Source organism: Actinomadura craniellae (assembly GCF_003289645.1).
Taxonomy (GTDB): domain Bacteria; phylum Actinomycetota; class Actinomycetes; order Streptosporangiales; family Streptosporangiaceae; genus Actinomadura_D; species Actinomadura_D craniellae.
In genome coordinates, this window is record NZ_QLYX01000001.1 from 509,473 (window position 1) to 565,174 (window position 55,702).

56 protein-coding genes (1 of these 56 cut by a window edge) are annotated in these 55,702 nt (G+C 71.0%); 22 read left to right on the forward strand and 34 right to left on the reverse strand.

The annotated features are described in order from the left end of the window. From DPM19_RS02220 to DPM19_RS02275, 13 genes are all read left to right on the forward strand, one after another. On the forward strand, positions 1-125 hold the final stretch of the coding sequence (locus DPM19_RS02220; RefSeq protein ID WP_111863054.1) for a class I adenylate-forming enzyme family protein. The gene continues 1,387 nt to the left of window position 1, outside the view; 125 of the gene's 1,512 nt are visible here — the last part of the coding sequence; the start codon falls outside the window, past its left edge; it ends in the stop codon at positions 123-125. A gap of 85 nt (positions 126-210) precedes the next feature. Continuing rightward, positions 211-981 carry an SDR family NAD(P)-dependent oxidoreductase gene (locus tag DPM19_RS02225; protein ID WP_111863056.1) on the forward strand — a complete coding sequence of 257 codons (771 nt, stop codon included), beginning with the start codon at positions 211-213 and terminating at the stop codon, positions 979-981. A gap of 314 nt (positions 982-1,295) precedes the next feature. After that, positions 1,296-2,513, forward strand: coding sequence for a CaiB/BaiF CoA transferase family protein (locus DPM19_RS02230; protein WP_111863057.1), 1,218 nt, complete (start codon positions 1,296-1,298; stop codon positions 2,511-2,513). Then, positions 2,510-3,355, forward strand: coding sequence for an NAD(P)-dependent oxidoreductase (locus DPM19_RS02235; RefSeq protein WP_199484784.1), 846 nt, complete (start codon positions 2,510-2,512; stop codon positions 3,353-3,355). Before DPM19_RS02230 ends, DPM19_RS02235 begins: the two co-directional genes overlap by 4 nt. Beyond that, complete coding sequence (locus DPM19_RS02240) at positions 3,352-4,266, forward strand: NAD(P)-dependent oxidoreductase (protein WP_199484785.1); 915 nt, start codon at positions 3,352-3,354, stop codon at positions 4,264-4,266. The genes DPM19_RS02235 and DPM19_RS02240 overlap by 4 nt, the downstream gene beginning before the upstream one ends. Next, complete coding sequence (locus DPM19_RS02245) at positions 4,266-5,729, forward strand: aldehyde dehydrogenase family protein (RefSeq protein ID WP_111863058.1); 1,464 nt, start codon at positions 4,266-4,268, stop codon at positions 5,727-5,729. The genes DPM19_RS02240 and DPM19_RS02245 overlap by 1 nt, the downstream gene beginning before the upstream one ends. Before the next feature lie 65 nt (positions 5,730-5,794). Then, a complete protein-coding gene (locus DPM19_RS02250) occupies positions 5,795-6,655 on the forward strand; it encodes a mycofactocin-coupled SDR family oxidoreductase (RefSeq protein WP_111863059.1) in 861 nt (286 codons plus the stop codon). 19 nt (positions 6,656-6,674) lie between these two features. Continuing rightward, the gene (locus DPM19_RS02255) at positions 6,675-6,866 is read left to right on the forward strand and encodes a ferredoxin (RefSeq protein ID WP_111863060.1); all 192 of its coding nucleotides are present in this window, start codon (positions 6,675-6,677) and stop codon (positions 6,864-6,866) included. A gap of 34 nt (positions 6,867-6,900) precedes the next feature. Next, complete coding sequence (locus DPM19_RS02260; RefSeq protein ID WP_111863061.1) at positions 6,901-8,277, forward strand: cytochrome P450; 1,377 nt, start codon at positions 6,901-6,903, stop codon at positions 8,275-8,277. 46 nt (positions 8,278-8,323) lie between these two features. Then, positions 8,324-8,479 carry a hypothetical protein gene (locus DPM19_RS35120; RefSeq protein ID WP_158566679.1) on the forward strand — a complete coding sequence of 52 codons (156 nt, stop codon included), beginning with the start codon at positions 8,324-8,326 and terminating at the stop codon, positions 8,477-8,479. After that, a complete protein-coding gene (locus tag DPM19_RS02265; RefSeq protein ID WP_111863062.1) occupies positions 8,476-10,146 on the forward strand; it encodes a thiolase C-terminal domain-containing protein in 1,671 nt (556 codons plus the stop codon). Before DPM19_RS35120 ends, DPM19_RS02265 begins: the two co-directional genes overlap by 4 nt. A gap of 88 nt (positions 10,147-10,234) precedes the next feature. Beyond that, the gene (locus DPM19_RS02270; protein ID WP_233509744.1) at positions 10,235-11,683 is read left to right on the forward strand and encodes an NAD-dependent succinate-semialdehyde dehydrogenase; all 1,449 of its coding nucleotides are present in this window, start codon (positions 10,235-10,237) and stop codon (positions 11,681-11,683) included. 70 nt (positions 11,684-11,753) lie between these two features. Further along, on the forward strand, positions 11,754-12,056 hold the full coding sequence (locus DPM19_RS02275) for a hypothetical protein (protein WP_111863064.1): 303 nt from the start codon (positions 11,754-11,756) through the stop codon (positions 12,054-12,056). Between the two features lie 156 nt (positions 12,057-12,212). On the opposite strand, the gene DPM19_RS02280 is transcribed toward DPM19_RS02275, so the two are convergent. After that, the gene (locus DPM19_RS02280; RefSeq protein WP_111863350.1) at positions 12,213-12,416 is read right to left on the reverse strand and encodes a DUF397 domain-containing protein; all 204 of its coding nucleotides are present in this window, start codon (positions 12,414-12,416) and stop codon (positions 12,213-12,215) included. Between the two features lie 5 nt (positions 12,417-12,421). Continuing rightward, on the reverse strand, positions 12,422-13,273 hold the full coding sequence (locus DPM19_RS02285; protein ID WP_111863065.1) for a helix-turn-helix domain-containing protein: 852 nt from the start codon (positions 13,271-13,273) through the stop codon (positions 12,422-12,424). Positions 13,274-13,440: 167 nt separating this feature from the next. On the opposite strand from DPM19_RS02285, the gene DPM19_RS02290 reads away from it, so the two are divergent. Continuing rightward, positions 13,441-14,247: an ATP-binding protein gene (locus tag DPM19_RS02290; RefSeq protein WP_146778719.1), complete on the forward strand. Its 807-nt coding sequence runs from the start codon at positions 13,441-13,443 to the stop codon at positions 14,245-14,247. 135 nt (positions 14,248-14,382) lie between these two features. Here DPM19_RS02290 and DPM19_RS02295 read toward each other — a convergent pair whose 3' ends face one another. From DPM19_RS02295 to DPM19_RS37010, 12 genes are all read right to left on the reverse strand, one after another. Further along, positions 14,383-15,159, reverse strand: a complete 777-nt coding sequence (locus DPM19_RS02295) for a class I SAM-dependent methyltransferase (RefSeq protein ID WP_111863067.1) — start codon at positions 15,157-15,159, stop codon at positions 14,383-14,385. A 465-nt stretch (positions 15,160-15,624) separates the two neighbouring features. Beyond that, the gene (locus DPM19_RS02300; RefSeq protein ID WP_233509745.1) at positions 15,625-16,377 is read right to left on the reverse strand and encodes a thiopeptide-type bacteriocin biosynthesis protein; all 753 of its coding nucleotides are present in this window, start codon (positions 16,375-16,377) and stop codon (positions 15,625-15,627) included. Positions 16,378-16,393: 16 nt separating this feature from the next. Then, positions 16,394-17,488, reverse strand: coding sequence for a lanthionine synthetase C family protein (locus tag DPM19_RS02305; RefSeq protein ID WP_111863069.1), 1,095 nt, complete (start codon positions 17,486-17,488; stop codon positions 16,394-16,396). Then, the gene (locus DPM19_RS02310; RefSeq protein WP_233509746.1) at positions 17,485-20,286 is read right to left on the reverse strand and encodes a lantibiotic dehydratase; all 2,802 of its coding nucleotides are present in this window, start codon (positions 20,284-20,286) and stop codon (positions 17,485-17,487) included. The genes DPM19_RS02305 and DPM19_RS02310 overlap by 4 nt, the downstream gene beginning before the upstream one ends. A gap of 77 nt (positions 20,287-20,363) precedes the next feature. Continuing rightward, entirely contained in the window at positions 20,364-20,537 is a 174-nt protein-coding gene (locus tag DPM19_RS02315; RefSeq protein WP_199484786.1) for an FxLD family lanthipeptide, read from the reverse strand. A 20-nt stretch (positions 20,538-20,557) separates the two neighbouring features. Beyond that, positions 20,558-21,808, reverse strand: coding sequence for a methyltransferase, FxLD system (gene fxlM / locus DPM19_RS02320; RefSeq protein ID WP_111863071.1), 1,251 nt, complete (start codon positions 21,806-21,808; stop codon positions 20,558-20,560). Positions 21,809-22,052: 244 nt separating this feature from the next. Next, entirely contained in the window at positions 22,053-22,475 is a 423-nt protein-coding gene (locus DPM19_RS02325) for an ATP-binding protein (RefSeq protein WP_158566680.1), read from the reverse strand. 89 nt (positions 22,476-22,564) lie between these two features. Beyond that, positions 22,565-23,440: a helix-turn-helix domain-containing protein gene (locus tag DPM19_RS02330; RefSeq protein WP_233509824.1), complete on the reverse strand. Its 876-nt coding sequence runs from the start codon at positions 23,438-23,440 to the stop codon at positions 22,565-22,567. Between the two features lie 7 nt (positions 23,441-23,447). Continuing rightward, a complete protein-coding gene (locus DPM19_RS02335; protein ID WP_111863074.1) occupies positions 23,448-23,978 on the reverse strand; it encodes a DUF6879 family protein in 531 nt (176 codons plus the stop codon). Then, on the reverse strand, positions 23,926-24,222 hold the full coding sequence (locus DPM19_RS34730) for a hypothetical protein (RefSeq protein ID WP_146778720.1): 297 nt from the start codon (positions 24,220-24,222) through the stop codon (positions 23,926-23,928). Before DPM19_RS34730 ends, DPM19_RS02335 begins: the two co-directional genes overlap by 53 nt. A gap of 90 nt (positions 24,223-24,312) precedes the next feature. Further along, complete coding sequence (locus DPM19_RS02340) at positions 24,313-25,536, reverse strand: helix-turn-helix domain-containing protein (RefSeq protein ID WP_111863075.1); 1,224 nt, start codon at positions 25,534-25,536, stop codon at positions 24,313-24,315. 7 nt (positions 25,537-25,543) lie between these two features. After that, a complete protein-coding gene (locus DPM19_RS37010; RefSeq protein ID WP_158566682.1) occupies positions 25,544-25,741 on the reverse strand; it encodes a transposase in 198 nt (65 codons plus the stop codon). Between the two features lie 322 nt (positions 25,742-26,063). Here DPM19_RS37010 and DPM19_RS02350 point away from each other — a divergent pair, with 322 nt between their 5' ends. Continuing rightward, entirely contained in the window at positions 26,064-26,870 is an 807-nt protein-coding gene (locus DPM19_RS02350; RefSeq protein WP_111863077.1) for a mycofactocin-coupled SDR family oxidoreductase, read from the forward strand. A 1-nt stretch (position 26,871) separates the two neighbouring features. On the opposite strand, the gene mftF is transcribed toward DPM19_RS02350, so the two are convergent. From mftF to mftA, 6 genes are all read right to left on the reverse strand, one after another. Further along, positions 26,872-28,368, reverse strand: coding sequence for a mycofactocin biosynthesis glycosyltransferase MftF (mftF, locus tag DPM19_RS02355; protein WP_111863078.1), 1,497 nt, complete (start codon positions 28,366-28,368; stop codon positions 26,872-26,874). Continuing rightward, the gene (gene mftE / locus DPM19_RS02360) at positions 28,365-29,093 is read right to left on the reverse strand and encodes a mycofactocin biosynthesis peptidyl-dipeptidase MftE (RefSeq protein ID WP_111863079.1); all 729 of its coding nucleotides are present in this window, start codon (positions 29,091-29,093) and stop codon (positions 28,365-28,367) included. Before mftE ends, mftF begins: the two co-directional genes overlap by 4 nt. A 1-nt stretch (position 29,094) precedes the next feature. Next, positions 29,095-30,279: a pre-mycofactocin synthase MftD gene (gene mftD / locus DPM19_RS02365; protein WP_111863080.1), complete on the reverse strand. Its 1,185-nt coding sequence runs from the start codon at positions 30,277-30,279 to the stop codon at positions 29,095-29,097. A 65-nt stretch (positions 30,280-30,344) separates the two neighbouring features. Beyond that, complete coding sequence (gene mftC, locus DPM19_RS02370; protein ID WP_111863081.1) at positions 30,345-31,577, reverse strand: mycofactocin radical SAM maturase; 1,233 nt, start codon at positions 31,575-31,577, stop codon at positions 30,345-30,347. Then, a complete protein-coding gene (mftB, locus tag DPM19_RS02375) occupies positions 31,574-31,849 on the reverse strand; it encodes a mycofactocin biosynthesis chaperone MftB (protein ID WP_111863082.1) in 276 nt (91 codons plus the stop codon). The genes mftC and mftB overlap by 4 nt, the downstream gene beginning before the upstream one ends. A gap of 20 nt (positions 31,850-31,869) precedes the next feature. After that, complete coding sequence (gene mftA / locus DPM19_RS02380) at positions 31,870-31,992, reverse strand: mycofactocin precursor MftA (protein WP_111863083.1); 123 nt, start codon at positions 31,990-31,992, stop codon at positions 31,870-31,872. 132 nt (positions 31,993-32,124) lie between these two features. Here mftA and mftG point away from each other — a divergent pair, with 132 nt between their 5' ends. Further along, complete coding sequence (mftG, locus tag DPM19_RS02385) at positions 32,125-33,681, forward strand: mycofactocin dehydrogenase MftG (protein ID WP_111863084.1); 1,557 nt, start codon at positions 32,125-32,127, stop codon at positions 33,679-33,681. 4 nt (positions 33,682-33,685) lie between these two features. Here mftG and mftR read toward each other — a convergent pair whose 3' ends face one another. Next, complete coding sequence (gene mftR / locus DPM19_RS02390) at positions 33,686-34,324, reverse strand: mycofactocin system transcriptional regulator (RefSeq protein WP_233509747.1); 639 nt, start codon at positions 34,322-34,324, stop codon at positions 33,686-33,688. 66 nt (positions 34,325-34,390) lie between these two features. After that, positions 34,391-34,927 (reverse strand): SCP2 sterol-binding domain-containing protein, encoded by a 537-nt coding sequence (locus tag DPM19_RS02395; RefSeq protein WP_111863086.1) that lies wholly within the window; start codon positions 34,925-34,927, stop codon positions 34,391-34,393. A 144-nt stretch (positions 34,928-35,071) separates the two neighbouring features. Between DPM19_RS02395 and DPM19_RS02400 the strand changes: the two genes are divergently transcribed. Together DPM19_RS02400 and DPM19_RS02405 are read left to right on the forward strand one after the other, a co-directional pair. Beyond that, a complete protein-coding gene (locus tag DPM19_RS02400) occupies positions 35,072-35,902 on the forward strand; it encodes a MerR family transcriptional regulator (RefSeq protein WP_111863087.1) in 831 nt (276 codons plus the stop codon). 138 nt (positions 35,903-36,040) lie between these two features. Beyond that, complete coding sequence (locus DPM19_RS02405) at positions 36,041-38,911, forward strand: VWD domain-containing protein (protein WP_111863088.1); 2,871 nt, start codon at positions 36,041-36,043, stop codon at positions 38,909-38,911. 28 nt (positions 38,912-38,939) lie between these two features. On the opposite strand, the gene DPM19_RS02410 is transcribed toward DPM19_RS02405, so the two are convergent. From DPM19_RS02410 to DPM19_RS02425, 4 genes are read right to left on the reverse strand one after another with little or no spacing between them, the layout of a single operon-like run. After that, complete coding sequence (locus DPM19_RS02410) at positions 38,940-39,572, reverse strand: GTP-binding protein (RefSeq protein ID WP_111863089.1); 633 nt, start codon at positions 39,570-39,572, stop codon at positions 38,940-38,942. Then, positions 39,553-39,927, reverse strand: coding sequence for a DUF742 domain-containing protein (locus DPM19_RS02415; protein ID WP_111863090.1), 375 nt, complete (start codon positions 39,925-39,927; stop codon positions 39,553-39,555). The genes DPM19_RS02410 and DPM19_RS02415 overlap by 20 nt, the downstream gene beginning before the upstream one ends. Positions 39,928-39,930: 3 nt before the next feature. Then, a complete protein-coding gene (locus DPM19_RS02420) occupies positions 39,931-40,362 on the reverse strand; it encodes a roadblock/LC7 domain-containing protein (RefSeq protein ID WP_111863091.1) in 432 nt (143 codons plus the stop codon). Continuing rightward, a complete protein-coding gene (locus DPM19_RS02425; protein ID WP_158566683.1) occupies positions 40,359-42,761 on the reverse strand; it encodes a sensor histidine kinase in 2,403 nt (800 codons plus the stop codon). Before DPM19_RS02425 ends, DPM19_RS02420 begins: the two co-directional genes overlap by 4 nt. 261 nt (positions 42,762-43,022) lie before the next feature. Here DPM19_RS02425 and DPM19_RS02430 point away from each other — a divergent pair, with 261 nt between their 5' ends. Beyond that, entirely contained in the window at positions 43,023-43,457 is a 435-nt protein-coding gene (locus DPM19_RS02430) for a Fur family transcriptional regulator (RefSeq protein ID WP_111863093.1), read from the forward strand. Positions 43,458-43,586: 129 nt separating this feature from the next. Here DPM19_RS02430 and katG read toward each other — a convergent pair whose 3' ends face one another. The 3 genes from katG to DPM19_RS02445 form a co-directional block, all read right to left on the reverse strand. Beyond that, positions 43,587-45,809 (reverse strand): catalase/peroxidase HPI, encoded by a 2,223-nt coding sequence (katG, locus tag DPM19_RS02435; RefSeq protein ID WP_111863094.1) that lies wholly within the window; start codon positions 45,807-45,809, stop codon positions 43,587-43,589. A 34-nt stretch (positions 45,810-45,843) separates the two neighbouring features. After that, positions 45,844-46,248 (reverse strand): Fur family transcriptional regulator, encoded by a 405-nt coding sequence (locus DPM19_RS02440; protein WP_407642471.1) that lies wholly within the window; start codon positions 46,246-46,248, stop codon positions 45,844-45,846. Positions 46,249-46,353: 105 nt separating this feature from the next. After that, positions 46,354-47,169 carry an SAM-dependent methyltransferase gene (locus tag DPM19_RS02445; protein ID WP_111863096.1) on the reverse strand — a complete coding sequence of 272 codons (816 nt, stop codon included), beginning with the start codon at positions 47,167-47,169 and terminating at the stop codon, positions 46,354-46,356. A gap of 362 nt (positions 47,170-47,531) precedes the next feature. Here DPM19_RS02445 and DPM19_RS02450 point away from each other — a divergent pair, with 362 nt between their 5' ends. After that, positions 47,532-48,992, forward strand: a complete 1,461-nt coding sequence (locus DPM19_RS02450; protein ID WP_111863097.1) for an MFS transporter — start codon at positions 47,532-47,534, stop codon at positions 48,990-48,992. 89 nt (positions 48,993-49,081) lie between these two features. Here DPM19_RS02450 and DPM19_RS02455 read toward each other — a convergent pair whose 3' ends face one another. The 4 genes from DPM19_RS02455 to DPM19_RS02470 form a co-directional block, all read right to left on the reverse strand. Then, the gene (locus tag DPM19_RS02455; protein ID WP_111863098.1) at positions 49,082-50,452 is read right to left on the reverse strand and encodes a cytochrome P450; all 1,371 of its coding nucleotides are present in this window, start codon (positions 50,450-50,452) and stop codon (positions 49,082-49,084) included. 53 nt (positions 50,453-50,505) lie between these two features. Next, positions 50,506-50,700, reverse strand: a complete 195-nt coding sequence (locus tag DPM19_RS02460) for a ferredoxin (protein ID WP_111863099.1) — start codon at positions 50,698-50,700, stop codon at positions 50,506-50,508. An 87-nt stretch (positions 50,701-50,787) separates the two neighbouring features. Beyond that, entirely contained in the window at positions 50,788-51,648 is an 861-nt protein-coding gene (locus DPM19_RS02465) for a mycofactocin-coupled SDR family oxidoreductase (RefSeq protein ID WP_111863100.1), read from the reverse strand. An 80-nt stretch (positions 51,649-51,728) separates the two neighbouring features. Then, positions 51,729-52,550: an NAD(P)-dependent oxidoreductase gene (locus tag DPM19_RS02470; protein ID WP_111863101.1), complete on the reverse strand. Its 822-nt coding sequence runs from the start codon at positions 52,548-52,550 to the stop codon at positions 51,729-51,731. An 862-nt stretch (positions 52,551-53,412) separates the two neighbouring features. Here DPM19_RS02470 and DPM19_RS02475 point away from each other — a divergent pair. Both DPM19_RS02475 and DPM19_RS02480 read left to right on the forward strand, forming a co-directional pair. Continuing rightward, positions 53,413-54,231: an NAD(P)-dependent oxidoreductase gene (locus tag DPM19_RS02475; RefSeq protein WP_111863102.1), complete on the forward strand. Its 819-nt coding sequence runs from the start codon at positions 53,413-53,415 to the stop codon at positions 54,229-54,231. 182 nt (positions 54,232-54,413) lie between these two features. Beyond that, the gene (locus tag DPM19_RS02480) at positions 54,414-54,929 is read left to right on the forward strand and encodes a DoxX family protein (RefSeq protein WP_111863103.1); all 516 of its coding nucleotides are present in this window, start codon (positions 54,414-54,416) and stop codon (positions 54,927-54,929) included. A gap of 28 nt (positions 54,930-54,957) precedes the next feature. Here DPM19_RS02480 and DPM19_RS02485 read toward each other — a convergent pair whose 3' ends face one another. Further along, the gene (locus DPM19_RS02485; protein ID WP_111863104.1) at positions 54,958-55,629 is read right to left on the reverse strand and encodes a TetR/AcrR family transcriptional regulator; all 672 of its coding nucleotides are present in this window, start codon (positions 55,627-55,629) and stop codon (positions 54,958-54,960) included. Between the last annotated feature and the right edge of the window lie 73 nt (positions 55,630-55,702).

Genomic DNA, 55,702 nt, shown 5'->3' on the forward strand with positions numbered 1-55,702 from the left:
AGACCCCCGAACACGTCCTCTTCGTCGAGGAGTTCCCGACGACGCCGACCGGCAAGGTGGTGCGCCGGGACCTGGTGGCGCTCCTCCAGCGGGACGACCGCCGGGACGATTCCGTCCTGGCGTAGCGGCTCCCACCCGGTTGTCCCCGGAGCCGGGGGCACCGGCCATCCATCAGCCGGGCGGCATGCCCGTGGCGAAAAGGAGCACGAAATGGATCTCAACGGTGCATCGGCGCTGGTCGTCGGCGGTGCCGGCGGGTTCGGTGAGGCGACCGTGCGGCGGCTGGCCGGCGCCGGGGTCGCGGTGCTGATCGCGGACCTGGCCGAGGACAAGGGCAAGGCGCTGGAGGCCGACCTCGGCAGCGACCGGGTGCGGTACCTGGCGACCGACGTCACCAGCGAGGAGTCGGTGGCCGCGGCGGTGGCGGCCGCCCGCGAGCTGGGCACGCTCCGGGTGGGCGTCGTCGTCCACGGCGGACCGGCCGCGGCCCGCCGGATCGTCAACCGCAAGGGCGAGTTCTACCCGCTGGAGACCTTCCGCCGGACCACGGACGTCTTCCTGGGCGGCTCCTACAACGTGCTCAGCCAGACGGCGGCGGCCATGACGCGGAACGAGCCGCTGGACTCCGGCCAGCGCGGGGTCGTCATCATGACGGCCTCCATCGCCGGCTTCGAGGGGCAGGTCGGGCAGACGGACTACGCCGCGGCCAAGGGCGGTGTCATCAGCCTGACCCTCACCGCCGCCCGCGACCTGGCGCCGACGGGCGTGCGGGTCATGACCATCGCGCCCGGTACGTTCTTCACCCCCGCGTTCCAGATGAGCGAGGAGGACGCCCAGGCCAAGTGGGGGCCGGGCGTGCCGAACCCCAAGCGGATGGGCCGGGCGGACGAGTACGCCAAGCTGGCCATGCAGATCGTCGACAACGACTACCTCAACGGCGAAGTCATCCGCATCGACGGAGCGCTGCGCTTCAACGTCTGACCGCGAATCCCCGGATCTCCTCCGTACCCCTGACTCACCCCTGCCGAGGCGCGGGGCGGCGGGCATGCCCGCCGCCCCGCGCCTCGGCGTGTTGTATTCGATGGCCTTCAAAATATTCTGTGAGCCAGGTCTCGGTTGGGTCTTGCCATCAACACATTGATGGATAGAATTCTATCGAACTAAAAAAGGGGGTGCCGGTCTCGACCATCCGTAACCGCTGGTCCGGCCGGCCCTCCGTCCCACCTCCGCAGCCATCGCCGCCCCCGGCAGGCTCAGCGCCAGGAAACCGAGGTCTCGTTTCTGTGTTCAAACCGATGGAAGGCGTCCGGGTCCTCGAGGTCGCCCAGTTCACGTTCGTGCCGTCCGCCGGCGCCGTCCTCGCGGACTGGGGCGCCGACGTCATCAAGATCGAGCACGCGGAGCGGGGCGACGCGCAGCGTGGCCTGATCAAGGCCCTCGGCCAGGACGTCATCTCCCAGGGATCGAGCTTCGCACCGATCATGGACGGGCCCAACCGCGGCAAGCGCAGCATCGGGCTCTCCCTGGAGAAGCCGGAGGCCACCCAGGTCCTGCACGAGCTGATCCGCAGCAGCGACGTCTTCCTGACGAACTTCCTGCCCAGCGCCCGGGCCAAGCTGGGCATCGACATCGACGACGTCCGCGCGGTCAACCCGGACATCATCTACGCGGTCGGCACGAGCTTCGCGCACAGCGGCCCCGAGGCCGACAAGGGCGGGTACGACGGCACGGCCTTCTGGGCCCGGGGCGGCAGCGCCGACACCGCCACGGCCCCCGACTCGGAGTTCCTGGTCCAGCAGCCGGGCGGCGCCTACGGCGACAACATCGGCGGCATGACCATCGCCGGCGGGATCGCGGCGGCGCTCTTCGCCCGAGGCCGGGGCATGGGCCCGGCGACCGTGGACATCTCCCTGCTCGGCGTCGGCGCCTGGGCCAGCCAGCTGAACGTGAACCTGGCGATGATGGCCGGCGGGCCCCTGCCCAAGCACGACCCGCGGGCCGGGAACATCAGCAACCCGCTGACCGGCACGTACCGGACCTCCGACGAGCGCTGGCTCTCCCTGGTCATGCTCCAGCCCGGCCGCTACTGGCCGGAGTTCTGCGAGAAGGTCGGCCGCCCCGAACTGGCCACCGACGAGCGCTTCGACTCAGCGGAGAAGCTGATGGCCAACGCCAAGGAGGCGGCCGAGATCGTCGCCGGCATCATCGTCGCCCGCACCAAGGACGAGTGGATCGCCGCCTTCGACGGCATGGAAGGCCAGTGGGCGGTCGTGCAGAACACCTACGAGGTGGGCCAGGACCCGGCGCTGCGGGCGGTCGGCCAGATCGTGGACGTGGTCGACGCCGAGGGGGCGACCCGCCAGCTCGTTGCCAGCCCCGTCCAGTTCAACCGCGAGGCGCCGCAGCTCAGGCGCGGCCCCCTGTTCGCCGAGCACACCGACGAGATCCTGCGGGAGCTGGGCCTCACCGACGAGGAACTGGTGAACCTCAAGATCGCCGGCGCGGCCACGTGAGCGGGGGGAGCGCGGACGGCGCGCTGCGCGTCGGCTTCGTCGGCCTGGGCAGCCAGGGTGGGCCCATGGCCCGCCGGATCGTCGAAGCGGGCTTCCCGACCACGCTGTGGGCACGGCGGCCCGAGACGCTCGCGCCCTTCGCCGACACCGCGGCCGGCACCGCCGGCTCGCCCGCGGAACTGGGCGCCGCCAGCGACATCGCCTGCGTCTGCGTGGTCGACGACGCCGGGGTCGAGGAGATCGTCTCCGGATCCGGCGGCCTGCTGGAGGGTATGCGGCCCGGCGGGGTGATCGCGGTGCACAGCACCGTGCACCCGGACACCTGCCGGCGGCTCGCCGAGCAGGCCGCCGCACGGGACGTCGCCCTCGTCGACGCACCGGTCAGCGGCGGCGGGCCCGCGGCCGAGAAGGGCCGGCTGCTGGTGATGACCGGCGGCGACGACGCGGCGGTGGAGCACTGCCGGCCGGTCTTCGCGACCTACGGCGACCCGGTGGTGCACCTGGGCCCGGTCGGCTCCGGTCAGCGCGCGAAGCTCATCAACAACCTGCTGATGGCGGCGCACCTCGGGGTCGCCGACGACGCGTACGCCCTGGCCCGCCGGCTCGACATCGACCCCGAGCAGCTGTCGGTCGTCCTGGCGCACGGCTCCGGCGCGAGTTACGCGGCGGGCATGGTGGGCCGACCCGGCTTCTCGCTGGCGGCGCTCGGCCAGCACGCCGGCCCGCTGCTACGTAAGGACGTGCGGCTGGTGTCCGACCTGGCCGCGGTCGCCGGAGTCAAGGAGGGCTCCGTGTTCGGTGCCGCGGATTCCGCCCTGGACTCGATGGGGCACGCCCGGTGAGCGCGCCGGAGCCTTCACCCGGCGGCGGGCGGTTCGGTTTCGTCGGAGCCGGCCGGATGGGCGGGCCCATGGTGCGGCGGCTGCTCGCGGCCGGGCACCGGGTGACCGTCCTGGAGCTCTCGCCCGCGGCCCGCGCGGAACTCGCGGGCGACGGCGCCGACGTCACCACCGACGTCCGGGAGGTCGCCGCCGGCGAGGTGATCGGGGTCTGCGTGCACACCGACGCGCAGGTCCGGGCCGCCTGCCTGGACTCCGGGCTGATCGACGCCATGGCGCCGGGCTCGGCCCTGGTCGTGCACACGACGTGCAGCCCGCGGACCATCGACCTCCTCGGCGAGCACGCCGAGCGGCGCGGGGTCGCCGTGGTCGACGCGGCGATCAGCGGCGGCCCGCACGACATCGCGGCCGGCCGGATCACCCTCTTCGTGGGCGGGTCGGCGGACGCGGTGGAACGGGTGCGTCCCTTCCTGGCGGCCTACGGCGACCCGATCCTGTCCCTGGGCCCCCGCGGCACCGGGCAACGGGTCAAGCTCATCAACAACGCGGTGTTCGCCGCCAACATCGGGCTCCTCGCCCAGGCGGTGGCCGTGGCGGCGGAACTCGACGTGCCGGAGGCGAGCCTGCTCCGCAGCCTGCGCCATGGCAGCGGGACCAGCCGCGCGCTGGACGGCGTCGCCGCGAGCGGCTCCGTGGCGGGGTTCGCCGAGGCCGTCGGGGAGTTCCTCGGCAAGGACATCGCCGTCGTCCAGCAGATCACCGCCGAACTCGGCGTGGGCCTCGGCGCCCTCGACGACGCCCACCGCGTCCTCGTGCCGCTGTTCGCCCCCGCGTCCGATCCCCCCGCCGATCCCTCCTCCGGGCCGTCGGCAGGGCCGCCGCAACCATCCACCCCCGAAGTTGGAGCCCCCTGATGGCCTCTCTCGTTGAACGCATGCTCATCGACGGCGAACTCGTGGCCGCCGGCAGCGGTCGCACCTTCGACAACGTCAACCCGGCGACCGAAGAGGTGCTCGGCGCGGTGCCGGACGCCGACGCCGCGGACGTCGAGCGCGCCATCGGCGCCGCGCGGCGGGCCTTCGACACCACCGACTGGTCCACGAACGTGGAGCTGCGGCGCCGCTGCCTGGTGCAGCTGCGCGACGCGCTGCGCGCGGACGTTGAGACGCTGCGGTCCCTGGTCGTGGCCGAGACCGGCTCGCCGGTGATGTTCACCGCGGGGATCCAGCTCGAAGGCCCGATCAGCTTCATCGACCACTACATCGGCCTGCTGGACGGCTACGAGTTCGAGCGGAAGCTGCCCACCAAGGACCTCATGGGCATGCAGGTCGACCGGGTCATCCGGCGCGAGGCCGCCGGCGTGGTCGCCGCGATCACCCCGTGGAACTACCCGTTCTACCTGAACCTCTGCAAGGTGACCGCCGCCCTGGCCGCGGGCTGCACCGTCGTCCTGAAGCCGGCGCCGGACACCCCCTGGAGCGCGCTCGCGCTGGGCGCGATCGCGGCGGAGCACACCGACATCCCGCCCGGCGTCCTCAACGTGGTCACCCCGAGCGACAACGCCGTCGCCGGGCTGCTGACCTCGCACCCGGACGTCGACGCCGTCACCCTCACCGGGTCCACCGCCACCGGGCGCAAGGTCATGGCCGCGGCGGCCGGCACGATCAAGCGGGTGACCCTCGAACTCGGCGGCAAGTCCGCCGCGGTCCTGCTCGACGACGCCGACCTGCAAACCCTCATCCCGGCCATGGCCGGCGGGGTGTGCGTCCACGCCGGCCAGGGCTGCGCGGCGCTGACCCGCCTGCTGGTGCCGCGGGCCCGGCTGGACGAGGCGGTCGCCCTCGCCGCGGGGGCCATGGAACACGTCCCGTGGGGCGACCCGACCGACCCGGCCACCATCATGGGGCCGGTCGTCAACGCCCGGCAGCGCGACGGCATCCTGCGCTACTACGAGTCCGCCGCGCGCGACGGCCGCATCGTCGTCGGCGGCAAGCCCACCGACCGGTTCGAGCGCGGCTACTTCGTCGAGCCCACGCTGATCACCGACATCGACCCCAAGGCCACCGTCGCCCAGGAGGAGATCTTCGGCCCGGCGCTGGTGGTGCTGCCCTACGACGACGATGACGACGCCCTCCGGATCGCCGACAGCACGATCTTCGGCCTGTCCTCGGCGGTCTTCAGCGCCGACCTGGACCGGGCGATGGCCATGGCCCGCCGCTTCCGCGCCGGCACGGTGGGCGTGAACGGTGCCGCCTGGTTCGACGTCGAGTCGCCGTTCGGCGGCTACAAGCAGAGCGGCCTCGGCCGCGAGTGGGGGACCGAGGGCCTGGAGGACTTCCTTGAGGTCAAGACCATCGCCTACCCCGCCGCCGGATAACCGGCGCCGGCAGTCACCCCCACGAACCCACCCCGAGAAAGAAAGAAAGAAAAAGGAGTCTGGCCATGGGTCGAGTCGAGGGCAAGGTCGCCTTCATCACCGGTGCTGCGCGCGGACAGGGCCGCAGTCACGCCGTCCGGCTGGCCGAGGAGGGGGCCGACATCATCGCGGTCGACCTCTGCCGTGACCTGCCGACCAACAACTACCCGCTGGGCACCCCGGACGACCTCAAGGAGACCGTCCGGCTGGTGGAGGCGCAGGGCCGGCGGATCGTGGCGGCCGAGGGCGACGTGCGCGACCGGGCGCAGCTGACCGCCGTGCTGGAGCGGGGCATCGCCGAGCTGGGCCGGCTCGACATCGTGGTGGCCCAGGCCGGGATCTCGCCGATGGGCGGCGAGCCGCAGCTGCAGGCGTGGGCCGACGTGGTCGACACCAACCTGGTCGGCGTCATCAACGCCGTCCACGCGTCGCTGCCGCACCTGACCGAGGGCGGCTCCATCATCGCGACCGGGTCGGGCGCGGTGTTCATGACGGGCGCGCAGGTCGCCGAGCCGGGCAAGGACCCGGGCGGCGCCGGCTACAGCTACGCCAAGAAGGCGCTGTCGGAGTTCATGCACGAGCTCGCGCGGAACCTGGCCCCGCGTATGATCCGGGCCAATGTCGTCCACCCGACGAACTGCAACACCGGGATGCTTAACAGCGACCCGATGTACAAGGCGTTCCGGCCCGACCTGGAGAACCCCACCCGCGAGGACGCGCTGCTGGCCTTCCCGGCGCAGCAGGCGATGCCCATCCCCTATGTCGAGCCGGTCGACATCAGCCACGCGGTCGTCTACCTGGCCTCGGACGAGGCACGGTACGTCACCGGTATGCAGATGCGGGTCGACGGCGGGTCGTACCTGAAGTTCCAGGACTTCCACGCCTGATCCGGCAAGGAGACACATCGTGAAGGTTCGCGTCGATTCCGACCTCTGCCAGGGGCACACCCTGTGCGCGATGAACGCACCCGACCGTTTCGCCCTGCGGGACGAGGACGGCCACGCCTACGCCGTTGACGAGGACGTGCCCGCGGGGCAGGAGCGCCCGGTCCGGGAGGCCGCCCGGTCCTGCCCGGAGCAGGCGATCGTCCTGTCCTGACCCCCACCGAAAACTCGGGCTGGAGAAGCTTGCCATGACCACTGACGAAGCTCCTGTCACGGACGAAGAACGCAGCAGACAGACCATCAGCCTGGACCGGCACTCCTCGCGGTACCGCATCGAGTTCGAGGAGCTCTCGACCGAGTTCCACGGCAAGTGCCCGGTCGCCTGGAACGACACCCACGGCGGCTACTGGTTCGCCAGCGGCAACAAGGAACTGTTCGACATCGCCCGGCGGGCCGACGTCCTGTCCAACGACAACGACATCAACGGCACCAAGAAGGGCTACCGCGGGATCAGCATCCCGCACGTGGAGAACCAGGAGCGCCGGACCCGGGGCGGGTTCCTGGAGATGGACCCGCCGGAGCAGCGGTACTACCGGCAGGCGCTGAACCCCTACCTGTCGCCGGCGGCGGTCGAGCGGTGGAAGCCGGTGATAGAGGAGATCACCCGGGCCTGTCTCGACGAGAAGATCGAGAGCGGCCGGATCGACTTCGTCGACGATCTGGCCAACATCGTGCCGGCGGTGCTCACCCTGGCGCTGCTCGGCGTGCCGCTGAAGGACTGGGACGTCTACTGCGAGCCCATCCACGCCTCCGTCTACACCCCGCCGGACTCGCCGGACTACCCCCGGATCCAGCAGCTCCAGATGCTCTCCGGCATGCGCATGATGGAGAGCATCCACGAGGTCCGGGCCGACCCCCGGCCCGGCCTGATCCACGAGCTGGTCACCTGCGAGATCAACGGTTACCGGCCCGACGACATGGAAATCCTCGGCGTCGTCATGCTGCTGATCGGCGGCGGGTTCGACACGACGACCGCGCTGACCGCGCACTCGCTGGAGTGGTTGTCGGAGCACCACGACCAGCGGGAGCGGTTGAGCCGGGAGCGGGAGGCGTTGCTGGACTCGGCGACGGAGGAGTTCCTGCGGTTCTACACCCCGGCGCAGGGCGATGGTCGCACGATCTCCCAGGACTGCGTGATCAATGGCACGGAGTTCAAGGAGGGTGACCGGCTGTGGCTGTCGTGGGCGATGGCCAACCGGGACGAGAAGGTCTTCGAGGACCCGCACACCATCCACCTGGACCGGAAGGGCAACCGGCACAGCAGCTTCGGGCTGGGCATCCACCGGTGCATCGGGTCGAACGTGGCGCGGGCGACCTTCAAGATCATGCTGACCCAGGTGCTGGACCGGATGCCGGACTTCGTCTGTGACCCTGAGGGCGCGGTGCACTACGACACGACCGGTGTCATCAACGGGATGAAGCACCTACCGGCGACCTTCACCCCCGGCCAGCGCCTCGGTGCGGGCCTGGAGGAGACGATCGAGCGGATGCAGCGTGTCTGCGACGAGCAGCGTCTCGCCGAGCCGGTCACCGTCCGCAAGGCCCGGGCGAAACTCGACAGCTGACCCGACGCATCGCTTTCTCGCGATCCGTTCGAACGAAGGGGAGTACATGGTGACCGAACCCTGTGTGGACGTCCTCGCCCGGTCGGGCGTGGACACGGACCTCCGCGCGGTGGTCGGGTCACCGGGCGGTGCGCCGGCGCCGGGCATCCAGCCCGGCCCGGCCCCGGCCGCCCGGATTCCGGCACGGGAGTCCGGCCGATGAGCGCGCCGGGCCGGCCGCTCCCGTTCGTCAGCCCCTGGAACGAGTTCTACTGGACCTCCGGCGCCGACGGGCGGCTCCGGATCCAGGAGTGTGCATCCTGCGCGGCGCTCGTCCACCCGCCGAAGCCGGTGTGCCCGCACTGCCAGGGCTCCGGCATCGGGGTCCGGGCGGTGTCGGGGTTCGCGACGCTGTTCGGGTTCACCGTCAGCCACCGGTTCGCGTTGCCGGGGCTGCCCTCGCCGTACATCGTGGCGCAGGTCGCGTTGGAGGAGGATCCGCGGGTCCGGCTCACCACGCGCCTGGTGGACTGTGTCGAGGAGGATCTTCGGCTCGGTATGCGGATGGAGGTGACGTTCGAGCAGGTCGAGGATGTGTGGTTGCCGTTGTTCCGGCCCACCGCCGAGCAGCCCGAGCAGCCGGCCCCGCTCCCCGAGGACGAGCTGCCCGCCGAGCGGGTGCGCACCCTGGTGCGCTCGGCCCCGAGCGCCCGGAAGTTCGAGGACGACGCCGTCCTGTCCGGCATCGGCCGGTCGGCGATCGGCCGCCGGCTGATGACCGACCCGCTCGCGTTGACGGTGGAGGCGTGCCGGGCGGCGGTGGCCGATGCGGGTCTGGCGATGGAGGACATCGACGGTTTGTCGACGTATCCGGGTGGTGGCCTGGAGCACGGGATGGGTGAGGGTGGGGTCACCGCGTTGGAGGCGGCGCTGCGGATCCGTCCTGCCTGGTTCAACGGTGGTGGGGAGACGTTCGGGCCGGGCGGGTCGGTGATCGCGGCGATGCTGGCGGTCTCCGCCGGGCTGGCCCGGCACGTGCTGTGCTTCCGGACCGTCTGGCAGTCCACCCACGACCACCTGCTACGGCAGGGCGTGCTCGGCGGTGGCGGGGGCGGCCGGGTCGGCGGTGACATGGGCTGGGGTATGCCGTTCGGCGCGACCTCGGCCGCGCACGTCCTGGCGCAGACCGCCCAGCGCCACTTCCACCGCTACGGCACCACCCGGGAGACCCTGGGCTGGATCGCGCTCAACCAGCGGGCGAACGCCGCGCTCAACCCCACCGCGGTGTACCGCGAGCCGATGACGATGGACGACTACCTGGGCGCACGGATGATCACCACGCCGTTCGGGCTCTACGACTGCGACGTCCCCTGCGACGCCTCGGTCGCCGTCGTCGTCTCCGCGGCGGACACGGCCGGCGACCTGCGGGTGCGGCCGATCCGCGTGGAAGCGGTCGGCACCCAGATCATCGAGCGGCTGGAGTGGGACCAGAGCACCTCCACCCACGAGCCCCAGGTCCTGGGCCCGGCGGGGCACCTGTGGACCCGGACGTCGCTGCGTCCCGACGACGTGGACGTGGCGCAGCTCTACGACGGCTTCACCTTCAACTGCCTGTCCTGGATCGAGGCGCTGGGTTTCTGCGGGATCGGGGAGGGCCGGGATTTCCTGGACGGTGGCAAGAACATCGCCCGGGACGGGGTGCTGCCGCTGAACACCCACGGCGGGCAGCTCTCCCACGGCCGCACCCACGGCATGGGCCTCCTGCACGAGGCGATCGTGCAGCTCCGCGGCGACGCCGGAGCCCGCCAGATCGACAACGCCCGGGTCGCCGTGGTCAGCAGCGGCGGCCTCACACCCAGCGGAGTCATGCTGCTGCGCAGCGGAACCTGACCGGATTGACGGTGGCTTTTGACCGTCGCTCCGACCGCCCTGCATTATTGATGCTATGAGAGATTTGGAAATATCAACCGGAGTGCGTGTGCGAGACGGGGACACCCTCTACATCGAGGGCAAATGGCAGCCGGCCGACGACGGACGCACGTTCGACGTCACCGATCCCGGTACGGGCGCGGTCATCGGCCGGGCCGCCGATGCCGGGGCCGCGGAGACCGAACGCGCGATCGCCGCGGCAGGGGAGGCGTTCGCCGCGTGGAGCCGCGAGACCGCGTACCGGCGCGCGGACGTCCTGTGGGCCGCCCACGCGCTGATGATGGAGCGGCTGGAGGACCTCGCCGCGCTGATGACCCTGGAGCAGGGCAAGCCGCTCAAGGCCGCCCGGAACGAGGTCCGCTACGCCGCCGACTTCCTCAGCTGGTTCGCCGAGGAGGCCAAGCGGGTCTACGGCGGCTCCATCCCCTCGGCCCGCCCCGAACAACGGCTGACCGTGCTGCACCAGCCGGTGGGCGTCGTCGCCGGGATCACGCCGTGGAACTACCCCATTTCGATGATCACCCGGAAGGTCGCGCCGGCCGTGGCCGCCGGCTGCTCGATCGTGCTCAAACCGGCGGAGCAGACGCCGCTGTGCGCGGTCGCCGTCTTCGACCTGCTCGCCGAGGCCGGGCTGCCGCCCGGGGTGGCGAACCTGGTCACCACCAGCCGGCCCCAGGCGGTCGGGGACCGGCTGCTGGACGCGCCCACCGTGCGGAAGCTGACCTTCACCGGCTCCACGGAGGTCGGCAAGCACCTGGCGGCCCGGGCGGCGGCGACGATGAAACGGGTCTCGATGGAACTGGGCGGGCACGCGCCGATGCTGGTCTTCGACGACGCGGACCCCGTGCACGCGGCCAAAGGGGCCGCCCTGGTGAAGTTCCTGAACACCGGGCAGGCGTGCATCAGCCCCAACCGCATCTTCGTCCAGCGCTCCATCCTCGAAGCCTTCACCGCCGAGCTGGTGTCCCGGGTCGAGCGTTTGGTCGCCGGGCCGGGGAACCGGCCGGGAGTGAGCGTCGGCCCGCTGGTCGACGACGCGGCGCTGGAGAAGGTGAGCGGCCAGGTCGAGGACGCCGTGGCGAAGGGCGCGCGGCTGCTAACCGGCGGGCGGCGGCTGACCGAGGACGGCCTCGGCGCCGGCCGGTTCTTCGCCCCCACGGTCCTCGCCGACGTCGACGAGTCCATGCGGATCTACCGCGAGGAGACCTTCGGCCCGGTGGCCGCGATCATCCCGTTCGACGACGAGGACGAGGGCGTGCGCCGGGCCAACGACACCGAGTACGGCCTCGCGTCGTACCTGTACACCACCGACCTGGGGCGTGCCGCCCGCGTCTCCGAGGCGCTGCGGTTCGGCATCGTCGGGGTCAACGACATCAATCCCACCGCGGCCGCCGCGCCGTTCGGCGGGATCGGGGTCAGCGGGCTGGGCCGCGAGGGCGGGGCCCAGGGCATCCACGAGTACCTGGACGTGAAGCTCGTCGGGCTCGTCGTCCCCTGACCGGTTCCTCGCCGCGAGCGGCGAGGGCCCGCTGCACCTGCTGCATTGATGGAGAAATAAGGAGCACGCGATGAAATTGACCGTGGGACAGACCCTGAAGAGCGTCGTGGACGAGACGGCGCTGGTGGTGGTCCGCTGCCCCGACCAGGACCTCGCGGTGACCTGCGGCGGTCACGAGATGGCGCCGCAGGACGCGCCGGGGGAGCGGGTTCCGGCCGCGGCGAACGGCCCCGGGGTCCTGCTGGGCAAGCGCTACACCGCCGAAGGGTTCGACCTGGAACTGCTCTGCGTCAAGGGCGGCGACCACGCGGTGGCCGTCAACGGCACCGAGGTGGAGCAGAAGAGCGCCAAGCCGCTGCCCGCCTCCGACTGATCCCGCAGCCCCCGCACCCGGTCGCGGTCGCCCACCGGGACCGGGAGCGGCGGTCGAAGCGGAAACATCGGGCGAAGGTCGGCAGCGGCACGTCGTACGGCCCGGGGGCCGCGGCCGGCAAGGGTCAGTGGGACGAAGTCCCGGCCTCGCCCGGCTTCATGGGTGCAGGTCGTAGGTACCGGCCCGCACGCGATCGAGAAGGTCCCGCCACGCTGAAGCATCCATGATCAGGATGTCGCCCTGGGGGTCCTTGGAGTCACGCACCGCGTGCAGTGTGCCTCCCGCGGCGACTTCGACGCATTCGGTTCCGCCGCCCTGTGAACGGCTGCTCTTGCGCCATACGGCCTTGGACAGGTCCATCCGGTTCACTCGATCCGTTCCATCAAGTAGGCGCGGGATGCTTCGCGGTCGAGCGCAACTTCGCGCAACTGACCAAACCTGACCATATACCGCTGTAGTTCGTCTTTCTCTTCCAGCATGCGGTCATCAACGGTTGTTTCCAGGAAGACGATGTCGCGTTCGGCGGGGTCGGCGAACCGCAGGTAGGTGAACACCCCTCCGGCACCGGGGTACAGGCCTGCGTCGACCGGCAGGATCTGGATCTCCATGTTGGAGTGCTCGGTCGCCGTGACGAGATGGCGGAGCTGGGGAACGCGGATCCCGGGATCCTTGATCCGCAAGATGGTGTTCTCATCGATGATCGCGTGCAGCCGTGCGGGGCTCTCGGTCCGCGAAAGGATCTTCTGTCGTTCAAGCCGTGCGGCGACGTGCCGCTTGATCTCTGCTGGGTCCTCGATCCCCGCCGCGCGGGTCACTTCTTCGATGTACTCCTCGACCTGGAGTAGCCCCGGCAAGAACATGTTCTGATACGTCATGACCGCCGAGGCGGATGTCTCGAAGCCGGGGTACTCGTTGCGGAAGACATCGTTGTAGCGGGTCCACCAGCCGCGTTCTCCGGCACCGCGGGCGAGCTGGATCAGCGCTTCCCGGTCTTGGCCTTCGATGCCGTACAGCTCGCACAGATCGGCGACCACATCGCTGTTGGGCTCGATCCACTTGGCCTTCTCGATGTAGTTGAGCTTGGTCGGGCTCCACTTGAACTCTTTGCAGACCTGGGTCGTGGTCAGGCCGACCTGTTTACGGGCCGCGACGAGCTTCCGGCTGAGCGCCCGCTTCTTGATCGTCGGGCTGTAGCCCACGGCTTGGATCTCGGACATGACCTCACCCTCCCACCTCGACTTCGGTCCCGCAGGAGAGTAGCTGAATAGATTTCTCTGTAGATAATCTAGAAGAAACTCTTGCTCGCTCCATCCGGCGGTGGCACGCTGGGCGTCGAACCGAACACTTTCGGCAACCACCTGGCGCACCAACGGCGGTAACGATCATGCGAATCTCGAAGAACGACCCAACGCAACAGGCGGGCAGCGCACCTCATGTCCTCCGCGCGAACGGCTGCGCCGCCTGGCAGTTGCCGCCGGACGAGACCTGCCCAGCGGTCGCCCGCACCCAGGTCAAAGGAGTCCTGCTGGCGCTGCTGATGCCCGAGGAACTGGTCCGCGACGCCACCACCATCGTGTCCGAGTTGGCCACCAACGTCTTCACGCACGCCCTGGGCGGCCGCGCACCGGCCGCCACCCCGATACCGGCACTGCCCGAACTGCACCTGTACCGGCGCGGCGTCCGCCCCCAGATCGTGGTCAAGGTCTTCGACACCAGCCCCTGGCGCGGCGCCTTCCCGCCCGGGCCACTCCGCCCCGGGCCGGAGGCCGAAAGCGGGCGCGGCCTGGGAATCGTCGACGCCCTCGTCCGCGAACACAGCGGGCGGTGGGGCGTGCATCGCACCCGCTCCCGGCTCGCTCCCACCCCGACCTCCGGCAAGGCCGCCTACTTCGCCCTGCCCGTCCCCCTCGCCGCCCCGGCCCTCTCCCCGGCCCCGTCCCGGCCCGACTGCGCCCAAGCCGCCCGCCAACTGGAAAACGCCCTGGCCGCACGGGGCCTGCTCCGCATGCACCGCTGCGAAGCCGGGAACATGGCCGTCCTGTCCATCCGCACCGAGATCACCGTCTGGGCCAGGGACAACGCCTTCCACGTCACCATGCCCACCACCGGAACCGTCCGCTACCCCCTCAGCGACATCACCGAAGTCACCGAAGCGATCGTCCACTGCAACGAAGACCTCAACGCCCGCTGATGGGCGCCAACCTCAGGCCGGGGTTACTCCAACCATGGATCTTTGAGCGCCACGGGTGCCTGCCACCGATAGGTGTTGCGGATCGGTCGGCCATGGTCGGATGCTCGCCGAGCACGCAGCGCGGGGCCCGCCGGTTCAAGGCCGCCGACCGAACCTGATGAGGAACTCGTTGTCCTCGAAGTAGGTGTTGTCGGAGGAGTATTCGGCGAGTACGGCGGTGACGGCGGCTTCGAAGTCCTCCAGTTGATCCCCGAAGAGATGGCGGGCCGCGAAAGACGTGGAGTAGAGGTAACCGAGGATCGTCTCGCGGGTCCAGGTGCGCCGGACCGGGAGGGCGATCTCCGCGACCCGGTTGAAGGGCGACTCGGCGAGGATTTCGCTGTAGGGCTTGTCATGGTGCTTGAAGGTTCCGCTCCCCGCACGGCGCTCCTCGCCCAGGAACTGCTGGATGACGGCTCGCACGGCCTTCTTCCAGTCGTTGTCGGCGGCCCAGAAACTGCTGTCGCCGAAGACGGCGACGACGCCGCTGGGGGCCACCTGGTCCGAGAGCCGGCGCAGGACGAGGTCCTGGTCCATCCAGTGGAAGGCCCGGCAGATCGTGACCAAGGACGCCTTCCACCCCTCCGCCGGAGCGAAGTCCTCGGCGCGGGCCTGGACGAGCCGCAGGCCGGCCACACCGCTGAGGTTGGTTTCGGCCAGGCGAAGAAGTTCCTTGTCAGGGTCGACCGCCACGATGTCGGCGAAGTACGGGTGAAGCGCCTGAACCACCTGGCCGGTGCCCGTCCCCAGATCGAGAAGGGTGGTCGCCGGAGCGTCTCGCCTGGCGGCCTCCACCAGAGTTCGCGCCACCTCTTCGGGAATGCCGGGCCTGAAGGTCTGGTAGTAGGCGGCGGCTCCGGCGAACTTGCTCATGAAGATCCTCTCAATGGTGGGAAGCAGCCGTTCCGGAGGCAAACGGACACCAGATGGTGTGCGGCGCCGAGCGGACCGGGAACGACGGTGATCCGGGGCGCAGCCTCATTCTCGGGCAACGGGGATGTCCCACGCCTGTAGGACAGCCAGATGGCGTGTGTGCCCCCACACTTCCACCGCGCGGGGTACGACGGGTTGGCCTGAAAAGCGCCTCTCGCCTGGTAGGGCTTGGCTTTTGTCCTTTTGGCACTAGGTGCCATCATGGCTCGGACTGCTTATCCGCCCTACCTCCCGCGGGCGTTTGTTGCGTTCCAAGGCCGGCTGTCCTGCGTCGTCAGGTCCCACCAACGTGGTGGCAACCCATGGGACGCTTGGCTGGCAAGGTCGCTTCATGGCCACGCTCGGTTACCACCGAAAGTGAGTCAGAGTCAGAGACCGTACAGGCCCTGCGGGCTCGTACAGGTGTCATTGGCCGAAGATCGCGTCTTTGGCGGCGTGTGCGAGGGTCGCCTGGGTCGATGGTGTGAGCCCGATCCGGTTCCAGTGGAAGATCACGTGGAGGGCGGTGATCGCGCGTACCCCGCGCGTGAGTTCGCCGCGTTCTTGCAGGATTCGTAGCGCTCGTCCCGCGTCGGTGAATGCGGTGAGCCACTGGCCGTCCATCAGGTCCGTGTCGGGGTCGCTGGTGATGAGGCGGTGGACGTTGCGGGTGAAGGACTGCCAGGTGTCGTTGTCTGGTAGGGCGTTCAGGAACGGTGCGCGTTGTTCGGCGAGGCGTGCCCAGACGTCGCCTTGTTCGTTGAGGTCCAGTCCGGCGGCGTGCATGAGCGCGGTGCACAGGACGAGTGATCGTTCGCGTCGGTCGGCCGGATCGGCGGTGAGGAAGGGGAGCAGGTGGCGGCTGTCGGCGTGGAACAGGGTGTGCCCGATGTTCATGCCGGCGGGGCCACCGAAGGCGTGTGTTTCGGGTTCGTAGATGTCACGGGTCCAGGTGATGCCGTCGGTGATGATCGGGTGGAGTGGGTCGGTGTTGTGGCCGTCGGCGAGGCGGTAGCGGATGCGCCAGGGGCCTTTGCGGATGAACCACCATGCGGTGATGAGTCCGTCGTTCTCGGCGGTGGGGAGGGCGCGGGTGAGGTGGTCGACCGCGCGGTGTTCGCGTTCGCGTGGGTCGTTGCCGGGATAGGTGATGTTCACCTGTGCCCAGTGTTCGTTCACGATCGGGGATGTCCCTTCAGACGAGGAGGAGGCAGGCGTCCCAGGACGTCAGGGTTCCGGCGGTGGCGAGGGCGGCGCCGGATGAGCCTTCGAGGAGCCCTGGCGGTTCGGCGTCTGGGGCTGCGTGGCCTTGATGGCGGTGCAGGAGCGGCGTGAGGGGGATCGGGGTGAGGGCGTCGGCGGCGATCCGGCGGCCGGTGGCCAGGAGTCCGGCAGTGCCGTGGCACAGGCCTCGGTCGATCAGGCGGTCGACCTGTCGAGGGTCGGTGACGCAGGTGATGAACGCGGTCTCGACGTGGTGCTGGCGGGCGGTGTCGCCCAGAGCGCGAGCGGCGAGCTGCTGGGCGCGAGCGATGCCCGGGGTTCCGTAACACCAGGAGGGGCGCAGCGGTCCCGTCTGGGAGAGGCGCCCGGCGTGGAGGTCGTCGAGTGTGATGATCTCCGGCCACCAGGGATCGCCGTCGTCGGTGTGCTGCTCCCAGGTGTCCAACCATCCGGTGATGCGGGTGATCGCGTCGACGTGGCCGGGGACGTGGATGCCGTCGATCAGCGTGACCGCCAACAGGGCGAGCGGGCCGGTGATGCCGTGGGCGGCGCCTTGGTTGGAGTGGCCACCGGGTGGGCCGGGGCCGGTGCGGTTGGGGCCGCTGGGGCACCACCAGCCGGGGAGTCCACCGATGGGTTCGGTGAGCCGTACGAGGTAGGTGAGGACGTCGGCGAGTAGGTCGGTGCTGCTGCTGCGTCGTAGGGCGACGCCGATGCCGGTCAGTCCGCCGATGAGGTCGTATTCGGCGAGGAGGGGCTGTTGGTGGCGGTCGATGCGGCGGTGCGCGGTGTCGAGGCGGTGGCGCGTCACGGTCGCGGTGCCCGCGTCGACGGTCGCGGTCGCCTGGTCGATGCCTGGTAGTCCGTCGGCGGTGTGCAGGACGAACGACAGTGCCGGGGCGCCGTAGTAGAGGCTCGCCACCGGTGCGGTGGTGACCCCGTCGGCGACGGCCCGGGTGAGCGTGGCCGCCACGGTCGACCAGGCGGCGGGGTCGGTGCGGGCGTGTTCGATGTGCAGGAGCGCGGTTCCGGCGGCGCCGCCGGACAGTGACTGGCCGGGCGTCATAGGGAGCTTTGGGCGCGGTGAGCACGAGCGGCGGCGCGGGCCAGGCGCAGGCAGTACCGCTCGGAGTCCGGATCGACGCCGATGGTGCGGGCGTGGTGGAGGTGGAGTAGATCGGCGAGAGCTTGGTCCGGGTCCAGGCCGTCATGGTCGATCGCGGCCCGGTAGCCGGCGAGTGCCGCCCGCAGACGCTCGTCGCTCGGGCGGGCGGCGGGCAGTCGGTCGCGTAGCGGCGGGCCGCCGCGGTGGTCGACGTGGTCGATGAGCCACCGCTCCCCGTCGCCGAGGGTGAAACCGTCGGCGATATGGAGCATTCCGGCGGCGGTGCCGGTGGACCGGTCCTGCTGCGCGGCCAGGAGGGTGAGGGCGGCGCGGGAGTCGGCGGCGAACACCTGGTGGGCGGCGGCCAGGGTCAGGCCCGTACCGAAGCGGGGTTCCGGCCGGTAGGTGGTGATTGTGTAGTCGAACAGGAGCCCGTCGTCGTGCAGGGCGGTGGCCCAGTCCGCGAGGCGGGCGGCGGCGCCGGCGAAGGCGTCCGGTCCGGGAAGTGGGATTCTGAGCCGGAGATGCTGGTCGACCTGGCCGGGCGTGGGGTAGCGGATGAACCACCAGCCGTCGACGCCATCGACCAGGCCGCCCAGCCGGGTGAGGACGTCATCGGTGCGGCCGTGGAGGTGGACGGACAGCCAGGGCGACCGGCCGGGGTGGTGCCGGAGGGTGGTGGTGAGCCGGACGGGCCGGCTGGTCCGGGACGGCGGCATGGTGTGCCGTCGGGTGAGGGTGAGGGTGATCTCGTGGGCTCGGCCGTCGATCCAGCCTGCGGGGCCGGGGGCCTGGGTGAGTGGTGCGGTCGGGTTCCGATCGAGGTGGCTGCGTAGGAGTGCCAGGTGGGCGGGCTCGGTGAGGTCGAGACGAACCCGGACGTCGCGGTCACCGAGCAGCGCCGCGTCCGGTATCCGCTGCGCGGCGGACAGTTGTTCCCATGCGTGTCGCCAGGTGCTCCAGGAAGCGCCGCGGCCAGGCAGGGCGGCGGCGGGGACGGTCCAGTGGGCGGGGCTCAGGACCGAGCGGCCGTAGCGGATCGCGGGTAGGAACGGCAACCCGCCGGCGATGTTTCCCCAGGTGAACGGGCAGCAGGGCGCTGACCACGCGTACGGGATCTCGGCCAGGAAGCGCAGGAGCGGCTGCTGCCCGGCGGGCAGGTCGACGGCGTTGAACAGCAACGGTTCGACCGGCCTGAACTCACGCGACGGCGACACCAGCCACAGACGGTGCGCGTCCCCGGTCACCGCCAGGTTATCCAGCGAGACGGCACCCTCCCCGAACTCCCCTACCGGCAGCACCTTGGGAAGGAGCTCGGGCACGCGGGCGGTACCGGTCATCGCCGGCATCAGCGGCGGCCCCGACAGCTGGACGGTGAGCGCGCCGGGCATCGTCGTCGGCAGGTTCCGGTAGGTGGCGCGGAACCGGTCGAGGTCGGCGGCGTCGAGCAGGTACAGGAACCGTCCGGTGGACACCCCCGCGTGCCGGGCGCCGCTGATGACGGTGAGCGTGAACCGGCCGCCATCGACCTCCGCCTGGGACTCGGCGGCCAGGTGGAACCGTAGCTCGGTGTGCGGGACGGGCTCGCGGCCGAGCCCCTGGCCGGATGCCTGGGCGAGACGGCGGGCCAGGCCTTCGTCGAGGTCCACGACCGTGCGGCCGTCGAGGGCGGCCTGCTGGGCGAGTTGCGCGAGCGTGAGATCGAGGGGTGTGAGCGTGTCCGGGGTTCGTCGTCGCGAACTGCGATATCCGGCGGGAAACCCCAGTCCGGTGTCGCCGACGAGCTCACGGACCGGCACGGCCGCGCCGGGGCCGTACCGGTCGAGAAACGCCCGGTGGTAGTCCTCCCATACCGGCATCGGTGGGGCGATGCGGGTGAGGGCGGTGGCGGCGCGTTCGGCTTCGCGGAGCACCGCGGGCGGCAGCGTCACCGCGTCGTTGATCCGCACGTCGGTCATGACCCTGCCATCCGGGGCGGGGACGGCGTGCTGGGTGAGGTGGGCGGTCGGGTCGGTCGCGGTCATCGCGGGTCGGGCCGCCGAGACCAGGGCACGATGCGCCAGCAGCCCGGCCAACAGGGCGTCGATCATCGGCGGGGCGACGGACGGTGCCTCGGCCGCGAGCTCGGCGGCCAGGTCGGCGAACAGAATCGGACGGCGGGCCGCGTCGACGGCGAGCCGGACTGGGGCGGTCAGGTCGATCTCGACGTCGGACGTGCCGGCGGTGTCGGCGGACGCGCACGGCACGATCCACACCCGGCCCCGGGCATATCCCAGCGGGTTCGTCATGACCGGAACGCGGCGCACGAGGTCGGGGCGCCGCTCCACCTGGTCGGCGTGCTGCTCGATGCCCTGTCCGCTCGGCCGGTGCACGACGCGGTGATTCTCGCCCGAACGCACGGCCGTGACCGGCCCGAACGTGATCGGCGCGACACCGGCGAACCGGCCGTACGGCGTCGCCCTCGTCGTCCACCGCAGCAGGTAGCGTGCCAGGGCCTCCACGATCCGCCGCAGCCGTCGTAGCCGCTGGTCGCCTCCGGCGGGCGACGCGTCCAGGTGCCGATCAACCTGGAAGGCCAGGTCAGGAGCGGCGTCTCGTACCGCGTCGGCGAACTCGGTCAGCGCCCACACCTGGCGCATCCAGCTCCGCCACCCGGCGGGGTCGTCGCAGGTCAGGTCGGGCCAGGGCGGCAGGTCCAGGTCCGCAGGCGCCGTCGTCGTCCGGATCAGGGCCGCATCGACGGCCTCGTACACGCTCACGCTCCTCCCCAGGGGAGTCCGAACCGGGTCGTGGCCCGGCCCCGATACCGGGGGCCGGGCCGCTATCGGCGGGACCGTCAGCAGTTGGTGGTGCAGGCGTTGCTGCCGGTGTTCCCGCTACCGCAGTTGTCGGAGGTGTCGGCGCCGATCACCCAGGGAGCGGGTCCGTTGCTGACCAGCCGAACGTTGAGGAGGAAGTCGTCCGCGCGGAACTCGGTGTCGGGAGCGGACATGTCGGTGTCGGTGTTCATCAGAGGCGTTCCTTTCGGTGCTACTCGGGGGTGGAGAAGGTGATGACGAGGCGGCTGTGCCTCTTGTCGACCACCAGGCCGCCGGGAAGAGCGTGGGCAGGAGTCCGGGCCGGGTGGACGTGCAGGGTCGGGGACGGGCGGCCCGCCGCGTCCCACGCCCGAATCTGGTCGGTCATCCGGGTGGCGGCGGCGGTGGCGTCCGGCCCGTGGGCGTAGGCGCCGAGTTCGAAGAAGGTCCTCTCCTCGTTCGGACGCACGCCCGCCTGGTAGCAGAGGTTCGGCCCGTCGACGAACGCGGCGTTTCCGAAGCGGCGATCCGGCTTGACCAGGCCGCTGTCGACGGCGGGCTGCGAGGCGACAAGCAGCGCGAATCCGGGGCTGCGGGCCGCCAGCCACAGATCCAGGTCCGGGACCGGCCGCCACGCTTTGATGAACACCTGCGACCAGGACTCGGCCCGGTCGGTGTCCAGCACACCTTCGAGCGCGTCCCCGTCGACGTGCCTGAGGGCGCTGTCGTCCTCGTCGAGCCACAGGTGCACGCCGTCGGCCAGCGGGACAGCGCGGCCGGTGCTCTCGCCGGCGCCCTGCATCGGGACGAACCCGCACAGCAGATGGTTGCTGCTCACCAGATGGCCGCCGGACTTGCGCAGCGCCCAGCTACGGGTCATGCCCAGGGTCCGCAGCGGGACGACCAGCACCCCGGTGTCGGTGAGCTGGCTGCTCCACGCGGGTGGGATGTCCCAGGCACCGACCGTCACGATGATCAGGTCGTAGGAGCGGCGCGGCTCGACCTCGAACTCCGCATCGGCACAGATGACCGTCACGTCGTTGTATCCGGCGGCGTCCAGACAGGTGCTCGCCCGGTCGGTGACCTCCGGGTCGATGTCTACGGTGGTGACTGACCCTGTCGGACCGACCAACTCCCGCAGCAGTGCCGCGTTGTAGCCGCCGCTACCGATTTCGAGGACGTGACGTCCGGTGAGTTCACCGAGCGCGTCCGCGGACTGCCTGAGCATCTCGGCGATCATGTTCGGCGCCGAGATCGAGGAGAGGTTCACACCGTCCTCGCTGCGCCGGGTGATGATCGCAGTGTCGGCGTAGGCTTCCTCCAACGGGATGCCCGGAGTGAAGAGCTCTCGGGGGACCGTGCGCAGGGCGCGCTCGACGTCAGGACGCATGGAGTTCCCCAGTCGACCAAAAGCTTTGATGATCTTGTCTACGAGCGCGTTGCGCAGCTCTGCGGAACTGGTCGTCGCGGTGTCGATGCTCATGCTGCCTCTCCCCGGCTTGTCTAGGCCCTCACGGTTCGGATGGCCTGCTGTCGTCCTGCTGCCTGCGTGATCGCCATTCGGTCCTCAACCCGCTCCGAGTTCCGCGAGACGATCACGGTTTCCCAGCCCTCCGGGAGGAGGACCGATCCGATGTACAGGGCGACGAACTGACGGCTGCTCGGCCCGAAGCTCACCGCTCACTCCGGCCACCGCGCATCAAGGCGCGCAGCGACTTCGACCGGGGTCATCGTTCACCGTCACTGACGAATCGGGCCCGGACGGTTTTGCCGCCTGTGCCGGACGCCTGTGTCCACCAGGAGACGGCCAGAGCTTCGACGATGTTCAACCCTCGTCCGTCCTCGGCGGTCTTTTCAGGCGTTCGCCGCTGCGGCATTCCGGGAGCGTCGTCCCAGACAGCGATCTCGATCGTCTCGGTCGTGTGCCGTTCGATGACGAGATGGATCTCGGTGGCGTCATTGACCAGCGAATTCGTCACGAACTCGGACACGCACAGCGCGACGTCCTCCGTCAGAGTGCTGAGTCCCCACTTGCCCAGCGCCTCGGTGACCTTGCCACGGGCCGCTTCGGGTGCGCGGGTACCGACCGTGAGCTTGAAGGCACGCAAGCACTGCGGATCATTGATCGAAGGGAGAACGGAGAACGTCACGAGTGACCCCAGGGTTCGGTGAGCGGCAGTTCCCTACTCGAAGGCGAACTTTGCGTCACCTGACACTGACGCGGGGACCACGGCGGCGGCTAGGGCGTTGCACGACCTTGCACGAAATTCTTCGCGGCCTGGATTTCCTGCTGGGCGGCGTCTCCGTAGACGGCGTGACGCTGCTGATGGTCGAAAACCTTCCCAAAATAGGTCAAATCGGTAGGCTGTGAAGTCTGGAGAACGCCGGACCAGAACTCTTGCCATACCTTGCGGTCGTCGAACAGATAGAAGCCCTCGCCTGGAAAGAGCTTCCGAGTCGCGCCAAGGGGGATGATGCCGACCGCGACATGTGGTCTGCGTGGACCCGCTGCGACCAAGCTGCTGAGGAAATCGAGCTGCTCGGCCATGGCGTCGGCTCCGCCGATCACGTTGTACAGCACGGTCGCCTCGAGCACGAACGAGAAAGCCGGACCACCGCCCTCAGTGACGAGGGGCTGCATGGTCAGCCGGTTGCGAGCTGCGATGTCCACGTCGTGGACCGACAGGCCATGCAATCGTGCCCAGATCAGACGCTGGGTCCGGGCATACTCGAACGTCTGGAGAATGCCGGGGACGTGGAGCGACTCGTAGATGCGCGCCAGCTTTACGCCCTCGAACTCAGAGAGCCCCTGCGCCTGGATCGCCGCCTGCCCCAATTTGAGCCGCCGCCGGTACTCCAGCCACATTGAATCGACTTCGCGACTCGCAGCGATCAGTTCCGGGAGCCGTCCTTCGGCACCGCAGGCGAGTACCCACGTGCGGATATCGGCCTCGGACAGGCGTGTTTTTCCGCTCTCACTCCGGGAGATCTTCGATGCCGAGAAGCCGGTTCTGGCGGCTAGGGCCGCAGCGGACAGGCCGACATCCAGACGTAGATCTCGAAGCCGAACGCCGAGGGCCTGCTTGGCCGCCTCGGATGGTTGATGATCTGACACCAAGGGCTCAAGCGGAGATCGTCTGGGCGCGGTACTCGTGGTGCGGGACCGCAAGCCTCCACGCCCGGTCGAAGGCGTCACGGCAGAACTTCACCACGTCAGGCTCGGTGGAGTACTGCGCCTCCACCAGCTCGCTCGCATCCGCGTCCAGCACGTTGAAGACCACCGCGCTGTCGTCAAGTATCAGGCAGTCGTTGCCAGGTAGGGCCTCTACGGACACCAGACGGCGGGGCAGCCACCGCAGACCCTCACCGGCATCTACGGTGATCCCGCTGTGGATGACGGCCATGCGCTGGTAATCCGACAGAGGCTCGGAAACCACTCTCACCCGATTGAAGGATCGGCCGGTTTCCATGTACGCGGTCGTGAAGTACTCCAACCAGCGACGATAGTGAGCGGTCACAGCGTCCAGGTCGCCGGACCGCCAGTTGTCGAACACCGCAGCATCGGTACCGTAGTAGTCCCGTAGCTCGATCTTGAGCACGTCACGGGCGTTGTCGATCAGGTCCGACCATCGCTGTGTCGAGATCGACTCCATAGCGCTCCTTCACGTACTTCCGGACGAAGTGATCGATGGTCCGGGTGGACAACTCGCAGAACGTCTCATCATCGCCGAGCGCGACGAGTTGCGCCGCGACCTTCGCGCCGCGTCGCTTCCCCTGCACGACCCAGGAGTCACGATCAGTGGCGTAGAAGGTTTCGCACATCTTGTCGCCCGACGAGTCGGGGTCCTTGACGTAGAAGCTAACGACAATGCCGTCTCCAGTATCAGGGGATTGCATGACCTTGCACCTCCGGTCGTGGCGCGAACTGCCACGCTCACCGTAGGGCGCTGCCCCCTGACCGACATGAACCGGAGGAATACCCGCAGCTCAGTCGAGGTGGAATCGCTGTGACATGCCGCGTAGTGCCTCCCGCAGGCTCACCCGCTCGGCGTACACGAGAGACCGTAGCGTCGCCCGCGCGACCGGATGGTTCCGTACAAGCTGAGGTGCGATCCGTTCGGCCACCTGAAGTTCCGCCAAGGCTTTCTCGCGGTCGCCGGTCCACAGCCGGCACTTGGCCAGATCCATGTGATGGTGACCCTGACGGGACGCCGGCAACGCCGCGATAACACGAGGGTCACTGCGTTCTGCAAGCGCGAGCGCCCGGTCGTGCTCTCCGACCTCGATCGCGACGGAGACGCCGTGTACTGCAACATTGCCCGCTGAGAAGGTGAGGGAATGTCGGTCGAAGAAGTCGACCGCCGCAGGCTCCAAGCGGGTTGCAGCCTCACCTGCGACCGTGATCCATCCGCTCGCCTGCTCTGCCGCGCCACTCCTTGCGGCCGAAACCGCCGCGCGTAGGGCGATCGCCCCCCACGCACGCAGGGCGAGAGGCTCCCCGGCATGGTAGGGCTCATCGAGCATGTGCTGAGCCTTCGCCCCCAAAGCGAGTGCGTCGGCGTAGTCCTCGGTGGTCCACATGTCCCACATCCGCATCCACGCTGCCACCGCAGGCAGCACCGGGTCTCCGGACCGATCCGCAGCCCAGGTGGCGCGTTCTGCGGCGATCGCGACCAACTCGGGGTGTCCGAGCGAATGCGCCGCCGTATGTGCGAACTTGCAGGCGACCGCGTAGACCGCATACGCCTCCTCACGCTCTCGACCAGCGGCGGCCTCTGCCAGCGCCCGGCTTTCCCGCAGCAGATCGGGGATCAGCTCCAGCACCTTGCTGTTGAGCGCCGCGTCGCGGAGCGCATGAAGCTGCCGAGTTCGCTTCCACAGGGCCGCCGACGAGGCCGGTCGGCCGTCGAAGACCGGAGCGAGGTCGTAGCGGCGCAGCTCCCGAACGATCGTTGAGGCCGAGACCTGCCACCGGTTCTCCTCGGGAGCCGAGATGTACGGCCGGGCGATGAGGTCATTGGGATGGACATGAAGGGCAGAGGCCAGCCTGTTGATGAGCGCAGCGCTGTCCAGTTCGATCAGACCACGCTCGACCTTCGACACCCACCCCTGGCTCCGCCCCAGCTCCGCGGCGAGGTCAGCCTGGGTGAGACCCAGGCGCAACCGGTACCGCTTCACGCGCTCGCCGATGGTCTCTCGTTCTTCAAGCACAAGACCACTATGTCTCACGCCCCTCCACCCAGCGCATCAGCGAGTCCGTAAACCGGGCCGGTTCCTTCTTCTCCGCGGTGCTCAACCTGCCAGGATTGCCGCTGGCATCGGCGTCGGCCTGAGCCGTCCAATTACGCAGACACGACTCGCTGATACCGAGACTTTTCGCGATCAACGAGACCGGCTTGTCGCCCTGACGGGCCAACTCGATCGCGCGTTACCGGAACTCCGGAGGGTGGTACAGGCACGAACGATCTCCTTCGGAAGATCGTCGAACCATATCTCTCTCAACACCCATGCCCGTCAAACAGGAGCACTATCAAACTGTCCGCGCTACGGGGAAGTCCAAGACGGCACCGACGGCTAGTGGAAGTGTCTCTCACCTGGTGAAGTCCACCCCTTGTCCTTTTTGGCACCGGGTGCCATCATGGCTCGGACTGCTTATCGGCCCGACCTCCCGCGGGCGTTTGTTGCGTTCCAAGGCCAGCTGTCCTGCGTCGTCGGGCCCACCAACGTGGAGGTAACCCATGGGACGCTTGACCGGCAAGGTCGCTTTCATCACCGGTGCCGCTCGGGGCCAGGGGCGCGCGGAGGCCGTCCGGCTCGCCGCCGAGGGCGCGGACATCATCGCGATCGACATCGCCGGGAACCCCAGCGCGTACGTCAAGTACCCCGAGGCCACGCAGGACGAGCTGGACGAGACGGCCAAGCTCGTCGAGGAGCAGGGCCGGGGCGCCCTGGTCCGGCAGGCGGACGTGCGCGACCTGGCCGCGCTGGAGGCGGTGGTCCGGGACGGCGTCGCCCGGTTCGGCCGGCTGGACATCGTGGTGGCCAACGCGGGCATCGTGAACTACGGCCGCACCTGGGAGATCACCGAGGAGCAGTGGCAGGACCTGATCGACATCAACCTCACCGGGGTGTGGAAGACGGTCAAGGCCACCGTGCCGACGCTCATCGAGCAGGGCCAGGGCGGCTCGATCATCATCACCAGCTCGGTGGCGGGCCTGAAGGGGCTGCCCTTCCTCGCCCACTACGCCAGCTCCAAGCACGGTGTCGTCGGCCTGGCCAAGACCCTGGCCAACGAGCTGGGCGAGCACGACATCAGGGTCAACACGGTCCACCCGCACGGTGTCCGGACCGGCATGACCGACGGCTCGATGCAGGAGTACCTGGAGCAGTCGCCCCTCCTCGGCCCCCTCTACATGGGGACGCTGCCCTACCAGGTGGTCGAGCCGGAGGACATCGCCAACATGGTCGCCTTCCTGGCCTCCGACGAGGGCAAGTACATCACCGGCGCCCAGATGCGCGTCGACCTCGGCGCCCTCAACCGGTAGGTCACCGCGCACCACGGCCGAGCCGCGCTCTCGTCCACCCGTTCCGGCGGAGGGACGAGAGCGCCTCGGGCAGGCGGACGTCCGGGCGCAGCGGAGCGGCCGAGCGCGCGCGGACCGCCGCCACCGCGACCCCGGACCCGTAGGCGACGTCCTCGGCGAGCCGCAGGACGAGGTAGCGGGCGGGATCGACGGCGGGCCGCTCCCGCAGCCACTCCAGCGCGATGGGCGTGACCATCGCCGCGGCGGCGGCGCGGGCGAGGCCGCCCGACCGTGTCCGGCGCCCGCAGCCGGCCAGGGCGAGCAGGCCGACCGGCCACCACTCGCGGCGCAGCGCGTGCCCGAGCCCGGCGGCGTCGGCGACGACGCCCTTGGCGACGATGGTGACGGCCAGCTCCGGCCCGGCGGGCAGCCGTGCCAGCCGCCGGGCCAGCAGCGCCGCCGCCAGACCCCCGCACGCGACGGCCGGCACCGGGTGCCCCCGGGCGAGCAGGCCGAGGACGGCCAGGTTCCACAGCGACGGGCGGGCGGGGGCGAGCCGGCCGGGATGCCGCCGGGCCAGGTCGGCGGCGGACGTGCCGTACTCGTGCCGCCGCCGGGCCCAGCCCACCGGGTGCAGCCGCGGCGTGTGGGTGACCTGGGCGGCGGGCTCGTAACGGACGTTCCACCCGCGGTCCCCCAGCCGCCAGACGAAGTCGACGTCCTCGCCCAGCCGCATCTCCTCGTCGAACGGGTCTCCCGCCAGCGCCGCCACCCGCACCAGCAGGGTCGCGGTCGGCACGAAGCCGAGCCGGCCGCCCGGGCGCACCAGCGCGGGCCGGCCGCCCATGTCGAGCGCGGACCGGACGGCCTCGTACCGGGCCAGCAGCCGTAGGTCCCCGGGCCGGGGCAGCACCCGGGGGGCGACGGCGGCGACCCGCGGGTCGTCGAAGTGCGGTATGAGGATGTCGAGCCAGCCGTCCCGGGGCCGGCAGTCGGAGTCCACGAACGCGGCGAACGGGGTCTCCACCAGCCGCAGCCCGGTGTTGCGCGCGGCGGCGGGGCCCCGGTTGCGGGCGTGCCGCACCAGCCGCGCGCCGTGCGCCGCGGCCGCGCGGCGCAGCGGCCCGGGGTCCGGCGACCCGTCGTCCACCACGATCGCCGGCACGCCCGCGATGGCCGCCAGGCACCGCTCCAGCTCGTCGGCCCGCCCGAAGGCCGGGATCACGACCGTCACGTCGTGCGGGCCGGGGCGCGGTGCCGGAACCGGACGGGCCAGGCCGTGGTCGAGGAGCTGGCGGGCCAGCGCCCGCCCGACGGGCGAGGGGTCGGCCAGGCCCCGCCCGCCTGCCCGGCGCAGCGCCGCCAGGTGCGGCCGGGCGGCCTCGGCCAGCCGCACCACTTTCCAGGGCGCGCCGCCGGCGGCCACCCGCCCGCCCGACCAGAGGGACGTGCCCTGGTCCAGCGCGACGGGGAAGTCCGCGGGAAGCGCGAAGGAACGCCGGGACGACGGGGCGCTCACGGCCCGGCCCCGCCGGGGTCGAGCAGCCGGCCCCGGGCGTCCACCCGCCCGCCGCCGACCCGGCGGGCGACGGACGCCACCATGGCCCGCACGATCTCGTCGCCCCGCCCGGCCGAGGCCCCGGCTGGGTCGCCGAGGACACCGGACGGCGAGACGGCGCGGACCCCCTGGGCGACCAGCGCGGGCATGATCGCGGCGAGCGGCCGGGTCTCCCCGGTGACCGCGTCGAACGGCCGCACCAGCTCGGGGGCCAGATGCAGCATGACGGAGGTCTCGGTGACCCCGGCGTGCGCGTCGCCGCCCGGGACGCCGCAGCCCGCCCAGGCGACCTGGTGCCCCTCGGCGCGCATCCGGCGCACGGCGGCGTCGAGCGCGGCGACGTTGCCGCCGTGCCCGTTGACGAAGACGACCCGCCCGGCCCACAGCGCGAGCGAGCGCACGGTCTCCACGATCACGGCGCGCAGCGCCTCCTGCCCGATCGAGATCGTGCCGGGGAAACCGGCGTGCTCGCCGCTGGCGCCGTACGCGATCGCCGGTGCGACGAGCACCGGGGGGCCGGCCAGCGCGCCGGCCACGCGTTCGGCGACGGCCCGGGCGATCACGGTGTCGGTGGACAGCGGCAGGTGCGGCCCGTGCTGCTCGGTCGAGCCGACCGGCACCAGGACCAGCGGGTCCGCCCGGATGTCCGGCCAGGCGGCGCCCGCCAGATCGCCGTCCCCCGGCATGTCAGTCCGCCCCGCCGCCCAGCGTCAGCCGGAAGCCGGGCGGGATGACCAGGTCGTCCGGGGACAGGTCGTGGACGCTGGAGTGGCCCAGGCCCAGCACGGCCGAGTCCAGGCCGCCGCGCAGGATGTCCAGCACGTTCTCCACCCCGGCCTGCCCGTTGGCGGCCAGGCCCCACAGGTAGGCGCGGCCGACGAGCACGGCCCGGGCGCCCAGGGCGAGCGCCTTGGCCACGTCCCCGCCGCGCCGCACGCCGCCGTCGAGCAGGACCTCGACCTGGTCGCCGACCGCCTCCGCGATGGCCGGCAGCACCCGGATCGTGGCGGGCGTGGTGTCCAGGTTGTTGCCGCCGTGGTTGGAGACCGACAGGGCGCTGACCCCCGCGTCGACGGCTTTCCTGGCGTCGTCCACCCGGGTGACGCCCTTGAGCATGAAGGGGCCACCCCACTCCTCGCGCAGCCACTTCACGTCGTCCCAGGTGGGCGGCGGGGTCTGCATCCACTCGCCGTAGGCGCCGAAGAAGGTGGGGGCGGTGCCGCCCGGCGGCTGGAGGTTGGGCGCGGTCAGGTCGGGGATGCGGCCGGTCTTGAGGAACCGCCACAGCCAGCCGGGCCGGGGGAGGACCTTGGGGGCCATCCGCACCATGGTCTTGAGGTCGATCCGCTCGGGGATGGCGGGGCTGCCCCAGTCCCGGCCGTTGGAGAACGACCAGTCCAGCGTGGCGATGAGCGCCTTGGCGCCGGCCTTCCGGGCGCGCTCCATGCGCTGGATCATCGCGTCCCGGTCGCCGCTCCAGTACATCTGGAAGAAGGTGTTGGGGTTGGCCTCGGCGACTTCCTCGACGGGTTTGCTCGCGAACGAGCTGAGGCCCATGATGACGCCCCGGTTGGCGGCGGCGCGCGCCACCGCGACCTCGCCGTCGGGGTGTACGGCCTGCACTCCGGTGGGGGAGATGACCACGGGGAAGGACGTCTCGACGCCCAGCACCGTGGTGGACAGGTCCCGCTGCGCGTGGTGACCGGCGACGCGGGGGGCCAGGCCGAGGTCGGCGAAGGCCTGCATGTTGTCGTCGATGGTCCGGCCGCGCTCGGAGCCGGCGACCAGCGCGCCGTAGACCATGCCCGGCAGCCGCTTCTTGGCCCTGCGCTGGGCCTCGGCGACGGTCTCGAACCAGGGGTTTCTCGGCATCAGGATGTCTCCTAGCCACGGGGCGGCGGGCGGGCCGTGCGCCCGCCCGCCGCCGGGGGGTTGTCTCAGGTGACCCGCAGACCCGCCAGGGGGTCCTCGGCGCAGGCGCTCACCGGTGGCCGCTCCAGGTCGGGGCGGCGGGTGAGCTGCAGCGGCACCGGTCCCCGGCGGGCCGGGGCGGTGCGGCGGGAGTGGTCGACCGACGGCTTGGGGATGCCGGACCGGTCCTCGGGCCGCCGGGCCAGCAGCGCCTCGCCGTGGCCCTGGACGCACTCGGGGTCGGGGCCGTCCAGCGGCAGGCCGGTGAAGAACTTGGCGGCCATGCAGCCGCCCTTGCAGCTGTCGTAGAAGGCGCACGAGCTGCAGGCCCCGCCGGTCTGCGGTTCGCGCAGTTCCCGGAACAGTTCGGAGTCGCGCCAGACCCCGGCGAAACCGCCGGGCTCCCGCACGTTCCCTGCCAGGAACTCCTCGTGGATGGCGAAGGGGCAGGCGTACACGTCGCCGACCGGGTCGATCAGGCACACCACCCGCCCGGCGCCGCACAGGTTGAGCCCGGGCAGCGCCTGGCCGTAGGCCGACAGGTGGAAGAAGGAGTCCCCGGTCAGCACGCTCTCGCCGTGCGCGAGCAGCCAGTCGTACAGCTCGCGCTGCTGCTCCTGGGTGGGGTGCAGCTCGTCCCACACGTCGGCGCCCCGGCCGGACGGGCGCAGCCGGGTGAGCCGGAGCTGGGCGCCGTAGGTGTCGGCGAGTTCCTTGAACGCGTCCATCTGCGGGATGTTGTGCCGGGTGCACACCACCGACAGCTTGAAGTTCTTCATGCCGGCGTCGGCGAGGTTGCGCATGGCGCGCAGGGCGGTGTCGTAGGAGCCGGGGCCGCGCACCGCGTCGTTGACCTCGGCGGTCGCGCCGTCGAGCGAGATCTGCACGTCGACGTAGTCGTTGGCGGCCAGCCGCCGCGCGGCCTCGGGGGTGATCCGGACGCCGTTGGTGGAGAACTTGACGCCCACGTGGTGCGCGGTGGCGTAGTCCAGCAGTTCCCAGAAGTCGGCGCGGACGGTTGGCTCGCCGCCGCCGATGTTGACGTAGAAGACCTGCATGGCCTCCAGCTCGTCGATGACGGCCTTGGCCTCGGCGGTGCTCAGCTCGCGCGGGTCGCGCCGTCCCGAGCTGGACAGGCAGTGCGCGCAGGCGAGGTTGCAGGCGTAGGTGAGCTCCCAGGTCAGGCAGATCGGCGAGTTGAGCCCGCGCTCGAACAGGTCGACCAGCCGCGTCCCGGCTGCGGGTTCGGTGACGGTCATGGGGTCCTTTCGACGACCATGGACGACGAGACGAGGGCGGTCAGCGCCGCGTTGTAACGGGCCAGGTCGGAGTCGGGGATCCCGGCCGCCGTGCAGGCGGCCCGGGCCGTGGGCGCGTCGCCGAGGGACTGCACGACCGCCAGCAGGCGGAGATCCTTGAGGAAGGACAGCTTGCGGGTCCCGAAGTGGTAGAGGAGCGCGCCGAAGGGTTCCGGGCGCACCGAGACCTGCGGGTGCAGGTCCCAGGCGCGGTCCAGGTCGATCTCGGACATGGCGGATCCGGTGTCCGGGTCTAGTAGACGCCGCACATGCCGTCGATCGAGACCTCCTCGATGAGGGAGTCGACGACGGCGGGCTCCTCGGTGCGGTCGTCGGCCTGGTCGAGGACCTGGTTCTCGGGGGCTGCGATGTCCATGGGTGCCTCCTCGGCTGGTGGGGTGGCCGTCCGTGCCGGTGTGGCGCGGCCGGTACCACCTGGACTGGGAGGGATACTAAGTGCATCGAGTGCCAAAAGAAAGGCTCCCGAGATGATTTATCGGATTCGCGGATGAGCGCACGGCGTCCGGACGTCCTGGTGGTCGGTGCCGGCGGCAGCGGTGCGGCCCTGGCGGCCCGGCTCAGCGAGGACCCCGACCGCGAGGTGCTGGTGGTGGAGGCGGGGCCGGTGCCGCAGGCGCCGGACGGGTTCCCCGCGGACCTGCTGGACGCGCGGCTCATCCCCGGCGCGCAACCCGGGCACGCCGCCGTCCGGACGTTCCCCGTCCACCTCACGCCCCGCAGCCGCTACCTGGCGGCCAGAGGACGCGTCCTCGGCGGCTCGACCACCGTCAACGGCGGCTACTTCATCAGGGCCCGGCGCGCGGACTTCGACCTCTGGTCGGCCCGGGCGGGCGACGCCCGCTGGTCCTACGAGCGGGTGCTGCCCTTCCTGCGCGCCCTGGAGACCGACCTCGACCACGGGGCCACCCCGCTGCACGGCGACCGCGGCCCGATCCCGGTCCGCCGCCCCGGCCTGGGGCACCCCGCCGCCGCCGCGTTCCAGGCCGCCGCCCGCGAACTGGGCCACCCGGCGGAGCCCGACAAGAACGCCCAGGGCGCGCCCGGATTCGGCGCGCCGCCGTCGAACGCGGTGGACGGCCGGCGGATCAACACCGGCATCGCCTACCTGCTCGGCGCGGCGGCCGGCCGGCCCAACCTCACCGTGGTGGGGGACTGCCCGGTGCGGTCGGTGGTCGTCGGCCGGGGCCGGGCGACCGGGGTCGTGGTCGAGCGCGACCGGCGGCCGGCGGTGCTGGCGGCGGGAGAGGTCGTGCTGTGCGCGGGCTCCCTCGCCTCGCCGCACCTGCTGCACCTGTCAGGGATCGGCCCCGCCGGGGACCTCGCGCGTGGTGGCATTCCCGTCGTCCACGACCTGCCCGCGGTGGGCGCCGCGCTCAGCGACCACCCGCAGGTGGTCCTGGAGTGGACGCCGCGGCGGCCGATGGACGGGCTGTCCGGCTCCTGGCTCGGCGGTGCCCTGCACCTGCCCTCGTCCGGCGGCGACCCGGCGGGGGACCTGGAGATCCTCCAGTCCCTCGTGCCGATGGCCGGGCTGGTCGGCGGGCTGCCGGCGGTTCCCGGCGCGCCCCTGGCCTTCCTCGCGTCGGTGCACGCCCCGCGGACCGCCGGCGGGCTGCGCACCGTGTCGGCCGACCCCGAGGTCCCGCCGCACGTCGACTACGGGTACCTGGAGACCGGCGCCGACCGGCGCCGGCTGCGCGAGGCGGTGCGGGCGACGGCCGCCGTGGTGGCCACCGGGGCCTTCGGCGAGGTGTCCCGCGGGCTGGTGGAGCCCTCGGCCGGGACGCTGGACGACGACGGCCTGCTCGACCGGTGGGTCCGCGCCCGGCTCGGCACGGCCCAGCACACCTGCGGCACCGTGCCGATGGGCCCGGCCGGCGACCCCGCCGCGGCCGTCGACGCCCAGGGCAGGGTGCACGGCCTGGCCGGCCTCCGCGTGGCCGACACCTCGATCTTGCCGGTGGCGCCGCTGCGCGGCCCCGCCGCCACGGCGGTCCTCATCGGCGAGGTGATCGCCGACGCCATCCGCCGGGATTCCGGCTGACGGTTCACGCCCGGGTTCCGGCGCCCTCCAGCACCGCCGCCAGGCCGGCTCCGACCTGCCGGATCGCCTCGTCCATCAGGTCGGACAGCGCCGCCGTGCCCTCGTCCGACAGCCAGTGCTCGTAGGCGGCGACCGAGGCGGCGAGGACGACGTTGCCGGCCAGCCGGGGGATCATCGCCGAGGCCGGCAGGCCGGTGCGCTCGGCCACGAATCCGGTGATGACCGCCCGCCAGGAGATGTAGCGCAGGGTCGCGTCGGCCTGCAGGGTCGGCACGCCCAGGATGAGCTGCATGCGCTGCCGGTGCCAGGGCACGTCCGTCGGGTCGAACCGGTTGAACTCCACCACGGCCCGGCGTACCGCGTCCATCATCGGGGTGTCCGGGTCGGTCCGCTCCAGCAGCGTGCGCAGCTTCCGCAACTGGTCCTCGAAGTCGCCCCACACCAGGTCGTTCTTGGAGGAGAAGTAGCGGAAGAACGTCCGCCGCCCGATCCCCGCCGCCGTCGCGATGTCGTCGACCGTGGTCTCGTCGAATCCCTGCCGGGCGAACAGCTCGAAGGCCAGCCGCTCCAGCGCGGCCCGCGAGGTCACCCGCGGCCTGCCCATGATCCGCTGGGCACCGGCCCTTCCGCCATCCGAGGTCACGGACACCAGGTTCCCATGGCTCCCGCCGCCCACGCGACGGGAGCGCCGGGACGGCTCAGGCCGTGCTCAGGTCGTGCTCAGGTCGAAGGCCGCCGGGAGCTTGGTGCCGAAGAGCATGTCGCCCTTGAGCTTGAGGGTGCCCTCCATGAACGCGGTGACACCGTTGAGGGTGCCCGCGCACAGCCGCAGCAGGTCGGGGGCGGTCAGGATGAGCGTGGTGCGGGCCGCCGGCGCGGGGCCGCGGGCCGACTCGGCGCGGCCGTCGGCGACGGTCAGGTGGTAGATCCGCGGGCCGTCGGGCGTGCTGATGTGCCACTCGATCGTGCCGCGCTCGTTGGGGAAGCGCTCGCCGAGGTAGCGGCCGGGCATCAGGTCGAACACGCGGTCGAGCAGCAGGTCCCCGTCGGACTTCCGCAGGACGTGCTCGACGAGCCGGTCGAACGCGGCCGCGTCGTCGGTGATCTCCACGAGCCGGCGCAGCTCGCCGGGCGTGCTGATCTCCTGGGCCAGCCGGGCGGCGTCGTCGCCGCTCAGGCCGTTCACCGCGGTGTCGGGGCCGTGCTCGGCCGCCTCGCGCAGCAAGGTGTCCAGAACGTTGCCCATCAATCTCTCCACTTCTTTCGGGGCCGGATATCTTTGTGCCATAAATATCTGGCACGTTTCTTGATGGCTCAGATTCTGGAGATGGGATCATGAAACGTCAAGGACTCCACCGAACCGGACCTGAGAACAGGGGAAACTGCGTTCATGGCGACCTACCGCATCGACGAGCTGGCCCGGGCCGCCGGCACCACCGTCCGTAACGTGCGGGCGCTGCAGGAACGCGGCGTCCTGCCCCCGCCCCAGCGGCACGGCCGGACCGGCCTGTACGACGACTCCCACCTCGCCCGCATCCGGCTGACCGTGCAGCTCCAGGAGCGCGGCTACACCTTCGCCTCGATCGCCGAGCTGATCTCGGCCTGGGAGCGCGGCCACGACCTCGGTGAGCTGCTGGGCCTGGAGAAGGTCCTCACCGACCCCTGGACCGACGAGATCCCCGGCCATCTCACCCTCCGGCAGCTCGGCGAGCTGTTCTTCCCCGGCCTGACCCCCGAGCAGCGGGCCGCCCTGCCGGCCGAGCGGCTGGGCGGCTTCCTGGAGCGGGCCGAGCGGCTCGGGTTCATCGAGCCGGCCGGAGACCGCTACCGCGTCCCCAGCCCGCGGCTGCTCAACGTGGGCGCGGAACTCGTCGCCGCCGGGATCCCCCTGGAGACCGTCTTCGACATCGCCGCGCAGATCGCCGACGACTGCCGGGGCATCGCCCGCCGCTTCGTCGACCTCACCGTCCGGCACGCCGGCCTCGACGACGCCCCCGGCCATCACGGGCGCACGGACCTGCCCGACGTCACGCAGCTCATCACCCGGCTCCGGCCGCTCGCCCAGTCCGCCGTCCACGGCCTGCTCGCCCGCAGCATGTACGCCGAGGTCATGGCCACCTTCAGCGACCAGATCAAGAACATCGCCCGGCATGATTGCCCCGCCGACCCGCATCGCCTCCCGCGGCCGCCCGAGGGCGACCCGCGGAAGCCCGCGGAATGAGCGGGTTCCGGGCCTGACGCCCCTCGCGCAGGAGGACATTCCGGTTCTAGCGAACTTAGTCCGGCATATCGGTATCTCATGGGACGCGGTGGTCGTACGGGGTGCGCCGCCGCAGGCCATCACGTCCCTGGAGGTCCCATGCGCGTGGCCCGCCTGCTGGTCTCGGCGTTCCTTCCGCTGCTCGTACTGATGGGCGTGCTGGCGGCGGGCGCACCCGCCGCGCGCGCCGACGGCGGTCCGCTACGGCTGACGGTCGCGCAGCCGGACGAGAAAATAGTCGAGGGCCGGCCGGTACCCCTGCGGTTCCGGCTCACCAACACCGGGCCGACGCCCTGCCGGGTCGCGGTGCTCGCGGAAGGCGCCCTGGCGATCACCTCGGTGCGGCGGGACGGCGAGCCCGTCCAGCCACGGATCACCGCCGCCTACTACAACCGCCCCCTGCCGGGGATGCGGGCGCGGGCCATGGCGACCCTCCCGCCGGGCGGCTCGGCCGCCCTGGACGCCACCGGTCCCTCGCTGTACGGGGAGGTCACGGTCCCCTCGGTGTCCTGGTCGCAGCACGGCCCCTACCTGACCACGCTGTGGCCGGTGGACCGCCGGGGGAAGTACGAGATGACGGCCCGATGGACGCCGCCGCCGGGGGAGACGTCCGGCTGCGCGACGCCGTCCGGGGACGTGGTCGCGCGGTTCACCGTGACGGGCGACCGGTGGTGGGAGAACACGGGTGTACCGCTGGTCCCGCTGGCGGCCGCCGGGGCCGCGGCCGCCGGGCTGCTGATGCTGGTGGTCCTGCTCCTGCTGCTGTCGGCCGCGCGGCGGCGGCGCAGGCGGCGCCGGCACTGGCACCCGGGGCCGTTCGGGGCCGGGGTCTTCGTGGCCGCCCTGGTCGTGTCGATCGTGGGCCTGACCGGGCGGCCCGCCGAGGCCAAGATCGACATCCAGGGCAGCGGCTCGTTCGAGGCCGAGGTGAACGGCTGTTTCGCCAAGTTCGCCGCCAGCGGGGACCCGGCGGGCGTGTACACCCGGGTCAAGAACTCCAAGCGCACCGTGCGCATCAAGGAACGTCCCTACATCAGGTCCAACCCGAACATCTCCTCCTCCCGCACCGCCCCGGACAACATCAAGAACGGGACGCTCGGCAAGAACGGCCGGCCCGGGCCGGGCACCGGATCCACCGTCGAATGGGATCCCAACGAGACCGAGCCCTTCGACGACCAGGTCGTCCCGGAGAAGTGCTCGACGCTCTACCACGAGCTCAGCCACGCCGACGACTACGCCCGCGGGGCCGACAACCCGGCGAGCTGCGGCCGCAGGCCGGGCGACGACATGGTCGCCGAGATCAAGGCCACGATCAACGAGAACCTGTACCGGGCGACCCAACCGGGCCTGAAGCCGCGCACCGCCTACAGCGGCAACAACACCCTGCCCAACGGCCTGGGCGAGTGCAAGAAGCCCCGCACGCCGCCGAAGAAGGGTGCCAAGGAACGCCGCAACTGCTCCCGGACGTCCTGCGGGTCCAACAACGGCGACCCGCATCTGCGTACCTTCGACCAGCGCTACTACGACCTGCAGTCGGTCGGGGAGTTCGTCATGGCCCGCAGCGGCGACGGCACGCTGGAGGTGCAGGCCAGGCACAGCCCCTTCCCGGGGTCGCGGACGGTCGCGGTGGTGTCCGCGGTGGCCGTCAAAGCCGGGCAGAACCGCGTCGGGATCCACCGCAACCCCGGGGGCTCACCGCAGGTGACGGTCAACGGCACCACCGCCTCGCTGCGCGCCGGTGACGTCACCCTGCCCGGCGGGACGGTGCTGTACGGGGAGGACCTTCCGGACGGGAGCGGGCGCCGCACCGTGGGCGTGGTGGTCGGCGAGACCGAGATCCGGGTGGCGCCCATCGAGGGCTGGGGCCTGGACGTGCAGATCGCCCCGGCGGAGTCGCTGCGGAACCGGCTGTCGGGGATCCTGGGGAACTTCAACGGCAACCCGGCCGACGACCTGGTGATACGCGGCGGCAGGTCGCTGGGCGCGCAGCCGTCCGCCAAGGACGTCCACCGCGAGTACGCCGACAGCTGGCGGGTCACCGGCACCACGTCCCTGTTCGACTACGGGCCGGGGCAGAGCACCAGGACCTTCACCGATCGGAGCTTCCCCGACCTGGACGCCCCCGGCCCGTCCAGGGCGGCGCTGGAGGCCGCCGAGCAGATCTGCCGGAACGCCGGGGTCACCGACCCGGTGGCGTTGCGGGAATGCGCCTACGACGTCGCGGTCACCGGCCAGCGCGCGTTCGCGGACGCCGCCGCCCGCCGCGCCGAGGGGACGGCCACCGCCCCCGGGGAGGGCACCGCGGTGCCGGTCGGCGCCCAGCGTCCCCTGCCCGCACCCGGCGCGACCCTGCTGTTCGCCGGCACCGTCGAGCAGCCGGGGCAGCGCCACGAGTACCGGCTGGACGGCACCGCCGGGCAGATCGTCTACTTCGACGGCCTCGACACCTGCCCGGCCGATCCCAACGCCGGCACCCTGCGCTACACCGTGTACGGGCCGTCCGGGGCCTACGGCCAGGTGGCCTACCTGCGCACCTGCCAGGACGCGGGGCGGATCGTCCTGAAGGAGACCGGGACCCACCGGCTGGTGGTGTACGGGGACCCGGGCGTCTCCGGGGCGTACCGGGCACGGATCCTGGGCGTGCGCGCCGACCGCGCGATCCCGGCGAGCGTGGGCGGGACACTGGCCGGAACGCTCGACATGCCGGGCGCCAACGACGTCCACACCTTCACCGGCACCGCCGGGCAGACCGTGATGTTCGACGGCCTCGACACCTGCCCGGCCGACCCCAACGCCGGCACCCTGCGGTACACCATGTACGCGCCGTCGGGTGCCTACGGCGCGGTCGCCTACGTCCGCACCTGCCAGGACACCGCGAAGATCACCCTCAACGAGAACGGCCCCCACCGGGTGGTGGTGTACGGGGACGCGCTGACGACCGGCGCCTACCGCGTCCGCCTGACCCCCTGAGGTCCGGCGCGCCCGCGACGCCGGAACGCTAGCGCGTGTCGGTGTCGAGGGCGTGCTGGACCAGCGTGGTGAGGACGTGCTTGGCCGAGTCGCGCCGCCGGGCGTCGCACAGCACGATGGGGACCCGGGGGTCCAGGTCGAGCGCCGTCCGGATCTGCCGGGTGGTGTGCCGCTTGGCCCCGTCGAAGCAGTTGACCGCCACGATGAACGGCGTGTTGTGCTCCTCGAAGAAGTCGATCGAGGAGAAGCTGCTCGCCAGCCGGCGGGTGTCGGCCAGCACGACGGCTCCGATGGCGCCGAAGACCATGTCCCGCCACATGAACCAGAAGCGCTCCTGGCCGGGCGTGCCGAACAGGTAGAGCGTGATGCCGTCGGGGAAGGTGATGCGGCCGAAGTCCATCGCGACGGTGGTCGTGGTCTTGCGTTCGACCCCGTCGAGGTCGTCCACGCCCGTCCCGACGTCGGTGAGCTGCTCCTCGGTGCGCAGCGGGCGGACCTCGCTGATCGCGCCGACGAGGGTGGTCTTGCCGACACCGAAGCCGCCGGCGATGAGGATCTTGAGCGCCACGTGGACGCCGTTCTGCCCGGCGAAGGGCAGCCGGGCGGCGGCGAAGGAGCCAGCAGGTGCGCCGGAGGCTGCGTCAGAGGCTGCGAAGGTCATCGAGAACTCTCTGCAGGAGTCGGGGGTCCGGTCGTGCGGTCAGGGGGGTCTCGGCGTGCTCCTCGAGCAGGCCCTGCCGGTACAGGTCCGCCAGGAGCACCTGCACCACGCCCAGCGGAAGGTCCAGTTGCGACGTCAGGTCGGCCACGGTGTGCGGCGTCCGGCACAGCTCCAGCAGCCGCCGCTGGTCGCGGGACATCCGCGCCCACTCATCGGAGACGGCGCCGGTGGCCACCAGGATCGTGACGAGGTCCAGCCGCTTCCCCTGGGGGCGGGTCCGCCCTCCGGTCAACGCGTAGGGACGGACGAGCGGCCCGGCATCGGAGCCGATACGGCGTTCCTTGGGGGACTCCATAGATCATCTCGCGCCCGGGAGGTGCGTCGTGCCCGTGGACGTCGTCCGGGGGGCGGTGCTCAGGCGCTTGTGCAGGCGCTTGGCGAGCAGGGCCATCTCGTAGCCGACCAGCCCGGCGTTCCCCTTCGCGTCGCTGAGCACGGCGAGGCAACTGCCGTTCCCGGCGGCGGAGACGAAGAACAGGGAGTCGTCCATTTCGATGATGGTCTGCCGGACCTCCCGCTTGCCGTAGTGCTCGCGAGCGCCGTTGGCCAGGCTCTGGATGCCGGCCGAGATCGCCGCGAGATGTTCGGCGTCGTCCCGGGTGACGGCGCGCGAGGCGCCCATCACCAGGCCGTCCCGCGACAGCAGCAGGGCCTGCCGGATCGGGCCGACCCGGTCGACCAGGTCGTCGAGCAGCCAGCTCAGGTCACCGGCCGTGTTCTGCTGTGTCATGCCCCACCCCGGTTCTGTCGTTCGTCGAAGATCGGTGGCCGCTGGTCGAAGTCCGGGGGCTGTTCCTCGTCGTCGACGCCGCGGCCGGCGGTCCAGCCGGCCTGGAGCGACGACAGCAGGTCACGGCTGGTCTCCGGGCGGTGTTCGTCGAGTTCGTCGGGGCCGCCGTTCCCGGTCGGGTCCAGCGCGTGCCGTCCCCGCCCGGGCGGCGACGAGCGCAGCTGGGGAGCCAGGTTCTTGAGCCGGGTCCGGCGGGGGAGCCCGCCGGTTTCGTCGTCCTCCTCCGCGTGCATCGTGACCGCCGGTGCCGGTGCCGGTGCCGGTGCGGGCGCGGGCCGGGGAGCGTCCTCCCACGGGAACCGGTTCCTGGCCGGCTGTGGCGCGGGCGGGACGCTCACCACCGCCGGCACGGTTTCCGGGACGAGCGCCGCCGGCCGGTGCGGGATGGCCTGCACCTCGGCGGCGGGCGGCAGCCGGTCGGCGAGGATCACCAGGGACGTCGGGAGGATCACGACCGCGGTGACGCCGTTGTAGGCCGAGAGCTGCAGGGTGACCCTGATCCCGTGGCGGGCGGCGAGCCGGGAGACGACGAACAGCCCGAGCCGTTCGCTGTCGGCCAGGTCGAACTCCGGCGGGTCGGCCAGCCGCCGGTTGATGCCGGCCAGCTCTTCGGGGTCGAGCCCGACGCCGCGGTCCACCACCTCGACGGCCAGCCCGTTGGCGACGAGCTCCGCCCGGACCGTGACCCGGGTGGTCGGGGGCGAGAACGCCGCGGCGTTCTCGATCAGCTCGGCGATCAGGTGGATGACGTCGGCCACCACGTTCCCGGTCACCGCGGCGGGGCAGTCGGCCACCACCTCGACCCGGGGGTAGTCCTCCACCTCGGCCAGGGCGGCGCGCAGCAGGTCGTCCACCGGGACGGGCTCGTCCCAGCCGCGGATGGTCTCGGATCCGGACAGGATGACCAGCCCCTCGGCGTGGCGGCGCATCCGGGTGGTGAGGTGGTCCAGGCGGAAGAGGTCCTCGAGTTCCCGCGGGTCGGACGTCCGGCGTTCCATCGAGTCGAGCATGCGGAGCTGCCGGTGCAGCAGGGACTGGTTCCGCCAGGCGAGGTTGATGAAGACCCGGCTGATCCCCTTGCGCAGCCCGGCCTCGCCCACCGCCGCCTCGATCGCCGCGCGCTGCACCTTGGTGAACGCGTCCGCCACCAGGGCGATCTCCGTGGTCGGCCCCGTGCTCAGGGGGGAGACTGCGGCGGGCACGTCCACCTCCTCGCCCCGGCGCAGCAGGGCGATCACCTGGGGCAGGCGGTTGTCCGCCAGGTGCTGGGCGGCCTGCTGCAGCCCGCGCAGCTCGCGCGCCAGGCTGCGGGCGAACCGTACCGACAGCAGGACGGACGCCGTGACGACCAGAAATCCGAGACCGCCGATCAGGCTGAGCTGCAGCACACCCTGGCGCCCGGCCGCCTCGGTCTGGTCGATGACCACCTCGGCGGAGGCGACCACGGCCTGTTCCCAGGTCTTCGACACCGGGGGGATCGTGGACCGCCACGCCTGGACCACGTCGGGGGGCAGGTCCTGGCGGGAGCTCGCGATGCGGTGCTCCAGCTGCTGGTAGCGGGTGTAATGCGGTGACTGGACGAGGGGTTGCAGGGCCTTGCGCACCTCGTCGTTGAGGCCGGTGAGGGCGACGTCGGTCGCGTGTTTGCGGCTGCCCGCGATCTCGGTGAACGCGGTGCGCTCGGCGGCCGTCAGCTGGCCGCCGCGGCTCAGCATGATCGATATCAGGTTGTCCTCGCGGACCATGTGGTCCCGGGCCCAGTTCGTGTTCGACAGTGCGACGGCGGCCTGGTACACCTCGATGTCGTCGGTCACCGCGATCATGCTGATGACCTTGTTGGTGTTGTCGAACAGGATGTTGTACCGCTGCAAGGCGTCGAGCGGGGTGATCCCGCCCGCGTGGACCGCCGCCCGGAGCTCGTGGATGGCCCGGTACTGCCAGTTGAGGTCGCGCAGCAGCCGCTGGACCGCGCTGTCGAACTCGTCCCTGGCCGCGGGGATGGCCCGGTTCTGGAAGAGTTTCAGGGCGCCGTCCGTGGCGGCCTGGGCCATCCTCAGCTCCCGGGCGCCCTGGCGGCCCCCCGACGCCAGGACGGCGACGGCGACGGACCGCTCCGCCTGGAGCGTCGTCGACATGGCTCCCACGGGCCTGGCGATGTCGTCGACGGCCGAGGCGAGCGTGGTCTTGTCCACCGCGGAGCCGAGGGAGAGGCTCGCGGTGAATCCCCACACGGCCACCAGGGAGGCGAGCGGGAGGACGAGCAGCAGCCCGATCCGGCGGCGGACCGTCCGTCGCCGGACGCGCTTGTGGGAGTTCGGGGCGTCTGCGGGCGCGGGCATGCGCGGCTCCAGCGATCGGGGACTCGGCGCCATATCTAAGTGGCATATAATATCTATGATTGCCGAAATGCAAGTCTTTGCTTACGCGCGCCGACGAAGAGATCGATCAGTCGCCGGGCCCGCGGATCCCGCGACGGCGGCGGTGCCGGGCGTGCTCCCGGCCATGCGGCGAACGGGTCATTTACTGCAAGTGGCTCGCAGCTAGACTTACGTCGTTTGCCGTGTCGAACCGTTCGCGTCCGTGAAGGCAGGTTGGGTGCCATGACCGCGTCCCAGACCCCGACCACCGCCGAGGAACTGCGCGGCGCCGGCCTGCGGGTGACGGCCGCCCGCGTCGCCCTGCTCGAAACCGTCCGGGACGGCGACCACCTCGGCGTCGAGGCGATCGCCTCCGGGGTACGCGACCGGGTGGGCCACATCTCCCTGCAAGCCGTGTACGAGGCGCTCCACGCGCTCACCGCGGCGAGGCTCGTCCGCCGGATCGAACCGGCCGGCAGCCCGGCCCGGTTCGAGGGACGTGTCGGCGACAACCACCATCACCTGGTGTGCCGGAGCTGCGGGGCGGTCAAGGACGTCGACTGCGCCGTGGGGCATCCGCCCTGCCTGGACCCGGCGGACGACGCCGGTTACCTGGTCGACGAGGCCGACGTCACCTTCTGGGGGCTGTGCCCGCGGTGCCGCCCGAAGGCCGGCTGACCGCACTCCCTCAGCGTCGCACCGGAGACGGACGGGACCGGGCCGTTGAGTCCCCGGAAACCGAGAACGTCCGGGCCGGCCCGCAGGGGCCGGCCCGGACGTCGTGATCACGCGGGGATCAGACCGGGGTCAGACCAGGTCGAACCGGTCGAGGTCCATCACCTTGCTCCACGCCGCGACGAAGTCGCGCACGAACTTCTCCTTCGCGTCGTCGCTCGCGTAGACCTCCGCGACCGCGCGCAGCTCGGAGTTCGACCCGAAGACCAGGTCGGCCCGGCTGCCGGTCCACTTGACCTCGCCCGTGGCGTCGTCGCGGCCCTCGAACGCGTTCGCGTCCTCGGACGTCGGCTGCCACGTGGTGCCCAGGTCGAGCAGGTTGACGAAGAAGTCGTTGGTCAGCGTCCCGGGGGTCGCGGTGAAGACGCCGAGCTGCGACTGCTGGAAGTTCGCGCCCAGCACCCGCAGGCCACCGACGAGGGCCGTCATCTCGGGCGCGCTCAGGGTCAGCAGGTTCGCCCGGTCGAGCAGCAGGTACTCGGCCGGCAGCCGGGTGCCCTTCCCGAGGTAGTTGCGGAACCCGTCCGCGACCGGCTCGAGCGCGGCGAACGACTCCACGTCGGTCTGGTCCTGCGACGCGTCCACCCGGCCCGGCGTGAAGGGGACCTCGACGTCGAAGCCGGCGTCCTTGGCGGCCTTCTCGACGCCCGCCGCACCGGCGAGCACGATCAGGTCGGCGAGCGAGATCTGCTTACCGCCGGCGGTGAAGGTCTCCTGGATCCCCTCCAGGGTGCGCAGCACCGTCGCCAGCTCGTCGGGGTCGTTGACCTCCCACCCGCTCTGCGGCTCCAGCCGGATGCGGGCGCCGTTGGCGCCGCCCCGCTTGTCGCTGTCCCGGAAGGTCGAGGCCGACGCCCACGCGGTGGACACCAGCTGGGACACCGACAGGTCCGAGGCGAGGACCTGCTCCTTGAGGGAGGCGATGTCCGCGGCGCCGACGGGCTCGTGCGTCACCGCGGGCAGGGGGTCCTGCCACAGCAGCGTCTCGGCCGGGACCTCCGGGCCGAGGTAGCGCACGACCGGGCCCATGTCGCGGTGGGTCAGCTTGAACCACGCCCGGGCGAAGGCGTCCGCGAACTCGGCCGGGTTCTCCAGGAAGCGCCGCGAGATCTGCTCGTAGATCGGGTCGAACCGGAGCGAGAGGTCGGTCGTCAGCATCGTCGGGGCGTGGGTCTTCGACGGGTCGTGGGCGTCGGGGACGGTACCCGCCCCGGCGCCGTCCTTCGGCCGCCACTGGTTCGCGCCGGCGGGGCTCTGGAACAGTTCCCACTCGTAGCCGAACAGGATCTCGAAGAAGGTGTTGTCCCAAGTCACCGGGGTGTTCGTCCAGATGCCCTCAAGGCCGCTGGTGATCGCGTCGCCACCCTTGCCGGTGCCGAAGGTGCTCTTCCAGCCGAAGCCCTGGTTCTCGATCGGGGCGGCCTCGGGGTCGGGGCCGACGTGGTCGGCCGGGCCCGCGCCGTGGCTCTTGCCGAAGGTGTGACCGCCCGCGATCAGGGCGACCGTCTCCTCGTCGTTCATCGCCATCCGGCGGAACGTCTCGCGGATGTCGCGGGCCGCGGCGACCGGGTCGGGGTTGCCGTTCGGGCCCTCCGGGTTGACGTAGATGAGGCCCATCTGGACCGCGCCCAGGGGGCTTTCGAGCTCCCGGTCGCCGGTGTAGCGCTGGTCGTCGAGCCAGACGGACTCGGGGCCCCAGTAGACGTCCTCCTCGGGCTCCCAGACGTCCTCACGGCCGCCGGCGAAGCCGAAGGTCTCGAAGCCCATCGACTCCAGGGCGACGTTGCCGGTGAGGATCATCAGGTCGGCCCACGAGATCTTCTGGCCGTACTTCTTCTTGACCGGCCACAGCAGGCGGCGGGCCTTGTCGAGGTTGCCGTTGTCCGGCCAGCTGTTGAGGGGGGCGAAGCGCTGCTGGCCGGCCCCGGCGCCGCCGCGGCCGTCGCTGATCCGGTAGGTGCCTGCGCTGTGCCAGGCCATCCGGATCATGAACGGGCCGTAGTGGCCGAAGTCGGCCGGCCACCAGTCCTGCGAGGTGGTCAGCACCTCCGCGATGTCCTGCTTCACGGCCGCGAGGTCGAGGCTGTTGAACGCCGCGGCGTAGTCGAACTCCTCGCCGAGGGGGTTGGCCACGGCGGGGTTCTTGGCAAGGATCTTCAGGTTGAGCTGCTCCGGCCACCACTGGCGGTTTCCGCCGCCCTGGGTCGGGTGGGGGGCGCGGGTGTGCGCGACCGGGCAACCACCTCCGTCCTCCGCCTTCGCGTCTGTGACGATCGCGTCGTGGTTCTCAGACATGGGGAATCCTTCCGGACTAAGCGGAACCTGGTGCTCAGGAACTGCGGGCAGTGGAACAGTCGGGGCACAGGCCCCAGTAGATGACCTCGGCCTCGTCGATCGAGAAGCCGCGGTTGTCGGAGGCGGTCAGGCAGGGCACCTCGCCGACCGCGCAGTCAACGTCGGCGACGACACCGCACGACCGGCAGACGACGTGGTGGTGGTTGTCCCCGATGCGCGACTCGTAGCGGGCCACGGAGCCGGCGGGCTGGATGCGACGCACCAGACCCGCGGCCGTCAGCGTGTGCAACGAGTCGTACACGGCCTGGTGGGACACCTCGGGGAGGTTCTGGCGCACGGCACGGATGATCGAGTCCGTGTCGGCGTGCGGATGCTCGTGCACTGCGCTCAGCACCGCCACCCGGGGACGGGTCACGCGCAGAGCGGCCCCGCGCAGCATCTCCTGGAAGTCCGAGGGCGTGACCACGCGCCACAGAGTGGCCCATTTTCTGGAATCAGTCAAGAATGCGGGAAGTGGAGTCGCCGCGGCCGGATCAGGGGAGCGTCACGGCTTGACGGCGACGCCGCAGAAGGCGGTCACTTCCTCCGGCACCCCCCAGGGGGTGTTCTCGGGCCGCCACCGCGACACCGACACCACGCCCGGCTCGATGAGATGCAGGCCGTCGAAGAACGCGGTGATCTGCTCGGGGGTGCGCAGCTTGTAGGGGTCGCCGGCCTCGGCCCGGGTCTGCTCGGCCTGGGCGGCGGCCTCGGGGGCGACGGCGTCCGTGCCGTCCTCCAGCACCAGGTAGCTGCCCGGCGGCAGTTCCGCCACCAGCCGGTCGCGGATCTCGGTGGCCTGCTCGTCGTCCCAGATGTTGCCCAGGATGCCCAGCATCATCAGGGCGATCGGGCGGGTGAAGTCCAGCGTGCGGGCCGCCTGCTTCAGGACGTATCCGGGGTCGCGGACGTCGGCGTCGACGTACTGGCACACCCCCTCGGGCGTGCTGGTCAGCAGGGCGCGAGCATGCACCAGCACCAGCGGGTCGTTGTCGACGTACACGATCCGGCAGGCCGGGTTGACGTGCTGGGCGACCTCGTGGGTGTTGTCAACGGTGGGGAGGCCGGTGCCCAGGTCCAGGAACTGGGTGATCCCGGCCTCGCCCGCCAGGTGGCGGACCGCCCGGCCCAGGAAGGCGCGCGAGTGCCGGGCGACGTCCACGATCCCCGGGTACACCTGGCGGACCTGGTCGCCGACCTGCCGGTCGACCGGGTAGTTGTCCTTGCCCCCCAGCCAGTAGTTCCACACCCGGGCCGAGTGCGGGGTGGTGGTGTCGACTTCGGGGATCGACTCGCCGGGAGCCGTGGGCTGCTCTGCCATGGAAGGCGCCTTCGTCGTGGAGGCGGGCACGGGTTCGGCTCGGATCATTCCAGGCGGACGGCGGCATCGGCTGCAAATGGCGATTTTTCCCTTGGGCATCGTTCGTCCCACGGCTGGCCCGCCGGCCCGCCGGTCCCGCGCGAGCGGTGAGATCCATCACGCGCGGGCGCCCGGACTCCCCGGCCAGGCGGGCGCGGGGAGGGCGAGAACCGCCGCCACCTGGCCTTTTCCGGCCTCCTGGACAGTCGGGCGCCGGCTCGCGCCAGGTGTCGTGACGTCCCTCAAAAGATGTGTACAGTGCATGCTTTAAGACGGTTATATGTAGAATGCATATGACTTTGACCCTAGTGAGGAGAGTTCACGTGGAGGACCCCACGTCCACCGCGCGTCCCGGCGGGATCGTCGGGGTGCTGGCGGTGGCCGGCATCGTCGCGGCACTCATGCAGACCCTGGTGGTACCGCTGATCGGCGAGCTGCCGCAGCTCCTGGACACCACCGCCTCCAACGCCTCCTGGGTGATCACCGCCACGCTGCTGGCGGGAGCGGTCGCCATGCCGGTGATCGGCCGGCTCGGCGACCTGTACGGCAAGCGCCGCATGCTGCTGGCCTGCACGGTGCCGCTCATCGCGGGCTCGGTGGTCTGCGCGCTGGCCGGCTCCCTGGTCCCCATGGTCGTCGGCCGTGGCCTGCAGGGCGTGGGCATGGGCATGATCCCGCTGGGGGTCAGCGCGCTGCGGGACCTGCTGCCGCCCGAGCGGCTGGGCTCCTCGATCGCGCTGATGAGCTCGTCGATGGGCATCGGCGGAGCGCTCGGCCTGCCCGTCGCGGCGGCGGTCGCCGAGAACGCGGACTGGCGCCTGCTGTTCTGGGGCTCGGCGGGACTGAGCGTGCTGGTCGCCGTGCTGATCTGGCGGCTGGTGCCCGGCATCCCCCCGCGGACCAGGGGACGTCTCGACTACGTCGGGGTGATCGGCCTGGGCATCGGCCTGGTGGGCCTGCTGCTGGGCGTCTCCAAGGGCGCCGACTGGGGCTGGACGAGCGGTGGCATCCTGGGGCTGCTCGCGACCTCGGCGGTCGCCTTCGTGGCCTGGGGCTGGTGGGAGCTGCGCGCCGGTGACCCGCTGGTCGACCTGCGCGTGACCGCACGGCCGCAGGTGCTGCTGACCAACATCGCCTCGGTCGTGGTCGGGTTCGCGATGTACGCCCAGGCACTGATCGTGCCGCAACTGCTGCAGCTTCCCGCCGCCACCGGCTACGGCCTCGGCCAGTCGATGCTGGCCGCCGGGCTGTGGATGGCCCCCTCAGGCCTGATGATGATGCTGATCTCGCCGCTGGGCGCGCGGTTGTCGGCCGCCCGCGGCCCCAAGGTCACCCTGTTCGCCGGTGGCCTGGTCATCGCGCTCGGGTACGGGTCCTCGGCGGTCCTGCTGGGATCGACCTGGGGGCTGCTGGTCGTCACCTGCATCTGCGGCGTGGGTGTCGCGCTGGCCTACGGCTCGATGCCCGCCCTGATCATGGGGGCGGTGCCGCTGTCGGAGACCGCCTCGGCCAACAGCTTCAACACCCTGATGCGCTCCATCGGCACGTCGGTGTCGGCCGCGGTGGTCGGGGCCGTGCTGTCCCAGATGACCATGCAGGTGGGCGGGTACTCCCTGCCGTCCGAGGCGGGCTTCCGCACCGGCCTGATGATCGGCTGCGGTGCATCGCTCCTGGCCGCGCTGCTCGCCCTGACCATCCCCACCCGCCCGTCCCGGCCCGCGCCCAAGCACGCCGCCCCCGTCAAGCGGCCCGCCACCGTGCCCGTGGGATCGTCCGTGGGGTAAGGCTTTCGGCCGGACACGGCACGGCGGCGGAACGACGCTCGGTCGTTCCGCCGCCGGCGGTGTTGCCGGGCCCGGACTGCCCGCCGGGGTCAGTCCGGGAGCTTCGCCTGTGCCTTGCGGGACGTGACCGGCTCGGCGAGCCGCTGCTCGTCGCAGATCTGCTGGATCTTCTCCAGGGTCTCGTCGAGCCCGGGTCCGAGCCGGGGGCCCGGGGTGAAGGTCGCCGGGAGGAAGCGCATCCCGTTGATGACACCGATCGTCTCGTAGTGCACGGTGCCCTCGGGGTCGCAGACGTAGTCCGGCATCCGGTCGAGGACTTGCAGGAGCATCCGCTTGAACACGGTGCGCGCGACGTTCGAGCCGATGCAGCGGTGGATGCCGAGCCCGAAGCTGCTGTGCCGGTTCCCCGTGCGGGCCAGATCGACCTGGTCGGGATCGGGGAACACCGCGGGGTCGCGGTTGGCCATCGCCCAGGACAGCCAGAGCCGGTCGCCCTCCTTGAACTGGGTTCCGGCGATTTCGCAGTCGGCGGAGATGGTGCGCCCGTCGCCCACCGCCGGCGTGTAGAAGCGCAGGAATTCCTCGGTCGCGGAGTCCAGCAGCGTGTCCCGTTCCCGGCTCAGCCGGTCGCGTTCCGCCGGGTTCTCCGAGAGCCATTCGATGGCGTGCGCGGTGAGTGCCGTCGTGGTGTCGAAACCACCGCCGATGAGCAGGGCCAGCACGCCGATCAGCTCGAGGTCCGGGGGATTCTTCCCGTTGATGTCGGCGTGGACGAGCGCGTCGATCAGGCCTGGCCGGGGGTTGGCCCGAACCTCCAGCAACTGGCCGAACAGATGGCGGCCCATCTGCATGTGCATTTCCGCGACCCGCTCCATGTCGGGCGAGTTCGGCGGCGTGTAGACGGCGGCGTGCACCGGCTCGTTGTAAATGGTCCACGCATTGACCGGAATGCCCATCATCGCCAGCGTGAGGACGGCAGGCACGATGTTGGCCAGATCGTCCACGAAGTCGATCCGGCCAGTTTCGATCTTCTCGTCGAGGCAGGCCCGCGTCACTTCGTCGATCACCGGGATCCACCGCTTGATGGCGGCCGGCGACAGGTAGGGGTTGAGCGCCTGGCGGTAGTGGCGCTGCTCGGGCGGGTCCATTTCCAGGAAACCGCCCCGGGTGCCCTTCGCCCGCTGCGGCTTGGGAATGGAGATCCCCTGGTAGCCGCGCTTCACGTTGTCGACGTCGTGGTCGTTGGAGAGGAACTCGGCAGAGCGCGCCAGGTCGAAGACCTCGCGGTTGCCGGCGGCGACCCAGTGCCCGTCATAGGTGTCCGACCACGCGATGGGGCACGTGGCGTGCATCTCCTGCGTGATCGCCTCGAACTGCTGGCGGTACTCCGGGGTGTGCCGGTCGAAGTGATAGCGATTCTTCTTGCGGTCTTCGTCGCGGGCGACGTCTTCCGTGCTCAAAACTGCTGCCTTCTCTGCCCGGTGGATGGAAATAAGACTCGGGAACCTCAGGATCAGGAGATGAGGGAGATCGCTCGTTCCGGGCAGGAGCTGATGGCCTCGCGGGCCTTGGTCTCCTGGCCGGCCGGCACCTCTTCGCTGATGGCCGTGGAATGGCCGTCGACATCGCTGAGCTCGAAGACTTCCGGAGCTATCATCGCGCAGAGGGTGTGGCCCTGGCAGCGCTCGGAGTCGACTCGCACCTTCACTGGTCTTTCCTTTCCCTTTCTCATGCGTGAGATTCGTGCCGTCATTCCGTCGCGCCGCCCGCCGGGCGGCGCGACGGAACCCTCACCTCAGACGTGGTATTCGTGCCACTTGAGGTAGCCGCCGGCGTCGATGCGGAACTGCATGCCCGTCACGAAGCTGGACTCGTCCGACGCGAGGTAGAGGACGGCGTTGCTGATCTCCTCCGGCTCGATGTGCGGGACCGGCATGGCCTGCTGCACGTGGAAGGCCAGCTCGGCGTCCTCCCGGGTCGGGTTCTCCAGGTCCGGGCGGAAGGACCGGTACATCGGCTCGCTCTGCAGCATCGGCGTGTTGCAGTTCGTCGGGTGGACGACGTTGGCCCGGATCTTCAGCGGGGCGAGGTTCGTCGCGAGCTCGTGGACGTACTGCGACAGCGCCCGCTTGGCGAAGGCGTATCCGGTGCCGCCGGGGTTGGACCCCGGGTTCTGGACCATGCCCTGGTTCATGAGGGCGGCGGCCGAGCCGGTCGCGATGATCGAGGCGCCCTCGGTGAGGTGGGGCAGCGCGACCTGGATCGCGTTGATCGTGCCGATCAGGTTGACGTCGACGACGTCGCTCCACGCCTGCATCGGCGGCTTGCCGTGCAGCGGGGCGATGCCGGCCTGGGCCACCACGATGTCGAGCCTGCCCAGCTCGCCGATGCCCCGCTCCAGCGCGTCGCGCAGCTGGTCGGCGCTGCGCACGTCGGCCTGCACCGCCACGATGCGCCGGCCCTGCTCCTCGACCAGCCGGACCGTCTCCTTGAGGTCGTCCGGCCCGGACAGCGCGTAGTTCACGGTCGCGATGTCCTGGCACAGGTCGACCGCGATGATGTCGGCGCCCTCTTCGGCCAGCCGCACCGCGTGGCTACGGCCCTGGCCGCGCCCCGCGCCCGTGATGAACGCGACCTTTCCCGAAACACGTCCCATCGGTGGTGTCCTTTCCTCGTGTGATCTGCTGTTCGGTCAGTGCCCGCCGCCCGGCGGCGGTTCGGGGTTCCGGCCCGGGTTCACCGACCGGCGTCTTCCCACCCCGCCGTGTCGGCCAGGGCGTCGAGCGCGTCGTCCAGGGAACCGAGGTCGCCGTCGAGTTCGGCGGCGACCTTCCGGACGACGTCCACGTCTTTTCTGAGGAAGTCGCTCGTCGCCTGGGCGAACGCCGCGACCGAACCCCGCGATGCGACACCGGCCAGCGCGCGGCTCGCGGAGCTTCCGTGGGGTAGGGCGCCGAGGAGGGCCGCCTCGTCCACCCCCAGCCGGCGGCCGAGCCGGACCGCCTCGGACAGCAGCCCGATCTGCGCCGCGAACAGCGCGTTGTTGATGAGCTTCACCCGCTGGCCGGCGCCCGTCGGGCCGACATGCAGCACCGGGTCGCCGTAGCTCCGCAGCACGGGCCGGATCCGCGCCACGGCCTCGTCGGCCCCTCCCACGAAGAGCGTGACGTGGCCGGCGGCGATGTCGTGCGGCCCGCCGCTGACCGGGGAGTCGATCACGTGGATCCCGCGCGGCGCGCCGCGGGCGGCGATGGTCTCGGCGGTGCTCGGGCTTCCGGTGGTGTGCACGACGAGGAGGGATCCGTCCGGCATCTCGTCGAGCAGCCCGCCGTCGAGGCAGATCTCGCGGACCTGGTCGTCGGTGTAGACGCACACCAGCACGGCGTCCGCTCCGGTGCCGACGCCGGGGACGTCGGTGACGACCTGCACGTCCTCCTGCGCGAGCGCCGCGCGTTTCTCGGCCGACCGGCCCGGTACCCGGACCTCGTGGCCCGCTTCGGCGAGCCGGCGTACCATCGGCAGGCCCATTCGCCCGGTTCCGATGAATCCGAGGCGCATCGCATCTCCTCCTTCGCACGAACTCCGTAGGGCGCTTCGCGCGACCGTGTTCCTTGCCGGGTTCCGCGCGGGTCGGCCGGTGGTGGCGGAGCACCCTTCGGCCGTTCCGCACGCCCCGCCGCCGGCGTGTCCACGGGCGCCGCGGTGTGCGCGCCGGTCGCGGCCTGTGCGGGGGTGATCGCTGCTGCCGGCCGCGAGTGGACGCCGCCGGTTCACCGGCCGGACGTCATGCGGGTCGAAGCCGTACCGGTCGTGCGGCTCGTGCCACGCCGGGTGTCACCGCCGGCGGCACATCCCACTTCGATCACTTCCACGCCCCAGCCCGGTCGGTACCACCCGGCCAGGCGCGCAGGCGGGCCTGGCCTGCTTCGACGACGCCCACCGAACGCCGTCGGCCCGGCGACATCACCTCGTTGCGAGATTCAGGTCACAGCGATGCTAACCACGCTTCAATCCAATGAGCAATAATCATTTTTTACGAATCATGATTCATTAAATTGAACGAAAGTTCGCTCAGGCTGCCGGTGCGATCGCGCGGCCGGGCGGTCGGGGCGGCTTGACTTCGCGACGGGACGGCTGGTTTTCTTCGCCGTGTCCCAGCCACCCCTGCGGGCCCGACGTGGTTCGGCCCGGTGACGTAGCGAACTCGCCCCCGCACATTTCCCGCCGGTCGTGCCCGCCGAAGAGTTCCGGCGCCCCGGTTCCGGACTCCTGCGGGATCAAGGCACACGACGGCGGCCGAGCGCATCCGCGGCGGCCGGTCCGTCCGATGAGGAGAAGTGATGAGCGGACCGAACCTGACCGAACCGTGCGGCCCCCTGCGCGGGCCGGCCCCCGCCGAGCGACGTGGGGGAGTCCGCTGATGCGCGTCGGATTCATCGGCCTGGGCAGCCAGGGCGCCCCCATGGCGCGCAGGATCATCGACGCGGGCCACCCGACCACGCTGTGGGCGCGGCGGCCCGCCTCGCTCGAGGCGTTCGCGGACACGCCCGCGAAGGTCGCCGCCACCCCCGCCGAACTGGCCGCAGCCAGCGACCTCGTCTGCGTCTGCGTGGTCGACGACGCCGGCGTCGAGGAGGTCGTCACCGGGGAGCACGGCGTGCTGGCGGGCCTCCGGGAGGGCGGGGTGATCGCCGTGCACAGCACGGTGCACCCTGACACCTGCCGCCGGCTGGCCGCCCTCGCCGCCGCCCGGGGCGTCTCCCTGATCGACGCGCCGGTGAGCGGCGGCGGCCCTGCCGCCGCCGCGGGGCGCCTGCTCGTGATGGTGGGAGGTGACACCGGCACCGTCGAGCGCTGCCGTCCGGTGTTCGAGGCCCATGCCGATCCCGTCGTCCACCTGGGCGAGCTCGGCTCCGGGCAGCTCACCAAACTGCTCAACAACCTGCTGTTCACGGCGAACCTCGCGACCGCCGCCAGCACGCTCGCGCTCGGGCGGACGCTCGACGTCGACCCCGCCCGGCTCGCCGAGGTGCTCTCCCACGGCAGCGGGGCGAGCTTTGCGCTGGACCGGGTCGCCGCCGCCGGCGGCACGCTCGACCGCATGGCGGTTCACGCCGGGCCGCTGCTGCAGAAGGACGTCCGTCTGGTGACCGATCTCGCCGGTGCGGCCGGCACCTCGACGGCTCCCGTGATCGAGACCGCCGACGCCGCCCTGAAGCTGATGGACCACCCGCGCTGAGGGCCGCACATGCCGTGAGCTGTGCCGCCACCGGTGACGCCTCCCTGGGCGAGAACCGGATATCGCCCATCAGTAGGATGAACACTGCCAGAAAAAACTGAACTTCGGTTCAAAGTGGCACCGGCCGGTCCGGCCACCTGACGCCCGGTTCTCCCGGGCGATCGAACTGGTAGGGGAGTGGAATGGCGGACGCCGAGGTCGTCGCACTGCTGCTGGTGCGGGTGGTCGTGGGCATCACGATGATCGCGCACGGGCTCAACCACTGGCTGGGCGGCGGCCGGATCGAGGGAACCGCCCGCTGGTTCGGCGGGCTCGGCCTGCGGCACGGGAGGCTGCAGGCGTGGATGAGCGTGGTCACCGAGATCGGCGCGGGAGCGCTGCTGGTGGTCGGCCTGCTCACGCCGCTGGCCTGCGCGGCGGTGATCTCCGTGATGCTGGTCGCGGGCATCCTCGCGCACCGGCCGAACGGGTTCTTCGTCTTCAAGGACGGCTACGAGTACGTCCTCGTGCTCGCGGTGGCCGCACTGGCCCTGGCGATGCTGGGCCCCGGCCGGTTGTCGCTGGACTCCGCCCTCGACATTGAGGTGATCGGCTGGGCCGGCGGCGGCATCGCGCTCGGGGTGGCCGTGGCGGCGACGGCGGGCATGCTCGCCACCTTCTGGCGGCCGCAGCCGAAGGAAGCCGAACCGGCCACCTGACGAGGCCACCCGGCGAGGGGCCGTGCGGCTACTCGCCGGTGTCGGAGGCGTGTGGCCCGGAGATGCCGCCCAGGCAGAACTGCCAGATCTCGTCGGTGGTGACGGGGGTGGCGTGGCTGTTGGCGGGGACGCCGTTGGCCTGGGCGATGAACATGACGGTCTGCATCACCAGGGAGGCTTGGCGGCGGGGCTTCCCGGCGGCGACGACACCGGCCTCGGTGGCCTGCTCGATGAGTTCGGTGATGACCGTGAGCAGCGGGAGGAAGGCGGTCGCCACCTCGGTGGGGTGCTTGACCAGCAGTTGCAGGGCGAAGTCGCTGAACAGCGGGCGCTGGGCGTGGGGGTTGGGCTGCGACTGCTCGTAGAGCATCGTGACGGCGACCTGGAGGCTCCGCAGCGGGTCGCGCTCGGCGGAGGCAGCCTCCCGGATCTCGACCGCCGACTTGGCGAGCGCGTCCTCGAAGAGGGCCAGCAGCAATTCGTGCTTGCCGTCGAAATGCTGGTAGAAGCTGCGCAGCGACTGCTTCGACCGGTCGACGACCTCCTGGACCGTGAAGTCCGTCGTGCCCTTTTCCGCGATGAGTTCCTGTGCCGAATCGAGGAAGCGCTGCACGCGCTGTTCGGCACGGAGCTTGGCGGCACGGGTGGAGCGCTCGACGGCTCGTTGCCGCCAGGCAGGCTCTTCGGAGACTTCGGTCACGAGCAGAACGATACTCCACCGCGACGGTAAGAAATCGCAACTGCACTTCGAAGTGGCCGTCGCAACAGATGAG

Coding starts and splice junctions, on each gene's coding strand:
- DPM19_RS02225 (WP_111863056.1), top strand. CDS start 211: ATGGATCTCAACGGTGCATCGGCGCTGGTCGTCGGCGGTGCCGGCGGG.
- DPM19_RS02230 (WP_111863057.1), top strand. CDS start 1,296: ATGGAAGGCGTCCGGGTCCTCGAGGTCGCCCAGTTCACGTTCGTGCCG.
- DPM19_RS02245 (WP_111863058.1), top strand. CDS start 4,266: ATGGCCTCTCTCGTTGAACGCATGCTCATCGACGGCGAACTCGTGGCC.
- DPM19_RS02250 (WP_111863059.1), top strand. CDS start 5,795: ATGGGTCGAGTCGAGGGCAAGGTCGCCTTCATCACCGGTGCTGCGCGC.
- DPM19_RS02260 (WP_111863061.1), top strand. CDS start 6,901: ATGACCACTGACGAAGCTCCTGTCACGGACGAAGAACGCAGCAGACAG.
- DPM19_RS35120 (WP_158566679.1), top strand. CDS start 8,324: ATGGTGACCGAACCCTGTGTGGACGTCCTCGCCCGGTCGGGCGTGGAC.
- DPM19_RS02265 (WP_111863062.1), top strand. CDS start 8,476: ATGAGCGCGCCGGGCCGGCCGCTCCCGTTCGTCAGCCCCTGGAACGAG.
- DPM19_RS02275 (WP_111863064.1), top strand. CDS start 11,754: ATGAAATTGACCGTGGGACAGACCCTGAAGAGCGTCGTGGACGAGACG.
- DPM19_RS02280 (WP_111863350.1), bottom strand. CDS start 12,416: ATGGACCTGTCCAAGGCCGTATGGCGCAAGAGCAGCCGTTCACAGGGC.
- DPM19_RS02285 (WP_111863065.1), bottom strand. CDS start 13,273: ATGTCCGAGATCCAAGCCGTGGGCTACAGCCCGACGATCAAGAAGCGG.
- DPM19_RS02290 (WP_146778719.1), top strand. CDS start 13,441: ATGCGAATCTCGAAGAACGACCCAACGCAACAGGCGGGCAGCGCACCT.
- DPM19_RS02295 (WP_111863067.1), bottom strand. CDS start 15,159: ATGAGCAAGTTCGCCGGAGCCGCCGCCTACTACCAGACCTTCAGGCCC.
- DPM19_RS02305 (WP_111863069.1), bottom strand. CDS start 17,488: ATGACGCCCGGCCAGTCACTGTCCGGCGGCGCCGCCGGAACCGCGCTC.
- DPM19_RS02315 (WP_199484786.1), bottom strand. CDS start 20,537: ATGAACACCGACACCGACATGTCCGCTCCCGACACCGAGTTCCGCGCG.
- fxlM (WP_111863071.1), bottom strand. CDS start 21,808: ATGAGCATCGACACCGCGACGACCAGTTCCGCAGAGCTGCGCAACGCG.
- DPM19_RS02335 (WP_111863074.1), bottom strand. CDS start 23,978: ATGGAGTCGATCTCGACACAGCGATGGTCGGACCTGATCGACAACGCC.
- DPM19_RS34730 (WP_146778720.1), bottom strand. CDS start 24,222: ATGCAATCCCCTGATACTGGAGACGGCATTGTCGTTAGCTTCTACGTC.
- DPM19_RS02350 (WP_111863077.1), top strand. CDS start 26,064: ATGGGACGCTTGACCGGCAAGGTCGCTTTCATCACCGGTGCCGCTCGG.
- mftE (WP_111863079.1), bottom strand. CDS start 29,093: ATGCCGGGGGACGGCGATCTGGCGGGCGCCGCCTGGCCGGACATCCGG.
- mftD (WP_111863080.1), bottom strand. CDS start 30,279: ATGCCGAGAAACCCCTGGTTCGAGACCGTCGCCGAGGCCCAGCGCAGG.
- mftC (WP_111863081.1), bottom strand. CDS start 31,577: ATGACCGTCACCGAACCCGCAGCCGGGACGCGGCTGGTCGACCTGTTC.
- mftB (WP_111863082.1), bottom strand. CDS start 31,849: ATGTCCGAGATCGACCTGGACCGCGCCTGGGACCTGCACCCGCAGGTC.
- mftA (WP_111863083.1), bottom strand. CDS start 31,992: ATGGACATCGCAGCCCCCGAGAACCAGGTCCTCGACCAGGCCGACGAC.
- mftG (WP_111863084.1), top strand. CDS start 32,125: ATGAGCGCACGGCGTCCGGACGTCCTGGTGGTCGGTGCCGGCGGCAGC.
- DPM19_RS02395 (WP_111863086.1), bottom strand. CDS start 34,927: ATGGGCAACGTTCTGGACACCTTGCTGCGCGAGGCGGCCGAGCACGGC.
- DPM19_RS02400 (WP_111863087.1), top strand. CDS start 35,072: ATGGCGACCTACCGCATCGACGAGCTGGCCCGGGCCGCCGGCACCACC.
- DPM19_RS02405 (WP_111863088.1), top strand. CDS start 36,041: ATGCGCGTGGCCCGCCTGCTGGTCTCGGCGTTCCTTCCGCTGCTCGTA.
- DPM19_RS02410 (WP_111863089.1), bottom strand. CDS start 39,572: ATGACCTTCGCAGCCTCTGACGCAGCCTCCGGCGCACCTGCTGGCTCC.
- DPM19_RS02415 (WP_111863090.1), bottom strand. CDS start 39,927: ATGGAGTCCCCCAAGGAACGCCGTATCGGCTCCGATGCCGGGCCGCTC.
- DPM19_RS02420 (WP_111863091.1), bottom strand. CDS start 40,362: ATGACACAGCAGAACACGGCCGGTGACCTGAGCTGGCTGCTCGACGAC.
- DPM19_RS02425 (WP_158566683.1), bottom strand. CDS start 42,761: ATGCCCGCGCCCGCAGACGCCCCGAACTCCCACAAGCGCGTCCGGCGA.
- DPM19_RS02430 (WP_111863093.1), top strand. CDS start 43,023: ATGACCGCGTCCCAGACCCCGACCACCGCCGAGGAACTGCGCGGCGCC.
- katG (WP_111863094.1), bottom strand. CDS start 45,809: ATGTCTGAGAACCACGACGCGATCGTCACAGACGCGAAGGCGGAGGAC.
- DPM19_RS02440 (WP_407642471.1), bottom strand. CDS start 46,248: ATGCTGCGCGGGGCCGCTCTGCGCGTGACCCGTCCCCGGGTGGCGGTG.
- DPM19_RS02445 (WP_111863096.1), bottom strand. CDS start 47,169: ATGGCAGAGCAGCCCACGGCTCCCGGCGAGTCGATCCCCGAAGTCGAC.
- DPM19_RS02465 (WP_111863100.1), bottom strand. CDS start 51,648: ATGGGACGTGTTTCGGGAAAGGTCGCGTTCATCACGGGCGCGGGGCGC.
- DPM19_RS02470 (WP_111863101.1), bottom strand. CDS start 52,550: ATGCGCCTCGGATTCATCGGAACCGGGCGAATGGGCCTGCCGATGGTA.
- DPM19_RS02475 (WP_111863102.1), top strand. CDS start 53,413: ATGCGCGTCGGATTCATCGGCCTGGGCAGCCAGGGCGCCCCCATGGCG.
- DPM19_RS02480 (WP_111863103.1), top strand. CDS start 54,414: ATGGCGGACGCCGAGGTCGTCGCACTGCTGCTGGTGCGGGTGGTCGTG.